Origin of the sequence: [Scytonema hofmanni] UTEX 2349, from assembly GCF_000582685.1 — a bacterium.
In the GTDB taxonomy this organism is placed as follows: domain Bacteria; phylum Cyanobacteriota; class Cyanobacteriia; order Cyanobacteriales; family Nostocaceae; genus Hassallia; species Hassallia hofmanni.
On sequence record NZ_ALWD01000003.1, the window covers coordinates 1 to 48,294 of the forward strand.

Annotated in this window: 48 protein-coding genes; 25 read left to right on the forward strand and 23 right to left on the reverse strand. The window is 41.2% G+C overall.

Translation table 11 applies throughout. The annotated features are described in order from the left end of the window. The coding region (locus TOL9009_RS0100965) for an NB-ARC domain-containing protein (protein WP_029630539.1) at positions 1–1,515 on the reverse strand (1,515 nt) is incomplete at its 3' end. 259 nt (positions 1,516–1,774) lie between these two features. On the opposite strand from TOL9009_RS0100965, the gene TOL9009_RS0100970 reads away from it, so the two are divergent. From TOL9009_RS0100970 to TOL9009_RS0101020, 10 genes are all read left to right on the forward strand, one after another. Beyond that, on the forward strand, positions 1,775–2,293 hold the full coding sequence (locus TOL9009_RS0100970) for a helix-turn-helix domain-containing protein (protein WP_029630541.1): 519 nt from the start codon (positions 1,775–1,777) through the stop codon (positions 2,291–2,293). A gap of 491 nt (positions 2,294–2,784) precedes the next feature. After that, a complete protein-coding gene (locus tag TOL9009_RS0100975; protein ID WP_029630542.1) occupies positions 2,785–3,015 on the forward strand; it encodes a hypothetical protein in 231 nt (76 codons plus the stop codon). 125 nt (positions 3,016–3,140) lie between these two features. Continuing rightward, positions 3,141–4,454 (forward strand): hypothetical protein, encoded by a 1,314-nt coding sequence (locus tag TOL9009_RS0100980; protein WP_029630544.1) that lies wholly within the window; start codon positions 3,141–3,143, stop codon positions 4,452–4,454. Then, a complete protein-coding gene (locus tag TOL9009_RS0100985; protein ID WP_029630545.1) occupies positions 4,435–5,883 on the forward strand; it encodes an ABC transporter substrate-binding protein in 1,449 nt (482 codons plus the stop codon). Before TOL9009_RS0100980 ends, TOL9009_RS0100985 begins: the two co-directional genes overlap by 20 nt. A gap of 3 nt (positions 5,884–5,886) precedes the next feature. Next, the gene (locus TOL9009_RS0100990) at positions 5,887–7,035 is read left to right on the forward strand and encodes a hypothetical protein (RefSeq protein ID WP_029630547.1); all 1,149 of its coding nucleotides are present in this window, start codon (positions 5,887–5,889) and stop codon (positions 7,033–7,035) included. Positions 7,036–7,057: 22 nt separating this feature from the next. Then, positions 7,058–8,071: a ThiF family adenylyltransferase gene (locus TOL9009_RS0100995; RefSeq protein WP_029630549.1), complete on the forward strand. Its 1,014-nt coding sequence runs from the start codon at positions 7,058–7,060 to the stop codon at positions 8,069–8,071. Positions 8,072–8,129: 58 nt separating this feature from the next. Continuing rightward, entirely contained in the window at positions 8,130–8,957 is an 828-nt protein-coding gene (locus TOL9009_RS37335; protein WP_038295610.1) for an aminoglycoside N(3)-acetyltransferase, read from the forward strand. A gap of 102 nt (positions 8,958–9,059) precedes the next feature. Beyond that, positions 9,060–10,979, forward strand: a complete 1,920-nt coding sequence (locus tag TOL9009_RS0101005; RefSeq protein WP_084763051.1) for a S9 family peptidase — start codon at positions 9,060–9,062, stop codon at positions 10,977–10,979. A 112-nt stretch (positions 10,980–11,091) separates the two neighbouring features. Beyond that, positions 11,092–11,895, forward strand: a complete 804-nt coding sequence (locus TOL9009_RS0101010) for a class I SAM-dependent methyltransferase (protein WP_029630552.1) — start codon at positions 11,092–11,094, stop codon at positions 11,893–11,895. Between the two features lie 617 nt (positions 11,896–12,512). Continuing rightward, complete coding sequence (locus TOL9009_RS0101020) at positions 12,513–12,776, forward strand: hypothetical protein (RefSeq protein ID WP_029630554.1); 264 nt, start codon at positions 12,513–12,515, stop codon at positions 12,774–12,776. On the opposite strand, the gene TOL9009_RS44225 is transcribed toward TOL9009_RS0101020, so the two are convergent. The 4 genes from TOL9009_RS44225 to TOL9009_RS44960 all read right to left on the reverse strand — a co-directional run bounded on the left by TOL9009_RS44225 (position 12,751) and on the right by TOL9009_RS44960 (position 13,965). After that, positions 12,751–13,011: a transposase gene (locus TOL9009_RS44225; protein WP_186227443.1), complete on the reverse strand. Its 261-nt coding sequence runs from the start codon at positions 13,009–13,011 to the stop codon at positions 12,751–12,753. The two genes, TOL9009_RS0101020 and TOL9009_RS44225, sit on opposite strands and share 26 nt — an antisense overlap. After that, entirely contained in the window at positions 13,004–13,393 is a 390-nt protein-coding gene (locus TOL9009_RS48685; RefSeq protein WP_242055557.1) for a transposase, read from the reverse strand. Before TOL9009_RS48685 ends, TOL9009_RS44225 begins: the two co-directional genes overlap by 8 nt. Then, positions 13,312–13,698: a helix-turn-helix domain-containing protein gene (locus TOL9009_RS0101030; RefSeq protein ID WP_029630558.1), complete on the reverse strand. Its 387-nt coding sequence runs from the start codon at positions 13,696–13,698 to the stop codon at positions 13,312–13,314. The genes TOL9009_RS48685 and TOL9009_RS0101030 overlap by 82 nt, the downstream gene beginning before the upstream one ends. A 99-nt stretch (positions 13,699–13,797) precedes the next feature. Further along, a complete protein-coding gene (locus tag TOL9009_RS44960; protein ID WP_144238099.1) occupies positions 13,798–13,965 on the reverse strand; it encodes a hypothetical protein in 168 nt (55 codons plus the stop codon). A gap of 37 nt (positions 13,966–14,002) precedes the next feature. Here TOL9009_RS44960 and TOL9009_RS0101040 point away from each other — a divergent pair, with 37 nt between their 5' ends. Both TOL9009_RS0101040 and TOL9009_RS0101045 read left to right on the forward strand, forming a co-directional pair. Beyond that, complete coding sequence (locus tag TOL9009_RS0101040; RefSeq protein ID WP_242055556.1) at positions 14,003–15,184, forward strand: XRE family transcriptional regulator; 1,182 nt, start codon at positions 14,003–14,005, stop codon at positions 15,182–15,184. Further along, positions 15,171–15,686: a hypothetical protein gene (locus TOL9009_RS0101045; protein WP_029630561.1), complete on the forward strand. Its 516-nt coding sequence runs from the start codon at positions 15,171–15,173 to the stop codon at positions 15,684–15,686. The genes TOL9009_RS0101040 and TOL9009_RS0101045 overlap by 14 nt, the downstream gene beginning before the upstream one ends. A 38-nt stretch (positions 15,687–15,724) precedes the next feature. Here TOL9009_RS0101045 and TOL9009_RS37340 read toward each other — a convergent pair whose 3' ends face one another. Then, the gene (locus TOL9009_RS37340) at positions 15,725–16,240 is read right to left on the reverse strand and encodes a PDDEXK family nuclease (RefSeq protein ID WP_051502724.1); all 516 of its coding nucleotides are present in this window, start codon (positions 16,238–16,240) and stop codon (positions 15,725–15,727) included. After that, the gene (locus TOL9009_RS44965; RefSeq protein WP_029630562.1) at positions 16,234–16,473 is read right to left on the reverse strand and encodes a helix-turn-helix domain-containing protein; all 240 of its coding nucleotides are present in this window, start codon (positions 16,471–16,473) and stop codon (positions 16,234–16,236) included. The genes TOL9009_RS37340 and TOL9009_RS44965 overlap by 7 nt, the downstream gene beginning before the upstream one ends. Positions 16,474–16,530: 57 nt before the next feature. Here TOL9009_RS44965 and TOL9009_RS0101060 point away from each other — a divergent pair, with 57 nt between their 5' ends. Further along, on the forward strand, positions 16,531–17,538 hold the full coding sequence (locus TOL9009_RS0101060) for a DNA-methyltransferase (protein ID WP_029630564.1): 1,008 nt from the start codon (positions 16,531–16,533) through the stop codon (positions 17,536–17,538). A 419-nt stretch (positions 17,539–17,957) separates the two neighbouring features. Here the strand turns inward: TOL9009_RS0101060 and TOL9009_RS0101065 are convergent, their stop codons facing one another. Then, a complete protein-coding gene (locus TOL9009_RS0101065) occupies positions 17,958–18,926 on the reverse strand; it encodes a tyrosine-type recombinase/integrase (RefSeq protein WP_029630566.1) in 969 nt (322 codons plus the stop codon). 216 nt (positions 18,927–19,142) lie between these two features. Further along, the gene (locus TOL9009_RS46740; RefSeq protein WP_186227444.1) at positions 19,143–19,289 is read right to left on the reverse strand and encodes a hypothetical protein; all 147 of its coding nucleotides are present in this window, start codon (positions 19,287–19,289) and stop codon (positions 19,143–19,145) included. A gap of 209 nt (positions 19,290–19,498) precedes the next feature. On the opposite strand from TOL9009_RS46740, the gene TOL9009_RS0101075 reads away from it, so the two are divergent. Further along, the gene (locus TOL9009_RS0101075; RefSeq protein ID WP_029630569.1) at positions 19,499–19,777 is read left to right on the forward strand and encodes a hypothetical protein; all 279 of its coding nucleotides are present in this window, start codon (positions 19,499–19,501) and stop codon (positions 19,775–19,777) included. 44 nt (positions 19,778–19,821) lie between these two features. Beyond that, a complete protein-coding gene (locus TOL9009_RS0101080) occupies positions 19,822–20,262 on the forward strand; it encodes a hypothetical protein (RefSeq protein ID WP_029630571.1) in 441 nt (146 codons plus the stop codon). Positions 20,263–20,943: 681 nt separating this feature from the next. On the opposite strand, the gene TOL9009_RS41830 is transcribed toward TOL9009_RS0101080, so the two are convergent. The 5 genes from TOL9009_RS41830 to TOL9009_RS0101105 form a co-directional block, all read right to left on the reverse strand. After that, positions 20,944–22,908 (reverse strand): hypothetical protein, encoded by a 1,965-nt coding sequence (locus TOL9009_RS41830; protein WP_051502725.1) that lies wholly within the window; start codon positions 22,906–22,908, stop codon positions 20,944–20,946. 73 nt (positions 22,909–22,981) lie between these two features. Continuing rightward, positions 22,982–23,671: a hypothetical protein gene (locus TOL9009_RS0101090; RefSeq protein WP_199341497.1), complete on the reverse strand. Its 690-nt coding sequence runs from the start codon at positions 23,669–23,671 to the stop codon at positions 22,982–22,984. 21 nt (positions 23,672–23,692) lie between these two features. Then, on the reverse strand, positions 23,693–24,118 hold the full coding sequence (locus tag TOL9009_RS0101095) for a hypothetical protein (protein WP_029630575.1): 426 nt from the start codon (positions 24,116–24,118) through the stop codon (positions 23,693–23,695). A gap of 61 nt (positions 24,119–24,179) precedes the next feature. Continuing rightward, positions 24,180–24,452 (reverse strand): hypothetical protein, encoded by a 273-nt coding sequence (locus TOL9009_RS0101100; RefSeq protein WP_029630577.1) that lies wholly within the window; start codon positions 24,450–24,452, stop codon positions 24,180–24,182. 38 nt (positions 24,453–24,490) lie between these two features. Next, positions 24,491–24,775: a hypothetical protein gene (locus TOL9009_RS0101105; RefSeq protein ID WP_029630579.1), complete on the reverse strand. Its 285-nt coding sequence runs from the start codon at positions 24,773–24,775 to the stop codon at positions 24,491–24,493. Here TOL9009_RS0101105 and TOL9009_RS46745 point away from each other — a divergent pair. Further along, positions 24,774–24,914: a hypothetical protein gene (locus TOL9009_RS46745; RefSeq protein WP_186227445.1), complete on the forward strand. Its 141-nt coding sequence runs from the start codon at positions 24,774–24,776 to the stop codon at positions 24,912–24,914. The genes TOL9009_RS0101105 and TOL9009_RS46745 overlap by 2 nt on opposite strands. Before the next feature lie 462 nt (positions 24,915–25,376). Here TOL9009_RS46745 and TOL9009_RS0101110 read toward each other — a convergent pair whose 3' ends face one another. Both TOL9009_RS0101110 and TOL9009_RS0101115 read right to left on the reverse strand, forming a co-directional pair. Continuing rightward, positions 25,377–25,643 carry a hypothetical protein gene (locus TOL9009_RS0101110; RefSeq protein WP_144238101.1) on the reverse strand — a complete coding sequence of 89 codons (267 nt, stop codon included), beginning with the start codon at positions 25,641–25,643 and terminating at the stop codon, positions 25,377–25,379. Further along, positions 25,640–26,647, reverse strand: a complete 1,008-nt coding sequence (locus TOL9009_RS0101115; RefSeq protein WP_029630583.1) for a ParM/StbA family protein — start codon at positions 26,645–26,647, stop codon at positions 25,640–25,642. The genes TOL9009_RS0101110 and TOL9009_RS0101115 overlap by 4 nt, the downstream gene beginning before the upstream one ends. A 274-nt stretch (positions 26,648–26,921) precedes the next feature. Between TOL9009_RS0101115 and TOL9009_RS37350 the strand changes: the two genes are divergently transcribed. The 5 genes from TOL9009_RS37350 (at position 26,922) to TOL9009_RS0101140 (ending at position 31,955) form a co-directional block, all read left to right on the forward strand. Further along, on the forward strand, positions 26,922–27,248 hold the full coding sequence (locus TOL9009_RS37350; RefSeq protein ID WP_186227446.1) for a ribbon-helix-helix domain-containing protein: 327 nt from the start codon (positions 26,922–26,924) through the stop codon (positions 27,246–27,248). A gap of 397 nt (positions 27,249–27,645) precedes the next feature. Further along, positions 27,646–27,885: a hypothetical protein gene (locus TOL9009_RS44970; RefSeq protein WP_144238102.1), complete on the forward strand. Its 240-nt coding sequence runs from the start codon at positions 27,646–27,648 to the stop codon at positions 27,883–27,885. Between the two features lie 266 nt (positions 27,886–28,151). Next, positions 28,152–31,280 carry a CHC2 zinc finger domain-containing protein gene (locus TOL9009_RS0101130; protein ID WP_029630585.1) on the forward strand — a complete coding sequence of 1,043 codons (3,129 nt, stop codon included), beginning with the start codon at positions 28,152–28,154 and terminating at the stop codon, positions 31,278–31,280. Further along, entirely contained in the window at positions 31,255–31,593 is a 339-nt protein-coding gene (locus TOL9009_RS0101135) for a hypothetical protein (RefSeq protein ID WP_029630586.1), read from the forward strand. Before TOL9009_RS0101130 ends, TOL9009_RS0101135 begins: the two co-directional genes overlap by 26 nt. 152 nt (positions 31,594–31,745) lie before the next feature. Then, positions 31,746–31,955: a hypothetical protein gene (locus tag TOL9009_RS0101140; protein ID WP_029630588.1), complete on the forward strand. Its 210-nt coding sequence runs from the start codon at positions 31,746–31,748 to the stop codon at positions 31,953–31,955. Here TOL9009_RS0101140 and TOL9009_RS0101145 read toward each other — a convergent pair. The 3 genes from TOL9009_RS0101145 to TOL9009_RS46750 all read right to left on the reverse strand — a co-directional run bounded on the left by TOL9009_RS0101145 (position 31,938) and on the right by TOL9009_RS46750 (position 34,013). Then, complete coding sequence (locus TOL9009_RS0101145; RefSeq protein WP_029630590.1) at positions 31,938–32,714, reverse strand: Rpn family recombination-promoting nuclease/putative transposase; 777 nt, start codon at positions 32,712–32,714, stop codon at positions 31,938–31,940. The genes TOL9009_RS0101140 and TOL9009_RS0101145 overlap by 18 nt on opposite strands. A 473-nt stretch (positions 32,715–33,187) precedes the next feature. Further along, entirely contained in the window at positions 33,188–33,685 is a 498-nt protein-coding gene (locus tag TOL9009_RS0101155) for a hypothetical protein (RefSeq protein ID WP_029630594.1), read from the reverse strand. Positions 33,686–33,875: 190 nt separating this feature from the next. After that, positions 33,876–34,013 (reverse strand): hypothetical protein, encoded by a 138-nt coding sequence (locus TOL9009_RS46750; RefSeq protein ID WP_186227447.1) that lies wholly within the window; start codon positions 34,011–34,013, stop codon positions 33,876–33,878. A 225-nt stretch (positions 34,014–34,238) separates the two neighbouring features. Between TOL9009_RS46750 and mobV the strand changes: the two genes are divergently transcribed. Continuing rightward, the gene (gene mobV / locus TOL9009_RS0101160; protein ID WP_029630596.1) at positions 34,239–36,137 is read left to right on the forward strand and encodes a MobV family relaxase; all 1,899 of its coding nucleotides are present in this window, start codon (positions 34,239–34,241) and stop codon (positions 36,135–36,137) included. Positions 36,138–36,309: 172 nt separating this feature from the next. On the opposite strand, the gene TOL9009_RS0101165 is transcribed toward mobV, so the two are convergent. Both TOL9009_RS0101165 and TOL9009_RS0101170 read right to left on the reverse strand, forming a co-directional pair. Then, positions 36,310–37,356 carry a ParB/RepB/Spo0J family partition protein gene (locus tag TOL9009_RS0101165; RefSeq protein ID WP_029630598.1) on the reverse strand — a complete coding sequence of 349 codons (1,047 nt, stop codon included), beginning with the start codon at positions 37,354–37,356 and terminating at the stop codon, positions 36,310–36,312. Between the two features lie 34 nt (positions 37,357–37,390). Further along, a complete protein-coding gene (locus TOL9009_RS0101170; RefSeq protein WP_029630600.1) occupies positions 37,391–38,170 on the reverse strand; it encodes a ParA family protein in 780 nt (259 codons plus the stop codon). 34 nt (positions 38,171–38,204) lie between these two features. Here TOL9009_RS0101170 and TOL9009_RS0101175 point away from each other — a divergent pair, with 34 nt between their 5' ends. The 3 genes from TOL9009_RS0101175 to TOL9009_RS37360 all read left to right on the forward strand — a co-directional run bounded on the left by TOL9009_RS0101175 (position 38,205) and on the right by TOL9009_RS37360 (position 45,784). Next, positions 38,205–38,453, forward strand: a complete 249-nt coding sequence (locus TOL9009_RS0101175) for a hypothetical protein (protein ID WP_029630601.1) — start codon at positions 38,205–38,207, stop codon at positions 38,451–38,453. A 391-nt stretch (positions 38,454–38,844) separates the two neighbouring features. Then, positions 38,845–40,854 (forward strand): caspase family protein, encoded by a 2,010-nt coding sequence (locus tag TOL9009_RS37355; RefSeq protein WP_051502726.1) that lies wholly within the window; start codon positions 38,845–38,847, stop codon positions 40,852–40,854. Between the two features lie 337 nt (positions 40,855–41,191). After that, the gene (locus TOL9009_RS37360; RefSeq protein ID WP_038295622.1) at positions 41,192–45,784 is read left to right on the forward strand and encodes an nSTAND1 domain-containing NTPase; all 4,593 of its coding nucleotides are present in this window, start codon (positions 41,192–41,194) and stop codon (positions 45,782–45,784) included. A 99-nt stretch (positions 45,785–45,883) separates the two neighbouring features. Here TOL9009_RS37360 and TOL9009_RS0101190 read toward each other — a convergent pair whose 3' ends face one another. Both TOL9009_RS0101190 and TOL9009_RS0101195 read right to left on the reverse strand, forming a co-directional pair. After that, on the reverse strand, positions 45,884–46,096 hold the full coding sequence (locus TOL9009_RS0101190; protein WP_144238104.1) for a hypothetical protein: 213 nt from the start codon (positions 46,094–46,096) through the stop codon (positions 45,884–45,886). Positions 46,097–46,145: 49 nt separating this feature from the next. Continuing rightward, on the reverse strand, positions 46,146–48,294 hold a 2,149-nt coding region (locus TOL9009_RS0101195; RefSeq protein WP_029630605.1), incomplete at its 5' end, for a WD40 repeat domain-containing protein.

A 48,294-nucleotide genomic window follows, 5' to 3' on the forward strand; every position in this document is an offset into this window, starting at 1 on the left:
ACCACCTGCATATCCTGGTTTTCGCGGAGCAACCGACTTCAGCTTTGATAAAAGTTGATTTAAATAGTTTTGCACATTTTCTTGAGTACCCAAGAGGTTTAGTAATTTATCCGCAAGGGGTTTGAGGAGCATCTGAATTTGGGCATTGATGACGTAATCTTTGGCAGTAGCTCTGATTAATGCACAGCTATTATTAAATAGTGCTATTTCCACTGTTTGAATTTCTTGGCATATTTGTTCGATAAAGCGATCGCTAACATACTCCATCAGCACTGGTTGTTGAGTAAAATTACCAGAATTCTTCTCAATTAGTGAGCGCGATTGTAGAGATTCTAAAGTCTCTAATAAATCTTTGAATGAAACAGCAGGAATTATGTCCTCTTGTAACTCTTTAAAAGATACCCATTCTCGATTAATTGTCAACCAGTACATTACCTGTTGTTCTAAAGTTGACAAGCGATTAAACTGCTGGTCAAGTAAATCCGAAATATCACCAAAGACAATGGCTCCTTGTTCTAAAAACTGAGCAGCATTGCCGTCAAATAATTCATGAATAGTCGTTGCAACAATCTTCAACGCCAAAGGATTCCCTGCATAAAACTCTACCAGCGCAAGACATTCAGATTCTGAGACACAAAAGCCTTTTTCTGCGAGAATTTTCTCACCTTGTACCCCTGTTAAGCCAGATAACCTCAGCGAACGAATCGGAGAGTTTATACCTTCTTTAATCCTAATTCCTCTGGGTTTCTCCCTACTGGTCAACACTAGACAACTTTGATGGTTAGTCTCTCCCAAACATCTGAGGAGGTGTCCATATCCTTCATATCCTTGGCGATATGCTCCTGCGCGATCGTTACTAGATAGAATAGACTCTACATTATCTAAGACTAACAAACAACGCGAGTTACGTAGATATTGTATTAAACAGGAGATTTTACCGTCTAAGCTCTCTGGTAAAGTTGTTTCTTGCTGATGGGACAAAAAGTTAATTAGGTCGGTCAAAAGCTCATCAATTGGTGGTGCATTACGCAGACTTCGCCAAATAACGTACTGAAATTCGGTTTGCAAAAGCTGTGCTAATTTCACAGATAAAGCAGTTTTACCAATTCCACCCATGCCGATTAAAGTAATTAGTCGGCAATGGTCGTTAATAATCCATTGTTTTAGTGTAGCTAATTCTTCGCTGCGCCCGTAGAAAACTGAGACATCAATCGCCTCTCCCCAGTCTTGATGATTATTAGTGGTTCCTCCTCCAGTCTTTTTATCTTCATCTACAGTCTGGGATGGAATCTCAAAATCCAAATCAGCAATGTCTCTCCACGAGAGTGCCAACTTCTGACAAAGTTCTTCAAACGTTGTATGGTCAACTGGTTTGCCTGTGAGAAAGTTGCTGACTGTGGCTAAAGCCAAGCCTACATCTTCAGCCAAAGCTCTCTGGCTGGGGAAGCCGTTACGCGGGACTGCCTGTTTTACTTTCTGAATGCACTCCTGACGAAGCCTGAGCGATCTTGGCATGGCTCGTTTGATTAGGACTTTATGAATTTTACCAGTAACACACTAAAAGTCAGTCACAAGTCAGAAACAAGTCAGTAATCCTCAGGCTATAAGCCAGTATGCAGTGGGGTTTGATGAATATATCAGGTTTATATCAAGTTTAAACAAAAGGTAACGAACCATGAGATAAAGCATCTTTTACTACACACGCCTAAGTAAAAGGGGTTGCGGGTGATGAAATCCGATCGGGCGACAACTATATTAAATATTAGGAGAAAGTATGAGCAATATTGTATTAATTGATGCTAAAACTAAGACCAAAAACCTCTTAATGAAATGCTTGGAGACAGCAGGATTTGAGGTGATTATCACAGAAAATGGTCTGGTTAATGTTCATCTAAAACATGAGAACTTGTCTACTACCACCGAAAGTAAAAAATCAGATACTCAGAAGTCCATATTTCCATCTATTCCCCGATTGTGTGAGGTCTTTGAGTTCATTGAATTGAATTATCATCAAAGTATTAGTCTGAAAGAAGTAGCTCAAGCAGTTGGTTATTTCTCAGCTTACTTAACCGATTTAGTGCGACGACTTACTGGAAAAACAGTAAATAATTGGATTATCGAGCGTCGGCTAGCCCAAGCAAGCACCTTACTTTTAGAAACTAATAATTCTGTTGAGCAGATTGCTTTAGATATAGGCTATCAAAATATCAATCATTTCTATTGCCAGTTTCGCGATCGCTATCAAAATACTCCCCGTGCTTGGAGAGAATCACAGCGTTGTCACGTATCGTAATGATACCCTAAATTATTGCCTCCCTATTAGCTGCTAAGTAGGTGGGCATAAAAAAACATAACTATACTTTTGTCATTGCGAGGAGGCACGACGAAGCAATCGAAAGGGTTTCAATTATTTTACATTTCGTTACATAGTTGTAAATTTTCTCGCCCATCTACTTAATTAACTAAATATATTAATCGCGCATCCGATACTAGATTATGCTATTTGCACATCTAGTATTTTTTATTTGAAGATTTATGGGAATCCTCAATTTTCGATTTTAGATAATGCTGAGAAAATATTAAATATTTAATTTACAAGTTTTTTTGTTTTGAGGAGAATCTAAAAATACTTAATACTTAACTAATCTTTTACCTAAAAATAGTTAATTATCAATCCAATTAGAAAAGAATAGTATTGATATTAAGGAAGAGCGAAGGGGTTAGCAAACAAGCTAAACTTTGCCTTTCCCAAAAAACTCTATTTTTCAAAGGAGATTAAATTCGATGTCCGACAAACAAAACTATAAAGCTAAATTCCTACTAGGTATGGTAGCCATGACTAGCTTTGCTTCTTTATCTGTTGTCGCATTTAGTGGTAACAATATAGCCAATGCAACGACTTCAGATGGATATAGTCACACAAAATCATCAAGCAATTTGACTGAAAATCTTGTGCTTGAAGAACTTGAAGCTCATGATTCATCGTTTGATGGTTGTTTATGCACTCGTTGCTAATTATATTTGCTTAAGATGAATGAATGGTATTTTCCCAAAAAATGGCAAAATACCTTTCCTAATTATTTTCTAAGATATAAGCAATAAAAAAATGCTACGTAATAATTTTAATGGATTAACTATTTATGAATGCAAATGCCAACAATAAAAAAAAATATTGGGAAAGAAAAAAAGAAGAGTTGGAAATATTGTCTGAATATTCGGGTTATAGTTATGAAATAAATATTGATTCTATAGAAAAAATAATTGAATCAAAAAATATGTTGAAAAGTAAGCTTTTGGGTAATTTTTTTAGTAGTAACTTAACTTTGAGCGAGTCTAATTATACTGAAAAAAAACAGTATCATCTTACCGATTTATATTCTCAAGAACCTGGACTTACTTTACAGTATAAATATCAAAGATTTGATTTAAGATTAAAACAAAATAATTTTCATTTACTTACTTATGATTTAGAAGATTTACCAAATGCCCTATCAACAGGATTTTTTGTATCATCTGGAATGTCTGCCATCAGTGTAACTCTTTCTGCGCTACAAAAGATTGTTCCCAGTGATACATCTTTACTGATGTGCAAGGATTCATACTTTGAAACAACTAAGTATATTCAAAATTACTGCCAAGATTTAAGAGTCATTAATTTCAGTGAAAATACTTCATTTAATAATAACTTATTGTATCTCGATTCCATCAGCGCAGAGAATCAATTTGCTGCTTTTCGTTCAACATCTTTTTCAGACTTATTAGCAGTAATATTAGACTCTACTTGTTATGAGGCAGGTTCTGATTTTATTAAAGATTTAGTATCTAAATGTCTTACTGAACAAGTACCTTGTATTTTGCTGCGGAGTCATACTAAGCTTGACTCTCTTGCACTTGAATATAGTCGTCTTGGCTCTATAGTTTTTGTATTACCACCTCAATTAAAGTCATCTTCTATTAATTTTATTAAAGCTTTAATATTTCATATTACTTCCTTGATTGCAATGACGGGTACGAATTTTTCACCCCATGCACTCTTTCCACTCGCTCATTCAAAACAACTAAAATTATTAAATAAAAAAAGAATATTTTGGATACGTTATAACAACCGCTATGCGCTGCAACAAATACAAAAAGACTTAAATCAAAATTCAGATTGGCGAATCCAAGACTATCATCATGATTTGTTTTTTACAATCAAAATACCTCATGGTTCTCCTCAAAAATTGGAGAAATATACCAATGAGTATAAAGCTTTATTAGAGGAATCAGGGCTTTATGTCAAAAATGCTCCGAGTTTTGGATTTGATTTTATTGCTTTAGATACCTTTATCCATATGATATCTGCTGAAAGAGTGATACGAGTAGCTTTGCCAGATTATTGTGATGAGGATATTCAAACATTTGTCAAAGTAACTAGTTGTTGGATTAAAAAATATGAAAACTCTCAACCATAGAAGGATTACTGTTGATATTGATGCATTACCTGGTACTTTATGCCTTCATAATGTTAGTGATTACATTGGTATTCAAGTTCTTTCTCCAACTGCATTACCGCTATTTCGCAGTAATCATACGTCCAATTCTTTAGAGTGTCTTGGTGCTGAGAATTATTCTATTAGTCAAGATGGTTGTATCTATGAAGTAACTATACGTAATAATTTATTTTGGTCAGATGGAACTCAAGTCACTACCGAAGATTATGTACGTGGATTTTTAGCAGTTCTCAATTCCAAATATAATAATCATCGAATTTTGTTAAAAGATATTGCAAATTATTGTGAATTTATTAAAGGCAATTTTGAAAATAAAATCGGGATAGAAGTGATTGGTAGAAAACTAATTTTTCGCCTCATTCATCCTAATTATTTGTTCTTAACATTTCTCAGTGCCATCAATTTTTCTCCCAAACACCATTCTGAAGCAATGTTAGCAGCTGGAGCATATAGTATAGACAAAGTTTCAGAAAATGAAATTATTTTAAACAGGAATTTATTCTTTTCTTTAGCTAAAACTAATCCTGCCATGCAAGTGGACTGTATCTATTATATAAAACCAAAATCCAGATATGAATCTCTTCAGCAATACGAGCAAAAACAACTGGATATTACATGCAACACCATGTTTCCCTACGAGCAACTTCCCTTATTTCAAGAAAAGAAAGATTTTTATCGCGAACAAAGTCATATTTTCATGCTTTTGCGTAAAGAGAAAAAATGCCATCCTTTACTAGAAGAGAAGATTTTTCGCCAAGCTTTATTATTTTCGCTTAATCGCGCCAACCTCTGCACTGATTTTCACAATGTCTTGACTCCAATGATGGATTTTTTCTTTGATTCGTCTTTGAATCAAAATATTTTAGAGCCTATTGTTGATAATTTGTATAACTCAGAAATAGCAGAAAACTTGTTTCAGTTAGTCTTCTCCATCCATAATCTCAAACAAATTAACTTAAGAGTAGCATTTGATGATTATTTTCCCAATAAAGAAGTGCTAGAACACTTTGCCATAGAATTGAAACGTTACAACATTAATTTAGAACTGATTCAAGATAATTTTCTTGCTCACTCTATAAGTGCAGATTTAAGATTACATTTGTGGACATCTCCTGTTCATCATCCCTTTCCAATTTATTTAAAGGAAGCATACGACCGTGATTTTGTGAAAAATGATACTTGGAAAACTTATATAGCTTTACTAGACAGTTACCAAAAGTGCAGTGATGATAACAAAAGCCAGGAAATTTTAGAAGAAATAAATTCAATTTTAACTAGTGAAGCCTACATAATTCCTCTTTTTAAAATGCAAAGTTTGTATCTTCAAAGGAATGGATTGGAACACTTTAAATTTATGCCAGGACAAATTTGGACAAAAGAGGAACTCTAAATTATGAATTGTACTCAACCAAATATACAAAAAAATATAAGTAGCAAATTGCTTAATTTTGTTGCTGAACTTGAAAATAATTATAACGGACCGACATTAGTTTTTGACCTTGCACTATTAAGAAAACGTCTTAATTTATTACTATCTCTAGAAAAAGAATATAACTGCCATTTTATTATGCCAGTCAAATCTTTTCGGCATCCGTTAATTTACCAGGTTGTTTCCGAATACATTTCAGGATTTGATATTTCTAATTTTCATGAGTATGAATATCTACCTGATAATTTAGAAAATAAGTTAGTTAGTCTAACCGACCCAGGTTTTGATGGCTATGAATTACAACAATTCTTATCAAAGAAAAATCATTTAACTGTTCACATTGAAACCCTCGAACAATACGCAAGATTACAAAGACAAGAGACGACAGTTAATTTTGGAGTTAGGCTCAATTCTTTGCTGATACTGGATGAATATAATAGTCAAGATAAGACACCTTACAGAAGTAGGTTTGGAGCGCCACCTTTAGATATTAATTTATTACAAAAAATCACAGAACCAGGACGGCACAAATTTGTTGGTTTTCATATCCATAATGGCGCAAGTGAAAACTCTAGCGATGTCTTCCTTAAATTTGCTCAAGCAGTCATGTTCATCGCAGAAATATTAGGAATTAATCTGAGACACATAGACCTTGGGGGTGGTTTTCTCAACGTAGGATTTCAATCGCTTGAGAAGTTAATTCAACAACTTCGCAGTTTTGTTACAGCAGATATTAAGTTAATTTTTGAACCAGGGGATCTCTTATTTTCTGGTACAGGATTTGCCTGTGGCATGGTCAAATCAAGAAAGCTAGATTCAAAAGGTTGTATTTATACTCTAGATATTTCCAAAGAATGCCACCTACGTTGGTCTGACCCAAAATTACTTTACAATCGCCAGACATCAGATAAAAAAATCAATGCTAGTTTTTATGGTCCTACCTGTTATGAAGGTGATTTATTGGGGAGTTTTGATGTTTATTTATCAAGCGATAATTTACTTCCATATCAAGAAGGAGATTTAGTTTTATTTAGTAACATTAGTGCCTATTCAGTTTCTTGGAACACCTCATTCAATGGGATTCAAACCGCTCAAGTCGAATTTTTAGAATAAATGATACTTATTTTGAAATACTATGGATAGTTTACAAAAGTTTCATCAAGGAATTACTCTAAAAAAGAGTATAACCCTAACAATCACTAAAGCGCAGCAAGTAAGGCTTATCGGGCAAAGAGTTTTTAGCATTTCCAATGCTACTCCCCATGTAATTCAAACATTACAAAAAATTGCCGTAGGAGTAAAAATAGAAGAATTAGCTAGTTTGCTTTCAAAAGAAAACTTAGAACAACTGATTGACTTGCTAGATTCTAAGCAGCTAGTTCGCCCTTTATACACTAATAAATTTCAGGGCACAAGGGTTGAAAAACAAGTAGATTTTTTCTCTGATTTTGTGCTAGACCCAAATACAGCACAAGAAAGAATATTTCAAACGTCTGTTTGCGTTATTGGCTGTGGTGGAACGGGAAATGTCGCAGTTCAACATTTGGTTGCAGCTGGCTTCAAAAAGTTTATTTTGATTGACAGCGATACCGTAAATATAACTAATTTTAATCGCCAGTTTTGTTTTGACAATTCTCACCTGAATACATTAAAAGCTGAAGTGGTCAAAAATTATATTTTAAACCGAGAACCAGAAGCAGAAGTTGATATACGCCCAGTAAACATCAATTCGGTTGCAGATTTACACAAAACTTTAGAAAAATGTCAAAAACCTGATGTGATTTTATGCTGCGCTGACACCCCACCTATTGCTATTCATTCATTGATTTTAGATTACTGTATCCAGGAAAATATCATGTGTACTTTTGGGTCTGTAGGCGTATATGAAGGTTATATTGGACCTCTTTTGATTGAGAGTAGCCATATGAATAATTTTCTTCAGCATACAAAATATCTTCAGGAAGAATTAATTTTAGACAATTTAAATGTCATATCTTCCTCTATTTCTTACCTAAATACTTTAATTGCTACTTTAATGACAGCAGATGTAATTGACTTGATATCTCAAGTTAAAATACCATCTTCCTTAAACGCAACACTGAAATATAATACGGTGAATAATAACTTAACCAAAATTAGAGAATGGTAGAAGTTAATAGTTTTTTTTAAAAGCTATTATTAATTAGAAAAAATGATGGGAATAAAATATGAGTGAAGAAAACGTAATTTCGAGGACACTATTCCCTTGCACCTGTGCAAGCCTTACTGATGAATTACAGCAAATTGGACTAGCTCCAGGGATGACACTCTTGATACACTCTTCCTTGAGTTCACTGGGTTGGGTTTGTGGTGGTTCAATTGCTGTAGTTCAAGTTTTAATGGATGTGCTTACTACTACAAGTACCTTAGTTATGCCCACTCACTCTGGTGATTATTCAGACCCATCTGAATGGGAAAATCCACCAGTACCTAGCGAATGGTGGCAGACAATCCGAGATACTATGCCTGCTTTTGATGCGCGGTTAACTCCAACGCTGGGTATGGGCAAAATCCCTGAAAGCTTCCGCACTTATCCTGATGTGTTACGGAGTAATCATCCTAGCACTTCCTTTGCCGCTTGGGGACAAAATGCACAAATGGTTATTAAAGATCACGCTTATGATGATTCCTTGGGTAAAGATTCTCCCTTAGCGCATCTTTATGATTTAGATGCTTGGGTACTGTTATTGGGGGTTGGCTATGACAGCAATACGTGCTTTCACCTAGCTGAATATCAAGTGAAAGGCGAAGAGCGAATTTTCAAAGGGGCACCTATTATGGAAGCAGGACAACGAGTTTGGAAAACTTATAAAGATATTGAGTTTGAGTCAGAAGATTTTGAAGAGATAGGAAACGCATTTGAACAAGCTGGTTATGTAAAAATCGGCAAGGTGGGTCAGGCACAAACCAAACTTTTTTCACTTAAATCTGCTGTAGACTGGGCAGCGGCTTGGTTAAAGAATAAGCAAGATAATTCTGGAAAAAATGCTGACTAAACTTGAATTTACATAGCTTCAAAATTTATTTTTTTAGTCCAGATTAAAAATTTTGGGCAAAAATAGCTGTTGTAAATGCAAAAAATATCAAATTAAAAGATAATGAGTAGAAAGAAACGCAATTATATAGCATTTTTGTTGATAGTAATCATTACTATTATTACTATTAGCAGTCAATCATTTGCCAAGTTACCACCACTCATTCCGCGCCAAATTCTCTTTGATAACCCAGAACGTACAAATCCGCATATTTCCCCAAATGATAAATACTTAAGTTACATAGCGCCAGATAAAAATAATGTTTTACAAATATGGTTACGTACACTAGAGCAGAAAGATGACTGGCAAGTAACAGCTAATAAAAAACATGATATTTACGATTATATGTGGACATACAATGGCAAACAATTAATTTACTTAGAAGATTTCGAGGGCGATGAGAATTATCAACTGTATAGCGTTAATATTCAGTCCAAGGAGATACTGAATTTAACACCATTTAAAAATGTGAAAGCAAAAATCATTGCTCTTGACCGCAACTTCCCTAATGAAATTTTGGTGGGATTAAATCTTCAAGACTCGCGCAAACACGATATTTACCGTATTAACTTAGAAACAGGTCAATTGACTTTAGATGCAGAAAATACCGTGAATAACCTTGAGTCAGTAGCAGACCCCAACTTCCAAATTCGTGCAACTACTACCTCTAAATCTGATGCTGGTGCTAGTTTGGCGATTAGAAATACAATCAATCACCCCTGGAAAGAAATTCGTAGATGGGGACCTGACGATAATGGTAGTATAGTTGGCTTTTCCAAAGATGGTTACACTCTATACATAATAGCTAGTTATCATGCCAACACAAAACGTCTTTTGGCACTGAATTTGATAACAGGTAAAGAAACAGTTCTTGCACAAGACCCCCAATATGATGTTAGTGATGTGTTTATACATCCAGTGACACGGCAGATTCAAGCTGTTGCTTTTTACAGAGACAAATTGGAATGGCAGGTACTGGATAAAAGCATCGCCGACGATTTTCAGGCACTATCCAAAGTTGGTTCTGGTGAATTTCAAGTGATTGACTTAGATATTGCTGACAAAACTTGGTTAGTCTCATACAACACAGATGATGGCCCTACCACTTACTATATATACAACCGCACAAGCAAAAAAAGTCAACTCCTTTTTAGTGATCAACCTAAACTAGAAGGGCTAACTTTGGCGCAAATGAAGCCGATTTCTTATAAATCCCGAGATGGCTTCACCATTCATGGCTATCTGACAACTCCACCAGGTATTCCTGCAAAAAATTTACCTACGGTGTTACTCGTACATGGTGGTCCTTGGACGCGAGACACTTGGGGTTACGACGGCACAGTACAGTGGCTAGCAAACCGTGGTTATGCTGTGCTACAAGTCAACTTCCGAGGGTCTACTGGTTACGGGAAAAAGTTTCTTAATGCTGGTAACCGTGAGTGGGGTGGTAAGATGCACGATGATTTGATTGACGGCACCAACTGGATTATCAAACAAGGTATCGCCAACCCAAAGAAGGTAGCTATCATGGGAGGCTCTTACGGTGGTTACGCGACTTTGGTAGGATTAACCTTTACTCCCAATATGTTTGCAGCAGGCGTAAGCATAGTTGGACCTAGCAATTTACTCACTCTATTACAGAGTCTCCCTGCTTACTGGGAGTCAGGACGAGCGATGTTCTCTCACCGTGTCGGGAACCCCAACAAAGAACCCGAATTTCTTAAGTCCCGTTCTCCATTATTCTTTGTAGACCAAATCAAAGCGCCTTTACTAATTGCACAAGGTGCTAACGACCCACGGGTGAAACAAGCAGAAAGTGAACAGATTGTTACTGCGATGCGAAAAGCAAACAAATCGGTTAAATATATCCTCTATCCAGATGAAGGACACGGCTTTGAGCGCCCAGAAAACAGGTTACACTTCTTTGGCATTACAGAAGAATTCCTCGGCAAACACTTGGGTGGGCGTGTACAAAATAACTAATCCATTCCTGGTGAGGCACATATAGATTTTCACCTCCTCATCACTTTACTCATTCAAAAATCACTACGTGAATCTGCAAACAAACTAGTAATTGATAATTTTGCTAAATCTTATGACAACAAAAATACATAACAATTTTTTACCACCAGGTTCCTACCAATACTCCCAATATGAGGAATTAGGTAATGTTAGGGATAGAATTGCTCAAGACCTGAAGTACAAAGCAGGCTCACAAGTTCTAGATGTTGGAACAGGAAACGGTTTGTTTACATTCGCACTCGCACGCGCCGTCCCAAACGTACAGATTCTGGGCTTGGACATTGTTAAGGGAACTGTGCGCGATGCTGTGAGGCGGTCAATAGCAAATAATTTGGCTGATACTTGTAAGTTCGCTTGTAATAATTTTCTCCGTGTTCGCCTTCCTGAAAATTACTTCGATACTATTACCTTTTTTCTAAGCTTAAGCGATTTATTGCGCTGGACAACATTAGAAGAAATACTCCAAAGAGTTTCAGTTTTACTTAATGATTCCGGAAAATTAGTAATTTGTGAGGGATTCCCTGAAGATGCTGAGAATGACCAACAATTACTTGGATTTGCTTTGAATGATGCACTGGGTTACCGTAATTGTTCCAAGCATAAGATTATTACCGCTCTCGAGGATATGGGAATGGCTGTTGATTCAATTTCCACATATCATACTGGTCGCCCATCGCTAAACTCTTTTGGTGTTCAAGATTTTATTAAAGATGAATGTTTCTTTTGCACGCTTGATGGTTCTTTTGTACCTCCTTGGGAAGAAATTTGGCAAGAATTTGAACCATTTGTAAATAGCCTTGGCAGCATAGAAATAGATGCACAAATTTCTGTAATTGTAGCTAGTAACTCACGATTCGCCCATTTAAAATCGAATTAGAAAAAAGCTGAACGATTTAATCAGAGTTTTCGACTCTGCTAAAAATGTACTCGTAGTTTTTTGCCAAAATTATGAGATTGCTACTCTCCGAGAAGCCGCTAGCGCGTCTACCTTACGTCACAATGACGCGCTTTGATAGTTTTCAGAGATGTCTCTTGTTAAATCAAATCATCAAGCTGCCTAGTCAAAGCACCCTGCAAATCAACACGGTTATCATCACAAATATCTGAAAAACCCATTTTATGATATATATCTCTAATAGCTAAACTCTTTATACAGTAATAATTATAGCTGTTTATAAATACTGGAGTTTAGACTAAAAGCGATATGAGAGAACGCAAACCAAATGGAATTAGAGGTTAAAAATATTATCTTGTCAGCCTCAAAGCATCCGCAAGCTTGAACAATTATTGCGTAGTATGTTTGTTGATAAAATAATACAATAATGATAATCATTAAAAGGGTGGGAGAGAAACGAGCCTCGCTCGTTTCTCTCCCACCCCCCCCATTCGATTATCATTATTAGATAATGAGCAAGAAAAAAGGGGTGTCTGATTGAATACAGTCCCCTTTTTGGTAGAAGGTGAGAAAAGAACTACCATTACTCACCTACCAACATGAAAAATGCCAGACTTGAAGAGTTTCGTCAAGTAGCCTACAAATATTTAGGTAGAGCCAAAGACGCAACTTTTGAATTAACAGATGCCATATTGCTGACCCGCAATGTTTATTCTTTAGCAGACTTATCCTTATCACCAATATTCAGACGCAAGTGGCCAAGCATCTATGAAGCCTTACAAGATAGCAGACCACAGAGACAGAAATTGATGCAGCTATATACAGCATTTCCGGCTGCTATGAGGTACAGTAGCAGCAATTAGCAAACCAGTTTCTTAAATGTTGAGGATTTACTAAGTCAAGTGCAATTGAAATGATTTGGTCTACCATTTTTGTTGTGGTCGGTGAAAACATCCGCAAGAATGATTTAAGTTGTGACCACCATAACTCAATTGGGTTGAAATCTGGTGAGTATGGTGATAAACATATAACTGAAGCACCAACAGCTTCAATCATAGGCACAATTGAATCTAGTTTATGCGCGGATAAATTATCCATCACGACCACTGCTCCTGACCATAACTCTGGCACTAAAAACTTCAAGGGCAAATACTTCAAATGCTTTGCCATCCATTGAGTTATTCATTGTCATTAATGCCACTACTTTTTTAATACTGATGGCTCCAATTACCGTAACCTTTGAACCTCGATAAAAGGGGTTGAGAGAGTAAGCTCTTGTTCCCATTTGTGAACGGGCATGAGTTCTTGTTAAACCAAGTAGAACGCCAGTTTCGTCCAAAAATACTAAATTTTCTGGCTCTATATTTTTGACCTTTTCCCAATAATCTAATCTTAAATTCAGGACTCTCTCCGTCCCTGCTTGGGTACTCCGCTTTGTTTTTTTTTCCGATTTAATCCTAATTTCTGTAACGCACGACACATTGCACTTCGACCTACGAAATTGCCAGTCTTGTCTGCAAATAATTCACATAACTCTATCAATGTTGCATCTGGATGTACTGCAACTAATTCTCTTAACTCTATGTCAGCATTTGTCAAATGACTAAATTGTGGTTTTCCTCGCCGCTTGGATTGTAAATTTCCGTCAAGCTTTTGTTGTTTTACAAGCTTCTGCACTAAACTCTTTGTAACGGAAAATATGTTAGCTACTTTCCTGATTGAGATGTTTTTCTCAATATGTGCCGCAACTATTTTTTCTCGAAGATCGACAGAGTATGACTTCATGTAAAAGTATTTATATCTTAAATTAAGTGTACCTCATAACAGACGGAAGTGCTGTATACCGAGTTGCGTTCAATCTCCACAATTGAACGCAATTTGGTATTAGTCTTCTTTACGAACACCTTTAAAAGGTTCTCCGTTTTGCTTCACGTCCATAAACCGTCCGGTTTCAGCATCACGCTTCACCCATTGTTCGGTCACAGGGTTGTAAGTTTGGCTGCGTTTGTCCACAGCACCACGGCGATAACCGTTACCTGTATTCTTTGCCATATCTTTATCACCTCCTTCAGACTGATGTAAAACTGCTTTGACATTTTATATTATAATTAGAGAAAATAGTATCAACAACTTTGACACCTATAGCGATCGCTCTCAAGAATCAGCCATGAAAGAGATCATTGCTGCGAACCTGATCCGCTACCGTAAAAGTCTAGGCTTGTCTCAAGAGCAACTTGCAGAACAAGCCGGGGTAACTCGCCAGAGCATCAATAACTACGAGAACGCCAAAACTTTACCAGACAGCAAAATCCTTTCTGCTCTGGCGAATGCTTTGGGCATTACACTCGATGACTTGCTACGCTCACTTGGTGAAGGACTACCCAACTTCCGGTTCCGCGCTCATGTTTCCTTTGACAAAAATGCCCAGTTTGCGGCCCAAGTGCTACGAATGCTGCAAACTTATAATGCCCTAGAACAAGCCGTTGGCTTACCAACCTACACCCCAGAAAGTACACCTTGCCATCAAGTAGAAGGCAACGAAAAGCACATTCAGACAATAGCTGCTTTGTTTCGCCATCGCCTGGGCTTGGGAGATGCTCCCATTGCCAACCTGTTTCAGTCTGTAGAAGAAATCGGTTTAAAAGTTTTACGCTCCTCCATTCCCATTAAAGGTTTCTTTGGTCTGAGTGCTTGTAGTGATATTGAAGGTGCTTTTGTTTTGGTAAATACCCATAACATCACCATTGAACGTCAATTGTTTACCCTTGCACATGAGATTGGACACCTAATCTTTCACCGTGTAGAGTATCAAGACACTTTAATTGAGGAGGGAACTAAAGAAGAAGAAAAAGCACGAGAAAAGGTGGCTGATTACTTTGCTAGTCATCTACTTGTGCCTCAAGCTGAATTTGAGCGGATGTACGCACTTACCCAAGATATTGTCAAACTGAAACGGCATTTTCGGGTGAGTTACCTAGTCGTCTTGAATCGTTTAGCAGAAATGAAAATCATTGATTTTGCTAAAGAGAAAGCCAAAATATGTGCTATTTATAAAAAGCAGCATGATGGTGCATCTTTGCAAAACTCAATGGAATTACCACCAGCACTGGCTGCGGAGGATTATCCAGAAAATGAACGTTATGAATTTCTAATTTGGCAGTCCTTAAAATTGGGCAAGATTTCAGAGATGAAAGCAGCAGAACTTCTCAACTTAACTGTTGAAAAACTGCGGGTGCGTCGTCAAGAAAATGAGGTTTATGCAGTCGCTTAACGGAACAATTCTTGACGCAACAGCACTCATTGATTTTCATTGGCTGAACGAGTGGGGGTGGCTACAACAGCACTACAGCCCGTTGTACATTGCCCAGGAAGTTCTAGACTCAGATCAACTGGAACCTCCAACTCGCCAAGCTGCTAACCAATACTTAACACCTCTGGCTCTTTCCACAGAAGAGATGTTTGCTAGTTTTCTAGAATTTAGCGTTAGAGCGCCCCTTTTGAGTGTCGCGGATCGATCTACAATTGCCATTGCCCGTCATCAATTGCTGATTTGTGCTAGTGATGATGGGCTAGTTGTTGAAACCTGCAAGGCATACGGTGTTACCTACACCAGAACACTGCGATTATTGACTGAGATGGTAGAGACAGCACACAAAACAGTGATAGAGGTGACGGCAATGGCTGATTCATTAATCAAGGAGCGGGGTAAACACATTTCTCCCAAAGTTTTGACAGATTGGACAACAAGTTTACAAAAGTATGGCACTAGCTAAAAAATAAAATGTGGTTAAACTAAGTGCTTTAGATGTTATCATCGTCTTCTTTTGGTCAAGATGCTAGGAGGAGTGCCATATAGCAATTCGCCATTCTCGACGACATACTTTAAGGGAATTTTTGGGTTGTTAATGTCCTTCTGTCCATCGGTGTGCCACTTGGTTTCCCAAAGAGTATAAAACGGTTCTAAGTTTGCCGGCTTGAGACGATAAATTGCTTGTATTTCAATATTTTTATAAATGGCAAAAATCCAATCTACCTGGCGATATTTGTTAATGATAATAGGGTTCATGTGGTGGTGGGTTGAGAACCCTTTTGTGAGTTCAATATTGATTGATTTTAATTCGTATTCATTTCCATCTAGATCGATGGCGTCGTTCCCCTCTCGCCCCGGAAGAACGGTCAAACCAAGTATCAGCAGAACTTGCAGTAGTTTGCCACCATTATCTTGAAAAATGTCGTTTATACCGTGCTTCGATGCTAATTGTTGGTACTGCTGTATGGCAGGAAACAGTAACTCCAGCGTTTCTAGATCAGGATGTGGTTTTAGCACTCCTTGTCCCTCCCTAGCAAATCCACTGGTTTCAAACCTAACGCTGTAGCAATCCGTTCAATGTTGTCTATCGATATATTCCTTTCGCCTCGCTCCACTGAGCTAATGTAAGTGCGATGCAGCCCAGCCATCTCTGCTAGCCTCTCCTGTGAGATGCCACGAGCCTGCCGTGCTTTTCGTAGATTCTCCGCAAATAACTTCCTTGTTTTAGTAATTGTTTTTTCCTCGGTCATATACCGAAATTGACCTATTGACGACTTTACGTCTACAGACTATAAGTATCATTTGTGATGAACCCAATCGTGCGCTTACAAGACATAAAACCTGCTTATTTCACACACAAAGGAGCTGCCTACTGTGGCGACTCCCGTGAACTCTTGCAAAAATTACCAGATAGTAGTGTTAACCTAGTTATAACCAGTCCACCCTTTGCCCTTCAGCGTAAAAAAGAATACGGGAACAAAGAACAACACGAGTATGTGGACTGGCTCACCGAGTTTGCCGCACTCGTTTATAAAAAACTACGTGACGATGGCAGTTTTGTAGTGGATTTGGGTGGAGCTTACGAAAAAGGGGTTCCTGTCCGCAGCCTGTATAACTATCGAGTGCCTATACGCTTTTGTGATGACATTGGTTTTTTCTTAGCTGAAGACTTTTACTGGTACAACCCGTCTAAACTGCCCAGCCCTATTGAGTGGGTTAACAAACGCAAACTGCGGGCTAAAGATTCGGTGAATACTGTATGGTGGTTCAGTAAGACGGAGTTTCCCAAGGCTGATGTGACAAAAGTCCTTGCACCCTACAGCGATCGCATGAAGAAATTGCTGGAAGATCCAGACAAGTTTTACAAACCAAAAGTACGACCTTCCGGTCATGACATTGGTAAAGCCTTTGCCAAGGATAACGGCGGAGCTATTCCGTCTAACCTGTTGCAAATTTCCAACACCGAATCTAACGGTCAATATCTAGACGGTTGTAAAGCGGTTTCGGTTAAGCAGCACCCCGCTAGGTTTCCTGCCAAACTTCCTGAATTCTTTATCCGTTTCCTAACAGATCCAGGTGATTTAGTAGTAGACATTTTCGCTGGTTCTAACACCACCGGTAAGGTTGCAGAAGCTGAAAATCGTCTGTGGTTGGCTTTTGAAGAACAGCCAGAATATCTTGCAGCTTCTGCATTCCGATTCCTAACCAAAGAAAATACCACTTTGGAGATGCAGGAAATTTATAATCTCATCCTTGCCGGAGAATCGGTCGATTTGAACACTTATCACAAGCAAACTGTTCTCAGTTTTGATTAACTCTTATTTTTCGTGATATCTAAACTTACATATCCAGCAGAAATTGACTGTAATTATACATTATTCCAGAGAATAGATTTGAGTTCATCAATAGTATAATTGCGGGTTTTTTTTCGGAACCATTGCGTTAAAATTGGCACATACTGGACGCAAATCTTTTATTGGCTCAAGCTCATACTCTTTCCCAATTTATGATAATGGCTTTAATAGCCTGTGTACCAATTACCACCTTTTGGATCTTCTAGAAGCCCAATAATGCGAAATATATCTCTTCTTGTGTAACTTTTACCACAGGTAAATTCATAGCTCATATTTTGTCACTGTATACTAAAAAATTGATATTTTACTAGACGGCTGTGAGCGAATTACATCCGGCTTCCCAACACCCTTCATTAGTTCAGATTTGAAATAAAAGAACATCAAACCAAATCCGCAAGCACACTACTCACCTTCAACTGATGCTGCTGGCGATTGTCATCGTAAATCATCAGCGTCTCCAACTTGCTGTGCCGACTGAGTTTCTGCACTTCCCGCACACTTTGCCCCGCATCCAACGCAGCTGTAATTGAACTGTGGCGGATACGGTGCGGACTTAGCCGCTTGGTGATACCCGCTTTTAAGGCACGGGTTCTAACCATTTTGGCGATACCAGCATCGGTGAGGGGATGCCCTGGTGTATTGAGGTCGAGTGCTATAAACAAAGCATCCTTAGTTGACGCCAGTCCCCTAAACGCCAACCAATAACAAATCGCGTCCCTAGTTTTAGGTGTCAGGTCGATTGACTCGCGCTGGCTACCCCGTCCCTTACCTAATACCAAAAGTTTGCTATTTTGACGGTCAAAATCCCCCATCGTCAACGACGCAATTTCTCCCCGACGGAGTGCATTATCCCAAAGCAAGCGCAGTAGGGCATAATCCCTAACCCCCTTCGCTGTCGTGCGATCGCAAGTCCAAAGTATCTGCTTAAACTCCCCTGGAGTAACACCGCTGGTATCCCGGTACTTAATCACCGTCTCACCCTTAATATCCTCCAAAGTATAGCTACACACCCCCAACACCCTACCCTTATGCACCAGCGCCCTCAGCGCCGACAGCCGCCGATTAACCGTTGCCTCAGACAACCCCTGCTTTATCATCGTTGCTTTGTACCGCACCACCCATGACAACGCCTGCGCCTGAGGCAATGCCAAAAAACGCACAACCCATTCCGCAGTAGATTCTACCCCAAATATAGTTGCAAAGAAATGTTTAATATCCCGGTCATAAGCTTTCCGCGTAGATTCACTCCGCTTCTCTGACAACAACATCGCCAAAACATCAGGCGCAAGCCACCAAGAAACCACTGGGGGTAAAGTTTCATTGCTTACTTTTACAATACGACCAGCCATAGAAGGTAGGTGACGATAATAGCTCTTTACGTAACCTTATACCTCAAATGGGGGTCACGCATTAAATAAAATTGCGTTTCCTGCCAATTGAGTCGAAAACCACTGGAATTTTTCGCCCCCGAGTGGGATTAAGAGACTGAAAGGAAGCGATCGGTTCTGACCTTGCATCCCTGATATCTGTAAGCACAAAAAAGGCTACGTAATAACCCATAGTGTCTAGTAGCCATCATAAGCTTTGTGGTGAGCATTTTGCCGAGCGATCGCGCGATCGTGCTGTAGCCCCTTTGACGTTGTATTTCGACTGGGAACCCCGTTTGTTTTACGACTGTCAAACATGGTTAGACAAGCTGATTTTTTCCCCATAGGGCAAAAATTGCCTACAATCGCTTTAAAACTGTCTATTGGTGAATCGGTACCCAAAACTAATTTCAAAGGGCTTATAGGCGATTCTAGTCGTAGTGTTTTTTGATGTTTCTCTTGTAAACGTTTGTCTAACACTGTATTACAATGATTCGAGTGGGCAAGAACGCTCAATTCCTGTTGTCTAACACTCGTTATACATAGTCAAACCTATGACAAAACCATTGGCAATTCGCTGTCCGGATGATTTGTACGCTCAGATAGAAGCAATAATGAAGTCCACAGGGCAAGATAAAACAACGGTGGTTGTCACCCTGCTCAAACGGGGGCTGGGGATAGAGTCAGAAGATGCTACCCCCGATCTAGAGGCTCTAGCTAAAGCGTATGACGAATCGTTAGACGCAGTTAGACAAGAGATGACAATAGCGTTAAACAGTGTCAGACAGGAGTTAGACGCGCTGCGGGGAAAGTTAATAGCCTCGGTCAATTAGACGAAAAGAGGCAAGCTGAGTCCTCTGCGGCACTCTATAGCGTTTTGAAATTAGACGGACCAAAGCAACCTGACTTAGAGGCGATCCGATCGCGCGTCTTGTCGCGTTGGCGTGTTGCGAAGGGACCAGAAAAGAAAGAGCGCATAGCCCTGGCTCTGGATGCTTTCATTGCTGAGTTAGCTGCTTCCACACCGGAATTAAAACCCGCATCAAAAACTGCCCCAGATGGAACTGCTGCCCCACTGGTGGATGAGGCAATTAAAAAGCTAGAGTCCAAGCATTACACCAAAGCCGAGTACTACGAGGAACTACGGCAGATTACGGAGCGCTGCGGCTATCGTCTTTTTATAGACAACACCACCCTTGGTAGGGGCAGAGAACTATTTATTGTTAACCCCCCAGGCGACTCGACTGAGCGCGAGATTTCAACTCAAGACATTGGTGAAGTTGTTGATTGGTTACGACAGCAGAATTTATTTGAGTGAGCTTTAAGCGACGCTCCAGGGGTTGCCGAAGCGCTGCTGTACACCCCGGTGTAGCGCCGAAGCTGGCTCACGCTCACGTTTGAACTTCATATAAGAAAAATATGGCTTGCTGTGTTCTTAAATCCACCTTTGCTACCCATTCGACTGTCTCAAATCGAGTGGTTGTCATAAGCAAAAAATAGCAATACAAAAGATTCTATTCGCATAAAACTTGAGATTAGAAGCATAACTGAAGTATTTAGTATCGGGTTTTTCTTGGGCATTGGTCTTATAAAATCTTCTGGATGCTTATGAATCGGATTATTTTACAAATTCAGTCTAATCAAATCTTTTTTAATCAAAGAATTTTTTAAGTAAAAATACTCAATTACGCACCAGTAATAGAAAGCCGGGACTGTTGAAAAGTATGATGATTATGATTTTTAATAGTTGCATAGTTTCCTAATATTAATTGAATATTTGTAAACCTGACTTTTTATTTTGCGTGTCGGTCAGCTAGAGTAGGCAGTGGTCAGGAGCAATTACTACGGGCGTCAGGGCTGACCACACCCCCGAAACGTCCTGACCCGCGCAGCAACGTCATCTGACCGTTGCTGACTGTGCTGACTGACTGGCTGACCGGGCTTGCTGACCTGCTGTTAGGGGCATTTTTTAGGAGGTGGTCAGCGCGGTCAGCAAGGGTCAGGATGGCTTGTTAATTATTCTGAAAAACTCCCCGTCCTTAATTTGCGCCTCACCATCTTTTTGTAGAAAACCAACAATCAAACGCACATCTTCAGCATCACGAGTAACTTTTCGTAATGGCTTTGAGTTGGTACGAGCGTCACCAAATTTTATCCAGCCTTTTTCTTTGAGTGTTCGGAGTATTTCTAGAGCTTTATTGAAATCAAAGCCGGAATTATCCTTATGCTCACTATCTTTAATTGACTCCACCTCTGGGTAATTAGATATTTTGTCAGAGTCCAATTTAAAGCTGTTCTCCAAATTCATTACTGTGTCATAATCCACTACTAGCTTTTCTTCTTTAGTCAGAGGGGTAAACCCAGGTAGGAATTTTCTGTTATCTCGATCAAAGCCTGAATAATTTTCTAACCGTGGCATCGGATACCATTGGTTAGCTCCGCCAAAGTAAATTGCTCTTTTAATTTCAGACTTCTCACACAATTGTTCAATTTGGGTCGAGTTTAATCGTTTATCGCCAGGAATCATTTGAGCTTTTAGAATTCCTTCCGAAGCAGAAACATTACGAGCATCAATTATGAAGATGGGGATAAACATAGTGCGATCGCCGCCGTCCATCCCTAAACCCGAAACATGTGCATTCTGTGATAATCCCCAAAAGATAATTCCTCTAGAATCACCAGAAGTAGAATAACCAGATAACTTCCGTTTTAGCCAAGTTAAAGGACTGGACATTCCCTTTTCAACTTTCACAGCACCAAGAGTTTTTAATGTGAGAGTAAGTTCATCAAACACTAAAAGCTTACGACCATGACCACAATCAAAGCGATCGTATTCGTCTAAGCAGTTAGCCACCCATTCAGCAGCATCATCAGGGGAGGTTGTCATTAAATCTTTTCTGAAAAGTTTGTCAACTCGTCCAGAAAAATAAGCTGTTTCTTTTGGATCATTTTTGGGGTCGATATAGAAAACGGTGGTATTTGGGTGATATTGTTTGACTGCTTCTAGCGCATTTGTTACAAATATTCCTTTACCACTACCGGGAACGCCAACGATTAGAGTTAGCTTTAGACTTTGTGCTAACAGTGCTGGTAGGTCTGGTATTTCAGACTTAAACTCTACAACTTCTGTGTTTTTGTCGTCTACTGGCGAAGCAGGAACATTAATAGCGTTCAGCTTTGTGTTGCTGCCAATTAATTTATTCCCAGATTGAGCCTTCGTATCATAATCCAAAATATTAGACTTGGGTAACTCGACAATATTGGGTTTGGGCAGTTCCACAAACCGAGAGGGTAGCGCCTCCTTAATCGCTGTAACTTCCTGAATTCGAGTCCTGGTGTCAACCTCAACATTTTGTAGGTGGTCAGTTAACTGTTGTTTCCCTGGCAAGGAACGCCCCTCTAGTTTGCGATACCAGTCCAGCAGCCATCGGTAGGCATAAAACCTCTTTCCAGGCTCAATCTGAGTCAAATACTCAACTACAGTTTCAAAAAAGTCGCCGTAGAGGAAACTGTACTCTTGGGCATCGTGTCTAGGTAAAAACTTAATTGTGTGAGCAAAGTGGTCAGTGCGATAATTCTGCCTTGCATCATAATCACCAGCACGAGCGATCGCATCCAAAAAGTTTCCCCTAACAAACGGTAATGGTGCAATTTCCTTGGTACGAGCATGGTGATCAACTACAAACCACAACCAGGCTGCACCCCCAATCATTCCACCAATGAGCATAAATGGATTGACAGCGTAGCAAATAGTACCGACTCCAGCAGCGACTAACCCAAGTACCCGTGCTGCATCCGCCTCATTTTCTGCTATGAGTGCTTGGACTAATAACTGTTCTTTCCTTTCCCCCATCCACTCGGCTATTTTGCCAGCTTCCAAATAACTTAAATTGGGGTATAGATTGCGATCTGGTTCAGTTTCACGGGTGGTAATTTTAGGGATATTATTGTTAGTAAATTCCATATCTAAATCTGAGTCTGTTTTTTCATTTGGGGATGAGCGGCTCCCGGTTTAAAGGGTATCGCCGCTTAATTCTTTAATCGTTAGTCAGTCGCCAGACAGCAAAACCAATCTCACCTGATAACATCGTGCCGATGTTATAGAGGAAGCAGCACAAAATAATGACTGGTGCAGTGTAAGCGAAGGGGTTATGAGCAGCAAAAGTTGTCACTAGGTCAAAGACCCAAATTGCTATTGTGATAAACCCGGTCGATGTGCGATCGCGCAATCCAGCAGTCTTATAATCCTTCCAAAGTTCTGTTACTAAATCAATCTTGCCGCTCGGCTTGCTCTCCAGTTCATACCCTATGTGGTCTTGTAGTTCCCGTCTGGCTGCATCGGGGTTCTTTCCCCTCAATGCATATGCCTCAATTACTTGGATACCTACAGCAATTAAAAAAGCAGCATAAAAGAACGGGTTGAATAGTGCCAAGGGGACATTAGCCCAATGCCAAGACGGCTCAAACCAGGGGAAGATTGGACGTTGTTGGAAGACTGTTTGCCATATCGAGTCAGCGCTTATTGCAGCGCCAATGAGAAATAATGCACCTCCAACAACAGCCCGACCAGTCCCGCCAGTTGTAACGAATTGGGCAACAATTGCAGCTGCTATTCTGATCGGCATTCCCACAACCAAAACTATTATTTTCGCGCAGAAGTCAATAATCTGACCAATAGAGCGCTTTTGTTCTTGTTTTTTCTCGCCTGGTGATGTATTTGAATTCACTATGATTTCTCCTTTTATTGGTTAATTTGGTCTACCATTGCAAGCATCGTGCAGTTTATGCCGCCAGTACCACTGGTTGTCTTCAATGCGTCCTATACAAACCCCTGCCGAGTCATAGACATATACAACTTGGTCAGTCCCCCAGCCTGTAGTATCTGGTCTAGGGTCTTGTTTTGGGTTATCCAAATAGCGTCTGATTCGCAGTTTTTGAGTGTTTGGAGCAATGCCAGTTTTGTACAATTGCTCTGAAGTTTTGGCACGCTCCACAATGCGCGAGCGCTCAAATTGTTCTTGTGTTCGCAAGTTTTCCGCTTGTAGTTCCATCTCTGCTTTCGCCTTCTGTGCCTTTGCGTAAGTAGCAATTTGGGGTATTAGAGGCAGAATTACTGGCATAGCACAAATAGCGCATCCGGTTAGCGCTAGGTAAATTTGTTTCCGAAACACCATCTGTCCTCAAAGAAGAGTGAAAATCTTTTTGTTTGAGGGTGGGTACTGCCCACCCAGAGAATTACTCAGGAATTGGCTGAGTTTTGATTTGACTAACTAACGCTTCCAGGAAACTAAGAACATCCCGCCACGAAACATTTGTATAAACCAATTCAACAAATTGCTCTAGTTCTGAATCATCTACCTGTTTGTAGTAAGGGTCACTGCCTTCTAAGTTCCGGCAAGTTTCACCCATCTTAGTAGCGATTTGAATTAGTAAATAAAACTTTTGGGTTTTGGTCAAACGCTCCAATTGACTGCCGTAAGTTTCCGTCATCCAATCGAAAAATGACATTGTTTTCTCCTTATATTTCTGTTAAGAGTAGTGAAACTTTAGCTATATCTGAGATTAGTTAGGAGGCACTCTATAACGCCCAGAGCATCACTAAAAGACAATTCTTTAACTACTCTGTCGGCTGCCAACTCAGCATCATTAGAGATGTTCTCATCTTGAAATTTGGTAGCTTGCCATAGTTCAGAGGCAATTTGTCCTATCATCCATAACTTTTCGTTAGGTTTAAGATCCTCGCATCCATTGCCCCAAACTGTTTCCATTTTTTCTAGTAATCCACCGTCTCCAAAGGTGTAATTTGTAAACTTACCAATCGGTTGAGCCATGATAAAATCCTTAATGTTGTGTTTCTTCGTAATTAGCGGCGGAGATACACCACTGCGATATGAGGCGATCGCTCTCTCCTCAAAACAAGCTTTGCTGTATTGCTTCTGCGGTCATGGTCGCGTGATGCTGGCGATATAGCCGTGGAACCTCGTAGACTATTAGCAACACTTTACTTGTATTGAGTTGGATGTCTGCTGTCTTCCGTTGCCGTGGCAGTGGGCGAAATAGATACTGCCTGTGCTGAATGCTGTCAGTGTGGTGCATATATCGATAGAGAGTGCCGTCAATGCTGTAAGTTTTGCTCTGAGTAAGTAGCGTTACGCAATTGACCAGTTGCAAATCATTCACCTCTAAAAGCCTCCAAATTGCCTAGATTGAGCGGAGCGCACTTCTTGCCAAACCTTGCGCTGTACTTGGGTTGCACGACAGACGCAAGGGTGAAAGAGCGAGCGCTGCCTACCGCGCTGCGCCAAAAACAAACTGTACTTGTTTTCGCTTGTCCCTTCCTTAGTGCCATTCACCGCGCGAGCCTTGGATAATATAGCGACCGCTTTCGGTTAAATCTACGACGTTAAAAGCGGGTATTCTCCTGATACTTAGTCATACTCCTGTCAGTTCACCGTCAAAATTGGTTTCTTCGATTTCATTAATTTTTGGGGTTAATTCTCCAGGTAAAACTTTTGGTTGAACGGAAGAACATAAGCAGCTTGCTGGTATCACCCAGGTTGTCTCTAGGTGACTTCCATATCTAGAAACAAGCACATTGAAAAGTTCTGTCAAAATGCCAAGTTTTGTAGCTTTTAAGAGTTCTTGTCCCCTCTCTAGTGCTTCATCCCTCACAACAATTCGTGCTTGTGCCATAGTCACAGAATCATTCCCTCTATTGAAATTGTTTGAAAGTTTTCAACGATGCGGAATCGTTTTTTGGTGTCAGTTTCTAACTGTTTCGCTAACGGAGCAGAACCACCGATGATTAGCACTTCGCCAATTTCTTTGAAGTAGTCTGCCCACCTAACACGTACTTCTGCTCGGATCTCATCAAGCCAAGTGTCTCTACATTTCTCAAATACATTAGAGAAATCAACACCAGACTCTGTTATGTAAGTTCCGTGAGCGATCGCGTCCATGATTTGGGTTAAATCCAAACTTTCATTCTGGGTGCGTTGCATTGCTGCATTGATTAAATTGGCTAGTTCGTAAGTACCGCGCTTAATCACATCCTGTTTACGCAAAGGTTGCCCAGATGGGGAATACAATCTACCAACTGCTGTGCCGCCCCCCAAATCCAGGATTCCGTTAATCTTGGAAGTTGGACGCTGGAACTTTCTATGTGTGATTGCATATTTGTAAGCAGGCAGAGTTTCGTCCATCAGTTCCACTTTGCGGATACTGGCAGTCAACCGTTGACCGTTGCGGATAAAGTTGAAAGTCCCCTCTAGTCCTTTGAGAATGCTGGCATTATTTGTATTTCTAGAGTCTGGGAGAGCTACCCGCAGCGTTTCAACTACGAGCATTGATTTATCTACATCTGGCTCCAGAGCGGCAAACATTAGCTTTTTAGCCAGCTTGATTTTGTCGTAAGCGAATGCTGGTTTACCCTTTTGGATTTTGGCTTCCACCCCCAGCACATAACGCGAAGATACTTGAAAATCTTCGGAGAGCAACTCAATCACGGGAGATTCGGTGTCACCTTCTGGCACGTCCTCCCAATCTTCAAATTCCTTTAGCACGCTGGGGATAGTAATAGGTTCAGAGTCTGGGTTTATCCATTGGGTAGTTCTGTTGCCTGCGTTTAGAGCTAAAACTTTGCGTTTGACAAGTTCTGACTTAACGCAGTTTGTTATGACTGGTTGCGTCAAGGTTGTAGTCATACTTACTCCTATTCTCAAATTATCTTGGTTGGTGTATTTACAAGGGTTTTAGGCATTTTATAAGGCTTGACAATGCAACTATGGTCTATCTAAAACTTTGACCCAAAGCGTTTTCTAATGCCGTTACTTGCCTCTACCCGGCTATGGCTGCTAGCATACCTCTAGGTAACGGCAAATGTCAACACCCTAGAATAATTTCCTTGAAAAAGGTATAACTGGCGTTAAATAACGTTAGTTGGAGGCTTTTTTGGGGGTGGTAACGAAAAAACCCAAGGTGAGCATTTACCTGCCACCTGAAATTAAAGAAGAGCTAGATAACTGGGCAGAGGAGGAAAACCGCAGTGTAAGCAATCTGGTGGAGACAATAATTAGAGAAACGATTACCAAGAGACGCAAAAAGCCCAAAACACAATCTCAGGAAACAGAGACAGATGAAATTGACGCAGCAGCGCTTTTACAGCTTTTAGCTTCTGGCAAACGTCCAACCGATGGTGAAGTCCTAGTGGTGGCAAACGAGTCAGGGATTGATGAAGAGGAGCTAATGAAACTACGCGATCGCTTATTTCCCCAAAGGAAAAAGACAGGTAATGGAGCTACTTAAAGTTTTTAATATGGACAGTTACGACTGTTGAAATTAGCGTTTATCTGACAAAATACAAGGGTTTTTATCTTAGTTGCGTCTAAAACTGTATTATAGTTATTGTCATCTTATATGACGATACTAGTAATATTACAATTCGTTAAAATCCACTCTTTAGAAATCATAAAGTAATGCTTATTACTAACAGCGCTCATGCCCCAGGAATGAGCGCTAGAGCCATTTTCTGCCTTAATGTCCAGAAAAAATTAATGCAAGTTAGGCTTATTAAAAATAAGCAAAAAGACATGACAAAAAATTGACAATTGATTATGATGCTAAAGAGAGGTAAACTTTGATATGGCTTAAAGAGGTTGTTTAGACAGAACTAATCTCATAAGCCTTGCTCCACTCCATTGGGGTGAAGCCAAAATCAAAGAAAGGATCTCAAATTACACCAACTGCAACTGAGATACTTTGCACCCCTGCCGCCCACGAAGGCATATCCCAGACTGAACTGCTGGAAAACGTTGTCCGACTGCTGGATGAGCCGGAGGTAGAAAGTAAGCGAGTGTTGCGGAGCGCGAGTGTAAACCTCTCCTCAAATAGGTGGCTACAAAGTCATGGCGATGGCGTAAACACCTTGAGGAGTTTCAATTAAATAAGTTGACTGGAATTGGGGGGACGACAATCCTGACAATTCTCTAGGTCTTACGAAGTTTGGCGACGGAGTAAACCTTGAGAATTTGTTGAAAGATTGTTGATGTCCTTGTCGTCCTGTTTCTATATTAAGGTACGCGAGCGCAAAATCTCAAGTGGGTACACTTGTAGTACTTGCACAAGTAATGCACGATTAAAACAGGTACGACAACGCTATTCCCCCTTATTCCACAAGAGTTTGAGAAAAAACTATTGGGGGAATTAGTTGTGAAAGAAGCACAAAACAATCAAAAAAATTTATCGAACAATCAAAATGTTGTCAGTCACCAAAACAAAATAGTAGTAGAACGACTCAAGACCGATAGAGCGCAAGCTTTGGCACACCTCGAAGCTTTGGGCTACATGTTGGGCGACAACATTTACATGAGGGCATTTTTCCCAAGTGATGATCCACGCTCAGTAGAGGATAAGGGACGGAAAGCCAACAATTTAGATTTTAAACAAGTTGAGCAGTGGCAACGGGAAGGACGCGGAATATATTTCGTTGTCAACGGCTGCGGACATCGAAACTCGGATGTCAAATTTTGCCGCGCCATCTTCATAGAGCATGACAACCTAGACAAAGAACTTCAACGAAACTTATGGCAGCAGTTAGGATTACCAGAGCCAAGCATCCAGGTTGACACCGGGGGTAAATCCATTCACAGCTACTGGGTATTCTCCTTACCCATACCTGTAGAAGATTGGAAGCAATTGCAAACTGATTTACTGGAATTCGCTGATGGCGATCGCGTAATCAAAAATCCATCCAGAGTAATGCGACTGGCTGGCGCGTGGCATATTAAAGCAGATGGCACGGTTAATCAATCTCAAATAATTAGCAATAGTGGAAAGCGCTACGGCTATGAGGAATTAAGAGAGATTGTTCCCTTGACTCTTGTGTTGCCTGTATCTACACCAGATGCAACCAAGGTACAACCAGATGCAACCAAGGTGCAACCAGATGCAACCAAGGTGCAACCAGATGCAACCAAAATCCAACCAGATGCAACCAAAGTCCAACCAGGTACAACTAATTCAAACAAACCAGACTTAAAAGATTTTCTGGAGCGGGAAATTTACCCGCGTCTTGCGGCAGAACAATTTTATGGGGAGTACGCACAATTAACAAAACGGGGCGAAGAATTTCGGGGAGTGTGTCCTATTCATTCGGGGGCAGACAATCCCACCTCATTCTCTGTGAACCCAACTTCATTGCAGTTCCACTGCTACTCTTGTGGGGCAGGCGGGAATCCCGTTCAATTTCTTTGGCTTCTAGGTGGAAGACAAGGCTCACCACGGGGGAAAGATTTCATTGATGTGGTTCAGCAACTGGCTGAAAAAGCTGGTGTGCCAATGCCAAACCCAAATAATAAAAATCCAAACACTCAGCTAGAAGACAATAATGATACCAGCCAAAACATGAGGCGGTCAGCTTGGTCGGCTCCTGTATCCTGGGAGGGTGAGATTGGATATTGGGTTAAAGGCAAGTCAAAAGAAGAGAATGAGGATTTAATGTGGCAACCAAAATGTAATTTCGATTTTGTAATTGAGCGTGAGATACAAGATTCTCGCGGTGGGGGATTTGTCGTGCAAGCTAAATTAGCCTGCTCACCATCTCAGCACCGAATAATTATCCGCTCTGAAGATTGCTACTCTCCAGAAAACTTTGTCAAAGCTATTAAGCGAGGACTTGGCAGAAATGTTACCTGCAATTTATCTAAAAATGAACTGGGTGCATTACTGGCAGTCCGTCAATCTGAATATGAGCAAGCACGCGGTGGTAAAGTTTACAAGGCGATTGACCGCTATGGACAACAGGAAGATGGTACTTGGGTTTTTGAGAATGTTCAGTACACCAAAAATGGCGAAGTAACAGATGAATCTAAAACAGGATGGGTATTTACACCAGAGCTAGGGGAAGAAGATAGTATCCCATGCCCTAAACCAGCACCACCAAATCCAGAAGCCCTCAAGAAATTAATTGATGCTGCGCGTGTAGTTTTTGGTCCTCAGAATATTCATCAATTTCTACTGGTTGTAGGTTGGGTAGTTGCAGGGGTGCAGTTCCAACTAATTTACAACACTGAAGGTGCCTTTCCAGAAATAAATCCTTATGGCGATCCTGGCACTGGAAAAACTTTAGCAGCTGAGGCGGCACTTAGTCTCATCGGAACAAACTGGGCTAGTGACGGGATTATTAGCCGAACATCTCTCTCGGCAATTTACGAACACTTGAAATCTACTGGCTCACTTCCTTTTATTTGGGATGATCCACCTCGTACTGAAGAGGTGGATGAATTTGCTAAAGTCATCTACAACCTAAAACCGCGAATTGTACGCGGCAACCGCCAAGTGCCACACAGCCCTATAGGTTACACCAGCAACCATTTAATAGGTGGAGATCAAGATGCTACTTATACCCGAATAGTACGAATTCCATTTGTACTGGATGGGAACACCGCTGGAGTTCCCGCACTAAAAGCCGCACAAAAAACTGCTTCAGGAGCGCTGCCAGAACTTATTAAATTGGGATATCCCAAAGAAAAAATTGCTCAAGTAGAACTAGAACTACTTCCACTACTGGAGTTGGCACACCACAGAGTAGCTTGGAATTTAGCGATCGTCACCTACTATGCTGATGCAATTGCACAAATGGTAGGTGCAACCGAAAACTGTTTGCAGTGGGTTAAGAACAATTTATGTCCTGTTGAGAATGACTCAGACAATAACGGAAATAGCTTACAGGACTTTATTACTAAGGTACAGGCACTACAAACCGAAGATAAGGTTGGCTCCTGGAACATGAGAGTTAATGATAGCTACGTTGCTCTCTACGCTGAGTCGGTTTGGACCGCAGTAGATAAAACTTTTCACCCTGCAACCTATAACAAGAAAAGCCTTAAGGCGATGGTGGAGAAGGCTGGGGGTAAGGTTGACCAAATTATCACGTTCGACGCCAGTAGAGATGAAGTCCTAGCTTACAACAGAGCGCTAATGACCACAGGCGTAGACACTGACGGCAATCCGATTCAGCCAAATCGTCCACGTACTGTTAGGAAAAAAGCTTGGTTGTTGCCCCTGAACCTATTTAATTTAGGTGCAACCACTTCAACCACTGCAACCGAAGTGCAACCAGAAGCGGTTGCAGTAGAAAATCCTTATGTAGAAAGCAATCTAGACGATTTTGATAGTACTGCAACCACTACAACCAACTTTTTGAATGAAAAGAAAAAAGAAAAAGAAGATGCTCAAGGTGACATTGCAATTGATGAAATACAGTCGTCCGTGGGATCTCAAAAAAGTTCGTCTCGCCAAAAACACGGTTGCAGTGGTTGCAGTACCCCGACCCAATGAGCCGAATTGCCATATAAATCAAGGTTTTGAGACTGCAACCAACAACGGTTGCACAGGAGTTGCACCTAACAAAAATTTGGTTGCACCTGGTTGTACTTCCAGAATTAACCCAGAACAACTCCCTATTCCTACTGTTGATCTTGTGGGAATAGGTACTCAAGTATGGGTATTTCGAGTTCCGTTGGGGGAGTGGCTACCAGGTTTAGTAGAAGAAATTGAGGAACGAAGAAACAAACCCGAACTTTGGGAAGTTCGTTTAACCACCGGGGAATTGTTACCAACTCGAAATCTGGAACAGCTTAGGCTGAGGTAATGCTGAAAGTACTGCGGTCGGGTAGTAGAACTATATTGGGGGTATCAGTAATATTAGAGTTCGTTTGCTACTAGTATCCCAAGTCGGATAAGTAACTTTCGAGCAATTGCGGCAATGCAAGTGAGAGCAACCAAAACCCGAACAGTCCGCGCATGAATGAAAAATGTAGGTTAGAGTTACCTACAGGCTGCTTTTACTATCTTAATTTTTGGAAAATTTTGGGTAGTAAAAGCGATCGCCACCAAAAATCACGCATGAACATCGCTGTTTCAGCGCGTTTCGATGATGGCGAAGATGCCTCTAACCATTATCAACCCACGAGTTTTTGGGTCGAACTTAAGCCACTATTGGGGTGGATTTGAAGCTAGTTTTGTGACTTCCTCCACCGATAAATCAACAGCAGAAGCCACTTCCGAGATGCTGTAGCCCATGCCCAAAAGACGCTCAGCTGTTTTTAATTTGGTTTGACGTTCCAAGTCTTGGTAAATTCGTGTTTCTTCAATGTTCAGTCCTAACATGGCTTCCACTTCCTCTCTACTCAACGAAGAAAACTTATAAACGGCAATGGTCGTGATTACTTCTATGATTTCATTTTTCGCCAGTGTGCCTGTTTCTTCAAATTGTACTCGCTCAATTAATAGACGAGCTTGCTCCGCCATCACTTCATCCGGCGCGATCGTCAACTGCATTAAATTAATGCCTATTGGCAGAGTATTGGGATCGCCTAACTCGTCAAGATAGATTCGCTGCACTTGGTCGCTGTTGAGAAATAGTCGATGAATTCTCGTATCGCTCGGTTCACTAGAGCGTGATGGAAAAATTACCACACAGAACCAATCATCATACTGAAACCGATTCCGGTTCAGATACATCATCGATTCAGTAAAAAACCGGTGGTAGAGAGCTTCGTCTTTTTGGAATTGAACCTCAGCAAAAAAAACAATTTTAGATGTTGCACCCTCTGGAGGTAAAAACACGCCATCAATGCGAAAAGCGGTTTCTTTTACTTCAACTGATTCAAATCGGTAGTTTTGCGCCTCTATTGGAGGGTCATTAACAAGTTCAAAAAGTAACAAAGGATTGCGCTTAAATATTTGGTAATAAATGGAGTCGCGTTTCACTACTTCATCCTTAAATTCGCGAGGTTTTGACTATTTACTCGCTCTTTCAACGGACACTCTACTCTTTTGAGCCAGGTTCGTCAAAATGACAATAAGTAATGTCCCAGCCCAGTTATATTTCGTTACACATGCGGACTGCATGACTTCTTCTTAAATTGTTACCCGAAGTGCTTTCTAAGTGTTCTTTGCGTGACGAACTGTTGTTCTAAATTTGTTTTTTGTATGCCTTGAGATTAATTTGATTGTGTTTTGATTGTGTCAGTACATAATTTGGAGTCAGTACACTCCTGCCATGTCTAATTAACCAACACAATTTAATCAACTTTTTGACATCTACCCGAAACGTAAACGTCACTTTTTTGACAATAGTATTCGCGCTATCAACCATCCCCAAAAAGACTATCCACATCAAGTGGCTCTGCTTTACCTTGGATTAAGGCATTTGGTCGCCCCTCTAGTTCTGCCCCCCTTCACTACAACCGAAATCCCGCATCCGCTTCTATGTCCGCCAATGCAATGGGGTCGTCCAAGTCCGAGTCCCAAAAACCATCATCTTCCTCATCTTCATCCCCCTCATACTGAGCAACGTCAGCCTTGGGGACGGGTGGTGGTACAGCCACAGGGATGGTTATCGGTGCAGCCACACCCCCAACAGGCAAGCGCATCCCCTCACCAAAGGGCATCTCATCCGGTCTTAGTCCGCATTCCAACCGAATTACCTCTATCTGCTGCATCAGTTGAGCGATCGCTTTAAGCCCAACCGAGGAGAGTTCCTTTCCCTTAATCCCTCGTTCTTTGAGTGCCAAAGGCAACCAGTAGGGACGCATCGCCTCACAAGCTAAATCGGTCTGCGGTTGTCGCTGACTAGCTAAATAGGCAAACACTATGCCATCATCTGTCTTTTTTGCTCTCTTTATCCTTAGCAGTAGAGCGCCATCATTCTGTTCAGCTTGCTTGACTCTAGTACCCATGACAACAATTCTCTCTCAGTATAAAAAGTGATTAAATAGACTATAACCACACTGGGGGCATTTAGGGTACATATGTTGCTAATAAAGTGCATTTTGGTATCTAGAAGTGACACCCAATGACTCCTACTGACTCCACAACAGCCGTCAACCACCGCAAAAACTACAGTTTTGGGGTACATTTGGGGTCATTTTAGGTACAACTGTTGCCCCCTACCGTAAAACTCGTCGAAATCCGCGCTGTACTTGACTTTTCGGCATTTATCTCGACCACTCTGGCTACCGCAAAGGGGTTTTCGGGTAGGGCAGACCACATTTGTGGTGTACTCATTACACTTCTGCGCCCTACCGGGTGCCTGCGGCATCCCTCGCCAAAGGCTCGTGACACAGAAGTTCGTTCGCCCTCCGGGGGTTGTTGCCAGTTGTCGGGTGCTGCTGTTGTTGTTGTAGTGCAGCTATTGGTTGAGTGAAGCTCGCGCATTGTGTAGTTGAGCTGATGTTTTGGGAATACTCCATACAAGACAAACAGTGGTGGAGCAACAGCTCTTGGGGAACGATGACAGCATTAGCTATCTTGAGAGTGGAGAAGTTGAAGACTTTTGGTAATCTTGGTGGCAGCGAGGCACACACCGCCCGGATTCAGGATACCCCAAATGCTGACCCTCAAAAAAAGGAAACCAACATTCGTCTAATTGGCAACCCTCTTGACCCGTCACTCGAAAAACTGGTAAGAGCCAAAATTGAAAAGGAAACTAAACACACGTTAAAAACTGAGAACTCTTCACGCAAACGAAATAAGGATAAGGACAACCCAAATTCAAAGAAAATTCGGCTGCGTCCGGATGCGGTATTGTGTTCAGAAATATTCCTTAGCGCTTCCCCTGAATACTTCCGACCCGATAACCCATCAAAAGCAGGAGAATGGGATGAGCAATTGATGTGGAATTTCGCCAATGCTTCTACCAAGTGGCTACTTGAGAATTATGGTGATAAATGCGTCCGAGCAGAATTGCACCTGGATGAGGCAACCCCCCACATCCACGCCTATATTGTCCCCATCAACGACAAAACCAAACAACTCAGCCATAAAGCCATGTTTGGGGGAAATGGTAACGAAGGCAAGATTAAACTCTCCAAACTCCAAGACAGTTATGCCTCTGCACTGGCACCAATAGGTATTTCTCGCGGGGTAAAAGGCAGCAAAGCTACTCACACCCAAGTTAAGAAATATTATGCGGCAGTTAACTCAGATCCTCTGCTGATGGAATTAGACCGACTGGCACCACAACCAGGTGAAACAGCACAGCAACTATTTGAGCGCATTAAGGCAGACCCCACAATTCAAACTATCAATCACCAGCTAGCCGATCGCACTCGTGTAATTGAGTTAGAAAAACGGGCATCCCAAAAGGCGATCGCTTCTGAAAAACTGCGGCAACAACTAGAAAATCGCGTAGCTGAATTGGAATCCGAGAACTTTTATTGGAAAGAGCAAGCTGACCAACTGCGAGATTTACCCCTGGAAGATGTGGCATGGCATTTAGGACTAGATAAAGCAGATAAAGGAGGGAACCGTTGGAAGGGGTTAGGACAAGTTATCAATATTACTGATTCTAAGTGGTACGACTTTACAGCAGAAAAAGGTGGCGGTGGGGCTATTGATTTGGTGATGCACGTAAACTCTTGTAATTTTCGGCAAGCTCTAGCTTGGTTGCATGACCGTTTTGATGAAGAAGGGATGCTGCGTGCTACTAGAGCTTACGCACAAAAACAAGCTATCAAAATAGTCACTGAAGAACCTGTACCACAGTTTGTGCCACCAACCCCGGATGAATCAAAGTGGCTTGCGGTACAGAATTACTTGACTAAAGCTAGGGGATTGCCAGAAAACTTTATCGATGCCCTTCATACCAAGGGATGGATTTATGCTGACGAGCAGCAAAATGCTGTGTTTGTGATGCGCGAACTATCGGGAGAAACCACCACTGGCGCGTTTTTACGTGGGACGCGCTTAGAAAACAATTCGTTTATGGGATATGCGCTTGGCACAAAACGGACTCTGGGGTGGTTTTACTTCCATTTGGGCGGTAAACCAACGGATGAAATACATTCATGTGTCATTTGTAAATCTCCTATCGATGCCCTTTCGTGCGCTGCGATAAAGTTGGCTGCAAATTCTGGTATGCAAGAGACGCGGATGATGTTTTTAGCGGTGGATAGTCCCAAAAGCTTACCGTTGGATTTTCTCTCTAAAGTAAGAGCCATTACTGTTGCCTGCTCCCACGATGACACGGGACGCTCTATGGCACAAGCTATTAAAGAATTACTGCCGCATTCCAATATAGTGCAACCACAAGCACTTGATTGGAATGCGGAACTGTTGGAATATTCGCGGCAAGAAAAGGTGCGGATGAAGGAAGTAGAAAAGAAAAAGAATCGGGGACTGGAACGTTAGTAAATTGACGAATAGAAGGGGTACGCTCCTACCCGTGTGTTCCATTACACCTCAAAGCAACGCCTACCCGAAAATGCTTATATAATCGTTACGAGTTTATATATAGGTTTTTCAGCTTTGAACCGAGTTGGTTGCCCTTGTTGCGAGTTACTAATTCTCAATAAAAGGAAATTTAAGCTTTTGGGACTTCTTGTTCTTCATCCAAAAGCGTTTTGATTTGATTGAGCAATTTCTCCAACGCTTTCTTTTTCTTCGGGTTATCCCAGACTTTGGATGAACCGAGTTGTTTGCTTAACTCCTTGTACGCTTGTTTAAGTGATGGGGTAGTGTCTGCTTTTTCCTCATTGAGAATATCTCGTATCAAGAGTTGGATTTCTGTAAGTGATAGATTATCTTTAATTGCTGCAAGCAGTAAAGGAGCGCGTTTGCCCTGATCCTTCACTTTGGCGATCGCACGCGCTTTGGTGTACTCAATTGACCCTACTTGCAACTCCGCCTTGATATCATCCGGTAAATTGAGTAATGGCAGGCGATTAGTACGGAAGGATTCAGCAGAAAGCCTACCAAGGGAGGCAAATACGCCTTCTACTACAACATTTTCTTCATGGCGGATAACGTTATCCGCGCTTGTGTCATCTGAAGAATGGATAACATCATCCTGGTTGAATTTTTCCTTCTTTTCTTCATGGCGGATAACGTTATCCGCTTGTTTGCGATTAGCCTTGGACATGCGATTGAGCAGGCTGATTACCTCATCCTGGGTTAAGTTGAGGCGCAGTGCCAGTAACTCCAAAATTCCGATTGTTTCCTCATACGCATTTAAATCTTCGCGCTGGAGGTTTTCAATTAATTGCACCTGCTTAACCGTGTCGTCGTCCATTTCCTTGATGACGACAGGCACGAACTCCAACCCGGCCATAATAGCTGCTTTGAAACGACGCTCGCCCGCAATGAGTTCGTAACTTCCATCGGTTAGAGTCCGCACGATTAATGGTTCGAGGATGCCTAGTTCTTTAATAGATAGCGAAAGTTCTTCCAACTTTTTGGGGTCAAAATACCGCCTGGGTTGGGTGGGTGCTAATTTAATTTCCTGGATGGGAATCGTGTTGGTTGATTTATTAGATGGCGTTGCGGGTTCATCTTCACTACCGCCAAACATTAAATCTATTGGGTTGGCGTGTTTGAGTTTTGCGGTGTAAGCTGCGTCTTTTTTACTCACAGAACCTCCTAGTAAGTGTGGCAGACCTGTGGGTTTAGCCCGACGACTCCACTTTTAATTTGTCTAACTCTTTGGCAATCTTGTTTAGGATTTTGACTGCGGCGTGTTTTTTATCATACATTCCCAACGGCATTCTGTGCTCGGAGGCATCCGCAAAGGCGATGGATTTGGGAATAGCTGGGTATATCGTACCAATTTGGGAAAGTTGTTCTTCAACAGCTTGGAGTGTGCGGGTTTCTTGTGCGGTGCGGCTGTCGAGCATTGTCGGAATAAACCCAGCAATTTGTAGTCCTTTGTTGAGCTTTTTTTTTACCCTGGCGACAGAAGAGAGCAGTAGGTCTGTACCCAGGAAAGATTTAAATTGACACTGAATAGGTACGAGAATGTGGGTAGCAGCAGTTAGGCTGAGAATACTTAAAATGCCAAGCGACGGGGGACAATCAATAAGAATAAAGTCATACTCGCCTAGTATGGGAGCGATCGCTTCACTGAGGCGATATTCCCTGGCGGTGGCAGCAGGTAATAAAAGTTCGGCGGCGCTCAAGTTTATGTTGGTGGGGGCAAGCGCCATACCCTGGATTTTTTCAGGGTAGACAAATAATGGTTCTTCATCAATTATCGCGTTGTAAACAGTTTTTTCTAATGATTCGGGGTCTACACCCATGAAATTGGTGAGTGATGCTTGCGGGTCCATATCTACTAGTAGGACGCGGTGCTTGTTGGCTGCGAGATGGTAGCCCAGATTGTGGGTCAAAGTTGTTTTGGCAACGCCCCCTGACTGGTTGAATAGCGTGATGATGCGGGTTTTGCTCACGGTAGTTGGTTGAGAATTTCTTTGTTATTTAGGAATGAGTCAGATTTGGCGGATAACGTTATCCGCTATATGCGAAAAGGAATTTAATCAAGTTTTTGGTGCAGGCAAAGTTCCGAAGGAACTGCTACGCGATGCTCTGGAGAAGCTGCCTTACGGCGATCGCCGTGAGAAAGTCTATTGTAAATTTTTAGAATTTTTGTCAGACGATTTGCATAAAAGCCACAATTACCATCCAATAGCTTTTAAACGTCAATTTCAAGGAGTGGTAGTGGTAAATATGTAGTGAAAACTGATATTTACTAACTCAAATTATTCATTTTTAGCTATGGAAATTTTTAATTATATTTAACTGACTAATTGAACTCTCTATTTGAGAATTTTATGTGGGGTTCTTTTTTGAGGCAATATAGCCAAAAAAACGATGTCTTCTTCTTTATACTTCGTTTTTCCTCCTCAGGTGGAACAACTTACAGGGAGAAGGTTCCAGCCTGCAAAGGATTGAGCCTCGTTTAGGCGAAATTCTGTCCCACTTTACGCTGCTACCCATCTTATCCTTCTTCTTTAGCGACAAGTATTTTTGACAATAATTCGGAAATTCGCGCTTGTATCGTTGTAGTTTAGCAGGTCAGTGTATTTTTGCGGTATATCGTAAAAAAATTAGGGTTGCTATCTATATGAATCATAATATCTACGCATTACTAGTTGGTATTGATGAATACGTAAATGTTTCTCCATTGCAGGGCTGTGTAAATGATATAACTGCAATCAAAGAGTACCTAGAAGGGCGGGTTAATACTGATGGTTACCAGTTACATCTACGTACATTGTTGAACAAAGATGCTACCCGACAGGCAGTCATTGATGGTTTTCGTCAACATCTGTGCCAAGCTGGAAGTGAAGATGTGGTATTTTTCTACTATGCAGGACATGGGTCTCAAGAAGAAGCCCCGGAAGAGTTTTGGACTATAGAACCAGACCGACTGAATGAAACCCTGGTTTGTTACGACAGCCGCAGTTTGGGGGGTTGGGACTTGGCAGATAAAGAATTGGCAAAGCTGATTGCAGAGGTAGCCCAGAAAAACCCTCAGATTACGATTATTATGGACTGTTGCCACTCAAGCTCTGGCACTCGTGGTGATATCGAAGCGGACACCGCAGAACGTAAAGCTCCTATTGATAGAAGAAAGCGTCCCCTAGACAGTTTTATCTTTTCCAATAAAGATGCCGAGCAACTATTAACTGAGCGGAGTCTGGCAACTAATCCCACTGGCTGGACTTTACCACGAGCAAAACATATTTTTCTCGCAGCTTGCCGCGATCGCCAAACAGCGAAAGAATATAATGTCGGTGGGCAACGTCGGGGAGCATTTTCTTATTTCTTACTCGATACCTTAAAAAAAGCCAATGGCAGTTTAACTTATAGAGATTTATTCAAACGCACTAATGCTTTAGTTCGCAGTAAAGTTGCAAATCAATCTCCCCAATTAGAAGCAACAGTACTAGATGATTTAGAACAACCGTTTTTGGGAGGAGCGATCGCCGGACGCAAACCCTATCTGACTGTCAGTTATCACAAAGATCATGAGTGGGTAGTTGATGGGGGTACGGTTCATGGAATTCCCCAACCTTCTGGCGATGAAACAACCTTACTGGCATTATTCCCCTTTGACAGTTCCCCCGAACAGATGCAGGAATTGTCAGCAGCGATATGTGAAGCTAAAGTCATTGCGGTTATGCCGCAGCTGAGTCTAGTGCAGATTAGCGGTATTGAAACTTTAGACCCAGAGATGACTTTTAAAGCAGTTGTCATTAGTCTACCCCTACCGCCTAAAGGTGTTTTGATTACTGGTGAGTCAGCAGGAGTGAAATTAGCTCGCGCCGCACTGTTGAGCATGAGTCTAGGAAATCAGCCATCACTATACCTTCAGGAAGTTGGAACTTTTGAAGATGCCGAATTTAAGTTACTGGCTCGTAATGGGCAATATTTGATTACTCGTCCCGCCGATGACCGTCCAATAGTTGCTCAAATTCAGGGTTATACAGAAAAAAATGCCTTCCAAGCAATTGAGCGATTGGAGCATATTACCCGTTGGACAAATATTGCTGAACTCTCCAGCCCAGCAACCAGTAGCATTCAAGCTTCGGCAGTGCAAATGGTGATTTATCAGTCAGGGCAAGAGGTTAAAGATGCGACTATTAACTTGCAGTACCAACAGCAAAATGGCAAGTGGAAAGGTCCGACTTTTAAAGCCAAACTCAAAAATAATAGCAATCAAGAACTTTTTTGCGCCCTCCTGGATTTGACAGACAGCTATGCAGTTAGTCCAGAATTATTAGAAACCGGAGGTGTTTGGCTCAAACCAGGCGAGGAAGCTTGGGCATTGGGAGGTGAAAATATCTATCCTACAGTGCGAGAAAAACTTTGGAAACAGGGAATAAATCAGAGCCAAGATATTCTCAAGCTGATTGTTAGTACATCTGAGTTTGATGCTACCTTGCTCAGACAAAATGAACTAGACTTACCTTTTTTCCCGGAAAGAGATCCAGGTCGAGGGCGGGGAACCCTAAACCGTTTGATGAAGCGCGTGCAATCCCGTGACCTGAGATCCGCACCAGAAGAGGAAGTCTATGATGACTGGATTACCAGTCAAATCAACATTACTACAGTGCGCCCCAAGGCATAACGCTAATTTTCAAACCCTCATCTGTGTTTTTTAATTATCTATAGAGGTAGTTGACATTCGTACATTTAGCTGGATTAGCTGTATTCTTAGATAACTGAAGTATTTATAAAAGTCAGTCACAAGTCAGTAATCCTCAGACGGGAACTCAGTATGCAGTGGGGTTTGATGAATATACAGCGTATTGCAAGTAAATAAAATACACCCCACCCGCGCTATCGCGCACCCTCCCCGCTTGCGGGGAGGGTTGGGGAGGGGTTCTTCTGTACGTCACCAAGTTTAAATCTGCTGTATCAGTTTCAAACAAGTAGAACAAATAACTAACAAAGGAACTGCTTTTATGTCTGAGTTTTCTAGAAATCTGGCATTTATCATTGGCATTAATAATTACACAAACGGTATTTCTCCTCTACAGAATGCTGGCAATGATGCCAAAAAGCTAGTTGAAATACTGCGAGAAAAGCATGAATATCAAGTATGGGTGTGTTTAGACGAAGTAGCGACACTCAATAACTTAAATAAACTTTTAGAAAAAATACTACCAGAACAAGTAAGTGAAAATGACCGCTTGCTGTTTTACTTTGCTGGTCATGGGGTAGCCCTGAATGGCGATGATGGTCCGGCAGGTTATTTAATTCCCCAAGATGCGAAATTGAATGCCACTGAAACCTACCTACCAATGGCTAAGTTGCAAAAATCCTTGGAGAAACTACCCTGTCGTCATTTCTTAGGAATCCTCGATTGCTGCTTTGCTGGAGCCTTTCGTTGGTCAAGCAACAGGGATTTACTAAATGCCCCAGAGGTCATCCATAAAGAGCGTTATGACCGTTTTATTACTGACCCCGCTTGGCAGGTAATAACTAGTGCTGCCTCCGATCAAAAAGCCTTAGATGCCTTTGCACTTAACGCAGAACGCCGTCAGAGAGGCAACCATTCCCCTTTTGCTGCGGCATTAATCGAAGCACTTGCAGGTAAGGCTGATGCCTATCCTCCTTCTACTAATGGTAAACCCTCAGGAGATGGGGTAATTACTGCTACCGAACTCTACTTGTATCTACGGGATACAGTTGAACCACCCACGGAAGGAAATCGCCAACGGCAAACCCCCGGTATTTGGCCTCTGGAGAAGCATGATAAAGGCGAGTATATTTTCCTTGCTCCAGGACATCCACTCAACTTACCACCAGCACCACCATTGGATGCTTCAAAAAATCCCTACCGAGGTTTAGAATCTTATGACAAGGAACATAGCGAACTGTTTTTCGGAAGAACTGAACTGGTAGAAAAGTTACATAATTTTGTCAAAACTCATCCTTTAACAGTGGTGTTGGGTGCTTCTGGTTCCGGTAAATCTAGCTTAGTGAAGGCGGGATTAATTCCCCAACTAGGGAAAGATAAGACCAAGCAATGGTCTATTTTGTCACCTATCCGTCCTGGTGAGACTCCTATGCAAGCGTTAAATAATGCTTTGAAAAATGCCCAATTACCAGAGGTAGCAGCCCAAAACCCACAGCAGAACCTGGCAATGAGCATTGATGTTTGGGCGAAACGCAACCCCAACTCTAAGTTATTGTTGTTTATTGACCAGAGCGAAGAAGTTATTACACTCTGTCAAAACGAGGATGAGCGTAAAGAGTTTTTCCAACAGATACTTAACGCAATTAATGCCCATCGGGATAAATTACGGGTAGTCCTATCCCTACGCTCTGACTTTGAACCCCAAATTAGAGAGGCTGGCTTAAAGTTTGTCCCCACAAACTATAACGCGGGAAATACTGAGCTTAAAAGTCGTTGGCACAGCGGACGATTTATTGTGCCAGCGATGACGCGAGCCGATTTGCGAGAAGCGATTGAGAAACCCGCAGAAGCACGGGTGATGTATTTTCAGCCCCACGAACTTGTAGAACAATTGATTGATGAAGTAGCAGATATGCCGGGAGCGTTACCCCTGCTTTCTTTTGCCTTGAGCGAACTTTACCTCAAGTATTTAAAGCGACAACGGGATGCAGAAAATAGAGGTATAACAATTGACCGGGCGCTGACTCAAGCAGATTATCAAGATTTGGGAGGAGTCATCCAATCGCTGACTCAAAGGGCTGATGAGGAATATGAGGCATTAGTTAAAGAGAATCCGGCTTATGTCCAGATTATTCGTCATGTAATGCTACGAATGGTGGCGATTGGTGGAGGTGAATTGGCACGCAGACGAGTATCGCTATCGGAATTAGAATATCCAGCAGAGAAAAATAATTTAGTTAAGAAAGTAATTGAGCGTTTTACGAATGCACGGTTACTGGTTATAGGAGAAGATGCGGATAGTAATACCTATGTAGAACCTGCCCATGATGCTTTGGTGCGGGGATGGCAAAAGTTGCTGGGGTGGAAGCAAGAGGAAGAAGAAAATTTACTTTTGCAACGGCGATTGACTCCGGCAGCTCAGGAGTGGAAAAATCTAAAAAATAAGAGCAAAGAAAAGCCAAAAGAGATTTTAGATCAGACTGGTTCTGTTTTAGATTGGTTAGATCGACGACTTTGGTTCCCAGCCGAAAACTTAGTCAATAAAATTCCTTCTCAGTTGGCTCGACTGTTACCATACCCTCAGAACCAGCAAGGGCGTTTGAGAGAGAAATCTGTACAGTTTTTATGGAATGCGAATCCTTATCTCAATGTATTGAATAAAGAACTCAATTCCGATGACAACTGGTTAAACCAAGTTGAAGTTGAGTTTGTGCAGCAAAGCGTATTACAAAAACGCCGGAATATTAGTTTGCAGTGGTGTATTACGATTACAGTCATACTGGGGCTAGGTACAGGTTTAATATTTTCTTTGATTGGACAGAGAAATGCACAACTAGGTCAAATCAATACTTCTAGACAAGCAGCAGAAGCAAAATTGATCTCTAACCAAACCCAAGAATTTGATGCTTTGATTGATAGTTTACGCACAGTAAAGCTTCTTAATCATCCACTTTTGCAATTATTTCCACCAACAGATGTCTTACGAAAACAAGTGCAACTAACCTTAAGTAAAGCGGTTTATGAAGTAAAAGAATACAATCGTTTGAAAGATGATGAAGGCAGCATCTGGAGTGTGAGTTTTAGCCATGACGGTAAGCTTCTGGCGACTGGTAATAATGATGGCACAGCTCGTATCTGGAACTTGCAGGGCAAAAAGTTAATGAAAACTCAAAGTGTTCAAAGCAGAATCGCGAGCGTTAGTTTTAGCCATGACGATAAGCTTCTGGCGACTGCTGGTGATGATGGCATAGCTCGTATCTGGAACTTGGATAAAAAAAAGGAAACAGGAATAAAGGAGATAATATTGTCAGATGCTCAAACATTACCTAATCTACCTAAAGACAAGCTAACAAGCATCAGCTTTAGCCCTGATGGCAAATGGCTAGCTGTTGGTGCAGAAAATGGCAGTATCTCTATGTATTTGCGGGATTCTTTAGGATTACAAAAGAAAGCGCAATTCTCTTATCGAGAACTATTATTCAGCATAGCTTTCAGTCCCGATGGCAAGTATCTCGCTGCCACTGGACGCGAAGATAAAGTCCTTGTTTGGAATGTGCAGGATGATGAACCACAAGCTGAACCACAAGCTGAACTTACAGGATGCGGAATAAATAACAACAGTATAAGTTTTAGTCCTTCTAATGGAGGTAAGTATTTAGCGATCGCCTCAGATTCGGGTATCGCCTCAGATTCGGGTATCGCCTCAGATTCGGGTATAGGATGTGTGTGGGATTGGAATAACCAGAAACAACCAATCAAAAAACTGATCGGGCATACATTTGTTGTCAGGAGCATCAGTTTTAGTCCTGATGGCAAATGGCTGGCTACCGGTGGAGGAGATAACACCGCACGCTTGTGGAAGTGGGATATTTCCTTATCTAATAATGAGATTGAGATAAAGGATAATTTGTTGTTAAAACATCAAGGCTACGTCACGAGCGTTAATTTTAGCCCCAACGGCAATTATTTAGCTACTGCTGGTGTAGAGGGTATCACTCATTTGTGGAAGTTCAAGAATGAACTGGAGAATAAGAGACTTCCTATATATCAAGAGTTCAATTTTGATAGTTTTAACTATGGTGCGGACGATTTTATTCTCCGTAATAGCGGTTCTGGTTTTTCTTATAAGGAGATTTTTTCTAACTTTTTTACAGACAAAATTTTCAATAAGACCAAGACAGACGATAAAGCCTATCAAAGCTTTAGCTTTAGCCCCGATGTCAAACAATTGGCTACCTCTTCAGATAACGAAGTCAAGGTTATAGACTTACAGGGCAATGATAGTGAAAAAATAAAAAAATGCCCAAGCAATGAAGAGCAGATAGACTCTTTAAGCCTCAAATTCAGTTCGTCCCTTAGCAAGCGCAAACTTCTAGCTATGGGTACAAATTTTGGCATTGTATGTGTATGGGATCTGGAAAATGATAAATTTTGGGAGATTCCAACAGATAACTCTTCACAACGAATTCATAGTGTTAGTTTTAGCAACGACGGTAAGCTATTAGCTACTGGTGGAGAAGATTTAATTCTCCGTGTGTGGAACTGGGAGGAAAAAAAGATACTTAAAAAATTATATGGAAATCAAGATGTAATTTATAGCATCAGCTTCAGTGATGACGATAAACTATTAGCTACTGCTGGAAAAGATAAAATTGCTCGTGTATGGGAATTAAAAAGCGAAGAACAGTTAGCAGAATTCAAAGAGCATGAGGGTAAGATTTCACATGTAAAGTTTGGAGCTAATGACACGGAACTGGTTACTGGGGGAGAGAATGGCACAAAATCAAGGAAACTTGAATCGTTTAACGAGTTCATAGTGAGGGGTTGCAATTGGGTACGGGACTATTTGCAGAATAACCCTAATGTTAGTGAGAGCGATCGCCACCTATGCGACAATGTGCCAAAACAAAAGTAGTTGCAAAAGATAAAAGTTTTTAACCCCGTAGCAGCTATTCGTCAAATATAGATAGTGCGATCGCCCTTCAAAAATTCTTGGTACAAAAGTGCGATCGCTCTATACGTCTCTATCTGTTCCTGGAGAGCGATCGGATTCTACTTTTATTTCCGGAGCTTTTTTAGGTTCTTGATTTTTTACTTTGACATTTTGATGACTTGATGCATCAGATTTGATGTCAGGGTCTCTATCTGTTCCTGGAGAGCGATCGGATTCTACTGTTATTTCCGGAGCTTTTTTAGGTTCTTGATTTTCCATAGAGTTTTTTTGCACCCAATCCAAATTGTATAATAATTAACCATTACATGGGCATAATAGCATCTTATTCTCTCTCTACTGCACCAAGAGCTTTTAATGTGTTCTTCTGAGGTGTTGTTAAACCGATTGCGTTTTTAATATTCATACCTTCATAGGGTCTATAAATTCTGATTGTTTTTACACATTCACCTGTTTCAACATCCCAAAGCTTCATGGTTTCGTCTTCGCTGCTACTAACTAACACAGTGCTATTAGGACTAAAGGCAATTGACCGTACTGCTTTGTGATGTCCCTGAAATGTTTTAAGAACAACACCTGTACTAATATCCCACAGTTTTACTGTCTGGTCGTCACTGCCACTAGCTAAAATTTTGCCATCCTGGCTCAAAGCAATTGTTCTAACTCGGTATGTATGACCTTTTAATGTTTGTAGACATTGCCCCGTATTAACGTCCCACAGTTTAATAGTTTGGTCTCCACTGGCACTAGCAAGGATATCTGCACCCTGAGTGAAGATAACAGAGAAAACCCAATCATGGTGTCCTGACAATGTTTGTAAACAAATTCCCGTACTTATGTCCCAAACTTTGACAGTGTTGTCACTGCTACCACTTGCTACAAATCTACCGCAGGGGCTAAAAATAATTGTTTTGACTTCACCAACATGTCCTAGCAATGTATGCAGACATTCTCCTGTATGCCAATCCCAAAGCTTTATCGTTTGGTCACGACTACCACTTGCTAAAATTCGTGCATCTGGACTGAAGCTAATACAATGTACCCAACTATCGTGTCCCCAAAGAGTTTTAAAACACTCTCCTGTGTTTGCATCCCAGAGTTTGATGGTTGTGTCATCGCTGCTAGTTGCCAGAATAGGAGTTTTTAGCTGTTTCCCAATATCTTCAGATGAGGTGATATTTCTGGTATCTGTGTAAGTACCTAAGTATTTGGAAGCAAAGGTCACTGAAGATACCAAATTATTATGCCCTTGTAACGTTCGCAGGTATTGTCCTGTCTCAACGTTCCACAATCTTACCCGTTGGTCTTGGCTGCTACAGACTAGCATTTGACCATCTGGACTAAAGGCAACAGATAATATCCAATTAATATAGCCATCCACTGTTCTCAAACATTGTCCCGTGCGGATATCCCATAACTTCATCGTTTGGTTTTCACTAACACTCAGCAAGGTTTGACCATCTGGATTAACAGTAACTAACCAAATGCGTGAAGCATCGCTATCGCCTAAAAGTGAATTGCTATGCTCATGCAAAGTTTGCAGACATTTCCCTGTTATAACATCCCATATTTTAACAGTTTTATCCTCGCTCCCCGTCACCAGTGTTTTACCATCTGGGCTGAAAGCAACTGCCCACACATGACTGTTGTAGTCTGGCAATGTTTTTATACACTCACCACTAGCTAAATCCCAAAATTTTACCGTTGTGCGATCGCTTCCCGTCACCAATGTTTGTCCGTCTGGGCTTATAGCAATAGATAACAGCCAATTGATGGGGATTTCTAGGACTCGCAGGCAAGAAGCAGTATTTACATTCCACACTCTCACAGTTTGGTCTTCACCCCCTGTTACCAAGGTTTCTCCATTGGGAGTAAAGGTAGTAAAAAATACTCGATTCCTATGCCCTGACAAAGTTTGCAGACATTGCCCAGTGTGAATATTCCACAATTTTACCGTTTGGTCGTTGCTACCACTGGCTAAAATTTCTCCGTCTGGACTAAAAGCCAGCGATTGCACCCAACTTGTATGACCTCGCAGTGTTTTCAAACATTGCCCAGTGTGGACATTCCACAACCTTACTGTTTGGTCGTTGCTACCACTAGCTAAAATTTGCCCGTCTGGACTAAAAGCCAGCGATTGTACCCAAGCAGTATGACCATTGTAGGTAATAATTTGTGTGATGTTTGCAACTGACCACAACCAAATCTCATTGTCAGTACTTGTTGCCAGTAGTTTCCCATCTGGGCTGAAAGTTGCTGATAAAACACCCCCTAATGTTCGAGTCAAAGCAGACTTACTTAAATCTGCATTAGCGAAGTTGACTCGATGCAAATTCATCCCCTGTATGTAAGCTTGCCAAACCGTTAAGTTAGAAAAATCATAGCCACTCAGGTCAACATCAAGCTGCCAGAGTAAATTGAGAATATTACCACCTGCATATCCTGGTTTTCTAGGAGCAACCGACTTCAGCTTT

Excerpts from the sequence above, each read along its gene's own strand:
- TOL9009_RS0100975 (WP_029630542.1), top strand. The coding sequence starts at position 2,785 with ATGTCCGACAAACAAAACTATAAAGCTAAATTCCTACTAGGTATGGTA.
- TOL9009_RS0101045 (WP_029630561.1), top strand. The coding sequence starts at position 15,171 with ATGCAGTCGCTTAACGGAACAATTCTTGACGCAACAGCACTCATTGAT.
- TOL9009_RS46750 (WP_186227447.1), bottom strand. The coding sequence starts at position 34,013 with ATGAGTACACCACAAATGTGGTCTGCCCTACCCGAAAACCCCTTTGCG.
- TOL9009_RS0101010 (WP_029630552.1), top strand. The coding sequence starts at position 11,092 with ATGACAACAAAAATACATAACAATTTTTTACCACCAGGTTCCTACCAA.
- TOL9009_RS0101075 (WP_029630569.1), top strand. The coding sequence starts at position 19,499 with ATGACAAAACCATTGGCAATTCGCTGTCCGGATGATTTGTACGCTCAG.
- TOL9009_RS46740 (WP_186227444.1), bottom strand. The coding sequence starts at position 19,289 with ATGGGGAAAAAATCAGCTTGTCTAACCATGTTTGACAGTCGTAAAACA.
- mobV (WP_029630596.1), top strand. The coding sequence starts at position 34,239 with ATGACAGCATTAGCTATCTTGAGAGTGGAGAAGTTGAAGACTTTTGGT.
- TOL9009_RS37335 (WP_038295610.1), top strand. The coding sequence starts at position 8,130 with ATGAGTGAAGAAAACGTAATTTCGAGGACACTATTCCCTTGCACCTGT.
- TOL9009_RS0100995 (WP_029630549.1), top strand. The coding sequence starts at position 7,058 with ATGGATAGTTTACAAAAGTTTCATCAAGGAATTACTCTAAAAAAGAGT.
- TOL9009_RS0101020 (WP_029630554.1), top strand. The coding sequence starts at position 12,513 with ATGAAAAATGCCAGACTTGAAGAGTTTCGTCAAGTAGCCTACAAATAT.
- TOL9009_RS37355 (WP_051502726.1), top strand. The coding sequence starts at position 38,845 with ATGAATCATAATATCTACGCATTACTAGTTGGTATTGATGAATACGTA.
- TOL9009_RS44960 (WP_144238099.1), bottom strand. The coding sequence starts at position 13,965 with ATGGCAAAGAATACAGGTAACGGTTATCGCCGTGGTGCTGTGGACAAA.
- TOL9009_RS0101005 (WP_084763051.1), top strand. The coding sequence starts at position 9,060 with ATGAGTAGAAAGAAACGCAATTATATAGCATTTTTGTTGATAGTAATC.
- TOL9009_RS0101105 (WP_029630579.1), bottom strand. The coding sequence starts at position 24,775 with ATGGCTCAACCGATTGGTAAGTTTACAAATTACACCTTTGGAGACGGT.
- TOL9009_RS0101155 (WP_029630594.1), bottom strand. The coding sequence starts at position 33,685 with ATGGGTACTAGAGTCAAGCAAGCTGAACAGAATGATGGCGCTCTACTG.
- TOL9009_RS0101115 (WP_029630583.1), bottom strand. The coding sequence starts at position 26,647 with ATGACTACAACCTTGACGCAACCAGTCATAACAAACTGCGTTAAGTCA.
- TOL9009_RS41830 (WP_051502725.1), bottom strand. The coding sequence starts at position 22,908 with ATGGAATTTACTAACAATAATATCCCTAAAATTACCACCCGTGAAACT.
- TOL9009_RS37360 (WP_038295622.1), top strand. The coding sequence starts at position 41,192 with ATGTCTGAGTTTTCTAGAAATCTGGCATTTATCATTGGCATTAATAAT.
- TOL9009_RS44965 (WP_029630562.1), bottom strand. The coding sequence starts at position 16,473 with ATGACCGAGGAAAAAACAATTACTAAAACAAGGAAGTTATTTGCGGAG.
- TOL9009_RS0101175 (WP_029630601.1), top strand. The coding sequence starts at position 38,205 with ATGAGTCAGATTTGGCGGATAACGTTATCCGCTATATGCGAAAAGGAA.
- TOL9009_RS44225 (WP_186227443.1), bottom strand. The coding sequence starts at position 13,011 with ATGGATAATTTATCCGCGCATAAACTAGATTCAATTGTGCCTATGATT.
- TOL9009_RS0101065 (WP_029630566.1), bottom strand. The coding sequence starts at position 18,926 with ATGGCTGGTCGTATTGTAAAAGTAAGCAATGAAACTTTACCCCCAGTG.
- TOL9009_RS0101030 (WP_029630558.1), bottom strand. The coding sequence starts at position 13,698 with ATGAAGTCATACTCTGTCGATCTTCGAGAAAAAATAGTTGCGGCACAT.
- TOL9009_RS0101100 (WP_029630577.1), bottom strand. The coding sequence starts at position 24,452 with ATGTCATTTTTCGATTGGATGACGGAAACTTACGGCAGTCAATTGGAG.
- TOL9009_RS0101060 (WP_029630564.1), top strand. The coding sequence starts at position 16,531 with ATGAACCCAATCGTGCGCTTACAAGACATAAAACCTGCTTATTTCACA.
- TOL9009_RS0100990 (WP_029630547.1), top strand. The coding sequence starts at position 5,887 with ATGAATTGTACTCAACCAAATATACAAAAAAATATAAGTAGCAAATTG.
- TOL9009_RS0101095 (WP_029630575.1), bottom strand. The coding sequence starts at position 24,118 with ATGGTGTTTCGGAAACAAATTTACCTAGCGCTAACCGGATGCGCTATT.
- TOL9009_RS0100970 (WP_029630541.1), top strand. The coding sequence starts at position 1,775 with ATGAGCAATATTGTATTAATTGATGCTAAAACTAAGACCAAAAACCTC.
- TOL9009_RS0100980 (WP_029630544.1), top strand. The coding sequence starts at position 3,141 with ATGAATGCAAATGCCAACAATAAAAAAAAATATTGGGAAAGAAAAAAA.
- TOL9009_RS0100985 (WP_029630545.1), top strand. The coding sequence starts at position 4,435 with ATGAAAACTCTCAACCATAGAAGGATTACTGTTGATATTGATGCATTA.
- TOL9009_RS46745 (WP_186227445.1), top strand. The coding sequence starts at position 24,774 with ATGATAAAATCCTTAATGTTGTGTTTCTTCGTAATTAGCGGCGGAGAT.
- TOL9009_RS0101140 (WP_029630588.1), top strand. The coding sequence starts at position 31,746 with ATGAATGAAAAATGTAGGTTAGAGTTACCTACAGGCTGCTTTTACTAT.